Source organism: Pseudomonas sp. CG7 (genome assembly GCF_023701885.1).
In the GTDB taxonomy this organism is placed as follows: domain Bacteria; phylum Pseudomonadota; class Gammaproteobacteria; order Pseudomonadales; family Pseudomonadaceae; genus Aquipseudomonas; species Aquipseudomonas zanjanensis.
In genome coordinates this window covers 54,099-98,761 of sequence record NZ_JABAEE010000016.1, presented here as the reverse complement: position 1 = coordinate 98,761, position 44,663 = coordinate 54,099, and the positions used below count along the sequence as shown (strand labels likewise).

The window sequence follows — 44,663 nt, the reverse complement described above, 5'->3', positions numbered from 1 at the left end:
GAGCACAGAGCACAGAGCACAAACTACAAGCCACAAGCCACAAGCCACAAGCCACAAGCCACAAGCCACAGTGGCTTCGTTTGCTCGCCTGGCGTTATTCGCTGTCCAGATCCTTGCGCCGATACGGGAACACATCGATCACCTTCCCCGCCCGGATTGCGTCCTGCAGGCCTTTCCAGTAGTCGGCGTTATACAACTCGCCGTGCAACTGGTCGAACAGCTTGCGCTGCCCGGCGTCGGCGAACAGGAACGGCGGGAACTCCTCCGGGAAGACGTCCAGCGGGCGGATGGAATACCTGGGCTCGGAAGCCATTTCGTCTTCCGGTGTACGGGGCAGGGGGATGTGGCGGAAGTTGGCTTCGGTGAGGAAGCAGATTTCATCGTAGTCGTAGAACACCACACGGCCGTGGCGGGTCACGCCGAAGTTCTTGAGCAGCATGTCGCCGGGGAAGATATTGGCCGCCGCCAGTTGCTTGATCGCCAGGCCATAGTCTTCCAGCGCCTCGCGCACCTGGTCCGGGTGGGCGTTTTCCAGATAGAGGTTCAGCGGCGTCATCCGGCGTTCGGTCCAGCAGTGGCGAATCAGCACCGTCTCGCCTTCCACCGACACCGTGGACGGCGCCACTTCCAACAGTTCCTCCAGGCAGGCCGGCTCGAATTTGCTCAGGGGAAAGCGGAAATCGGCGAACTCCTGGGTATCAGCCATGCGCCCGACCCGGTCGACGCTTTTCACCAGTCGGTATTTCTCGATCACCGTGGCCCGGTCGACGTTTTTCGACGGCGAGAAGCGGTCCTTGATGATCTTGAACACGGTGTTGAAGCCCGGCAGGGTGAACACGCTCATGACCATCCCGCGCACGCCCGGCGCCATGATGAACTGGTCGTCGGTGTTCGCCAGGTGATTGATCAGTGCCCGGTAGAACTCGGACTTGCCGTGCTTGTAGAAACCAATGGAGGTGTATAGCTCGGCGATGTGCTTGCCCGGCAGGATGCGCTTGAGGAAGCCGATGAATTCCGCCGGCACCGGCACGTCCACCATGAAGTACGAACGGGTGAACGAGAAGATGATCGACACCTGCGCCTCGTCGGTGATCAGCGCATCGATCTGGATACCCCGGCCCTCGCGGTGCAACAGCGGGATCACCAGCGGCCATTGGTCGTCGCGGGTGTAGATCCGGCCCACCAGGTAGGCGCCCTTGTTGCGATAGAGCACCGAGGAAAACAACTCCACCGTCAGCTCCGGGTCCTTGCAGACCCAGTCCGGCAGGTTCTCGCGCAACAGCGCTTCGAGGCGCTGCAGGTCCCCCGGCAAATCGGCGTAGTCCTCGCTGAAACGGTAATCGGCGAAGACGCTCTCCAGCATCCGGTCCAACTGGCCCGGGGGCTTGTAGGTGCGCGTCTGGGCGGCGCGGGCCCGGCGCAGGCTGGGCCGGGTGGTGTGGATGAACATGGTGCCGTCGCTGATCAGGTCGTGGCTGAACAGCCCGCAGAAGATCGAGTTGTACCAGGTTTCCGACAGCTCATCGTCGAAGCGCAGGTCGATCAGGCTGATGTAGGCACTTTTGACCAACGGCCAGCAGCCCACATCCATCAGGGCTTCCTCATCGAAGGCCTTGTGCAGCTTGGCGACGGTTTCGAAGACTTTTTCTTCATACAAGTTGATGCGCGCCGCCGAAGCCGCTTGGGCCTCCAGCCACTGGGCCTGCTCGAACCGGGCGCGAGCGCCATCGGTAATCTGCCGGAAATGCTCACGATAATCGTCGAAGCCGTCGAGGATCGTACGGGCGATTTCGATAGCGGGCCATGGCTGCGGCATAAGGTAAACCTCGGCGGGTCATGCTTGTTATTGGCGACTGAGCTTAGAGGCCAATCACGCGGCAACGCAACCATTGCCATCGGTATGCAAGGCGGCGACACTTGCCCCCCCATCAAGGAAGGAGTGGCTCGTGAACCTCGTCGATATCCTGCGTTTACTGTCATTGGCCGCCATCTGGGGCGCCAGTTTCCTGTTCATGCGCATTATCGCCCCCGTCATCGGCACGATTCCCACTGCCTTCTTCCGTGTGTCCATCGCCTTCGTCGGGCTGCTGGTGATCCTGGCCCTGATGCGCGTCGACTGGAATTTTCGCGGCAAGCTCAAAGTCGTGATGCTGCTGGGCCTGATCAACTCGGGCATTCCGGCCACGTTCTATTCGCTGGCGGCCCAGGTGCTGCCGGCCGGTTACTCGGCAATCTTCAATGCCACCACGCCGCTGATGGGGGTGTTGATCGGCGGTTTGTTCTTCAGCGAAAAACTCACCTTGGCCAAGGTCGGCGGGGTCTTCCTCGGTCTGCTCGGCGTGGGCATCCTGACCCGCGCCGGCCCGGTGGCGTTCGACCTGCAACTGTTGATGGGCGCCCTCGCCTGCCTGCTGGCCACGACCTGCTACGGCTTTGCCGGTTTCCTCACCCGGCGCTGGCTCGATCACCAAGGTGGCCTGGACAGCCGCCTTTCGGCCCTGGGCAGCATGTTCGGCGCCACGGTGTTCTTGCTGCCGCTGTTTGGCTACAGCGTCATCAGCCAACCGCCGGCCAGTTGGGGTGGCTGGAGTGTCTGGTTGTCACTGCTGGGCCTGGGCCTGGTGTGCACCGCGCTGGCGTACATCCTTTATTTCCGTCTGCTCAGTTCCATCGGCCCGGTCAAGTCCATGACCGTGACATTCCTGATCCCGCCGTTCGGTGTGTTGTGGGGGGCGTTGTTGCTGGATGAGCCGTTGGGGATGGCGCATTTGTATGGCGGGGTGTTGATTGCGGCGGCGTTGTGGTTGGTGCTCAAGCCTTCCGCCGCGAAACCGGCTGAGGTGTCTGCCCGATAACCCATCGGTGCCGCTGAAAATGCTATCGCGAGCAGGCTCGCTCCCACAGGGAATTGCGCTAACCCTGTGGGAGCGAGCCTGCTCGCGATGGCGGTAGTTCAGTCAGCGAGTAGCCAAAGCTCAGCGGCTCTTACGAAACACAAACACCAACCCCACGATGATCAGCACCATCCCCAGCAAGCTCAGCAACGCCAGCCGGCTGCCGAACACCAGCTAGTCCATGATCGCCGTCACCGCCGGCACCAGGTAGAACAGGCTGGTGACGTTCACCAGATTGCCCCGGGCAATCAAACGGTACAGCAGCAACGTCGCCAGCACCGACACCACCAGTCCCATCCACAATACCGGCACGAAGAACCCCGTGCTGTATTCAAAATGGAACGGCTGGAACGGCACGAAGACCGCGCACAGCACCAGCCCGGCCAGGTACTGCACCGGCAGCGTGCCCAGTGGGTTGTCGGTGATGCGCTTCTGCATGATGGAGCCGGCCGTCATGCTGACCAGTGCCAGCAACCCGCACAGCATCCCCGCCAGGGACATGCCGGCCAGGCCGATGCCCTGGTACACCACCATGACCAACCCGACCAAGCCCAACACCAGGCCGAACATCCGCGACCAGGAACGTTGTCGCTCCATGAGCACCACGGTCAGGATCGGTTGCACGCCCATCAAGGTCGCCATGACCCCAGGCGTGACACTCATTTGCAGCGCCAGCAGATAAAAAATCTGGTAGGCGCCCAGCAGCACCAGACCGGTGATCACCGCGTACAGCATCGGCTTGCCGGTCTTGGGCAACTTCAACTTGAGCAACGGAATCAACAGCACCAGCGCGAACAGCGCGATGGCAAAACGGATCAGCAGAAAAGCGAAGGGTGAAGCGTGGGCCAGGCCCAGCTTGGAAAAGATCGCCCCGCTGCTCCACAGCAAAACGAACAGGCTCGTGGAAGCCGCCGCCAACAAGGCGTTTTTGGAAAGGGAAAACATGGATACCACCTGTAGTCAGGCAAAAAGCCAACTCAGCCGAAGCTGAAGTCCAGTAGTTTTTTTCAGGCGGGCACAGGGGATGGCAACCGTTGCCGATCAGCCCTGAATGCCAGCGCCCGGCGGTGATACGACGGCGTACACCGATGAGCTACGGACAGGTGGGGGGTATTGACCGATCTGCGCAGGCTGCTGGTTCCCACACGGCACGACGCCAGCGTTGAACGCTGGAACCACGACCGCGATGACAGGGGATGCAGGCATGAGCCGATCTCTTGGAGAGTGGGTTCGAAAACCCGAAGAGCGCTGACTATAACCAGCGCCCGATGGACTACGCAATGTTTTAAACGAACAACCAATAGCCAAGCGCCGTCAGCACCGCCACCGCCAACACCGGCCGCATCACCCGGTAGGCCTTGGGATGCTTGCGTTTGAACTGCTTGACCCGGCCGCTGATGCCGTCGCTGAACGACTTGCTCCAGGCATAGGCCTGGTTGATGCCACCGACGTGTTCATCGTCCAGGTTCTGTGGCGCGGTGGCACGGCCGAGGAACGCGCTGATGGTGCGGTTGAGGCGGGTCATCAGCCGGCTTTTCAAGGGCCGCTCGACATCACAGAACAGGATCAGGCGGGTCTGCGGGGTTTCGTTCTTGACCCAGTGCACATAGGTTTCATCGAACATGACGTCTTCGCCGTCGCGCCAGGCATAGATCTGACCGTCGACGAAGATACGGCAGCTCTCGGAATTGGGGGTTGAGAGCCCCAGGTGATAACGCAACGAACCGGCGAAGGGGTCTCGATGAGGGTTCAGGTGGCTACCACCGGGCAGCAAGGCAAACATCGCGCCCCGGACGCTAGGGATCCGACTGACCAGTTCAACCGTCCTCGGGCACAGCAACTCAGCCGACGGCAGCGGGTTGTCGTACCACTTGAGGTAGAAGCGCTTCCAACCCTTCTTGAAGAACGAACCGAAGCCCGCATCGTTGTTCTTCTCGGCGGCTCGAATGTAGCCATCGTCGAACAAGTGCATGGCTTCGTCGCGGATGACTTGCCAGTTGTCCTTGAGCACATCCAGTTCGGGAAATTGGCTGCGATCCAGGTAAGGCCTCGAGGGCACGCCGGAGAACAGGTACATCAAGGCGTTATAGGGGGCGAACAGCGCCGAGTGGTTGACGAACTGACGCAACACCGGCAGCCGCGCCTTACCACGCAAATGCACATAAAGCGTACTGCCCAGGAACAGCAGCAACACCGAGGCCTTGGCGACAAACGAAACGGTCATTTTTTAAACTCCTTGTCCAAAAACAACTGACGCAACGCCTACTGCCCGACGTAGTCGGGGGCCATGTTAAATACCCATGGCCCGGGTAAAAACCGTCTGACGGAAGATTCTCTGTTGAGTGAAACGCAATAAACACTTTTTAACAGGCGCCACCTGAACCTTGGCTGACGCATCGAACAATCAGTCAACCTACCTGAGATCGCGAGTGCTCTTGTGGCGAGGGAGCTTGCTCCCGCTGGCGTGCGGAGCGCGCCCCCGGGATTTGGCGACCCGGGTTGAATCCGGGGCGCCTGCTGCGCAGTCGAGCGGGAGCAAGCTCCCTCGCCACACAAGCAGTGCTCGCCACCCATCCTGCCTGCGGTTACTGCTGAGTCTCCTGCTCGGTAAACAGATCGCTGAACAACATGCTCGACAAATACCGCTCGCCCGAATCCGGCAGGATCACGACGATGGTCTTGCCCTGCATTTCCGGTTTTTCCGCCAGGCGCACGGCCACGGCCATTGCCGCGCCGCAGGAGATCCCGCAGAGGATGCCCTCCTCCTGCATCAAGCGCAGGGCCATGGCCTTGGACTCGTCGTCAGTGACGCGCTCGACCAGGTCGACGATGGACAGATCGAGGTTCTTCGGCACGAACCCGGCGCCGATCCCCTGGATCTTGTGGGGGCTGGGCATGATTTCATCCCCCGCCATCGCCTGGGGGATCACCGGCGACACCTCGGGCTCGACCGCCACCGACAGGATCGGCTTGCCACAGGTGTTCTTGATATACCGCGAAACCCCGGTAATGGTTCCGCCGGTGCCCACGCCCGCGACCAGCACGTCCACGGCGCCGTCGGTGTCGTTCCAGATTTCCGGGCCGGTGGTTTTTTCGTGGATCGCCGGGTTCGCCGGGTTATCGAACTGCTGCGGCATGAAATATTTGGACGGATCGCTGGCCAGGATCTCGGCGGCTTTCTCGATGGCGCCCTTCATGCCCTTCGCCGGCTCGGTGAGCACCAACTCCGCGCCCAGGGCCTTGAGCACCTTGCGCCGCTCGATGCTCATGGAGGCCGGCATGGTCAGCATCAGCTTGTAGCCACGGGCGGCGGCGACGAACGCCAGGCCGATCCCGGTGTTGCCCGAGGTCGGTTCGACAATGGTCATGCCCGGCTTGAGCTTGCCCGAGCTTTCAGCGTCCCAGATCATGTTTGCGCCGATCCGGCACTTGACCGAATACCCTGGGTTACGCCCCTCGATCTTGGCCAGGATGGTCACGCCGCGCGGCGCAATGCGGTTGATCTGTACCAGTGGCGTATTGCCGATGGAATGGGCGTTGTCAGCGAATATGCGTCTCATGGCTGGGTCCTTGATGGGGCGGAATTGAAGCCTTTAAAGGTATGCCTGTTGCCCATGGGCGTCCAGTTGCACCGAACGTTCCCGTTGTTGCGACAGTCAATGGCATTAGGAGGCGCGCCCCCAACAAACGCTGGAGTCTGACAGACATGAAGCGTCGATACCGCTGGCCACTGTGGGTTTTCGCCACCCTCGTCGCGGTGCTGGTGGCCCTGCATTTCGCCCTGCCTTACCTGGTACGCGACTACCTGAACGATAAACTGGCCGACATGGGCGATTATCGCGGCCAGATCACTGATGTGGACCTGGCCCTGTGGCGCGGTGCCTACCGGATCAACGGCCTGGAAATCGTCAAGGTCGACGGCAAGGTCCCGGTGCCGTTCGTCAACGCCCCGCTGGTGGACCTGTCGGTGAGCTGGCACTCGCTGTGGTACGACCATGCGGTGGTGTCCGAGGTTGAGTTCACCCGCCCCGAAGTGAACTTCGTCGACGGCGGGGCCAACCGGCAGAACTCCCAGACCGGCCAGGGCACCAACTGGCGCGAGCAACTGAGCAAACTGTTGCCCCTCACCTTCAACGAAGTGCGCATCCGGGAAGGCAAGGTCACCTATCGCAACTTCAACTCCAAGCCCCCGGTCAACCTGCGGGCCACTGACGTCAACGCGAGCTTCTATAACCTGACCAACGTGGTCGACACCGAAGGCAAGCGCGACGCCCGCTTCGAAGGCAAGGCCCTGGTGGCCGAGCATGCGCCCCTGGAAATGCAGGCTACTTTCGACCCCTTGAGCGACTTCGAGGATTTCGATTTCCGCCTGCGGGCCAGGAACATCGAACTCAAGCGCCTCAACGATTTTGCCGCCGCCTATGGCAAGTTCGATTTCAATGCCGGCCACGGCGACCTGGTGATCGAGGCTGAAGCCGATAACGCCCGGCTCAGCGGCTACATCAAGCCATTGCTGCGGGATGTCGACGTATTCGACTGGCAGCAGGACGTGGAGAACCAGAACAAGAACATCTTCCGCTCGGTCTGGGAAGCGCTGGTCGGGACCGGCGAAACGGCCCTCAAGAACCAGCGCAAGAACCAGTTCGCCACCCGGGTGGAACTCAGCGGCAATGTTCACCAGCAGGACATCAGCGCCTTCGAAGCCTTCCTGCAGATACTGCGCAACGGTTTCGTCCAGGCCTTCAATGCCCGTTATGAACAGCCACCGCCTTCGCCCGATTAAGGTTTGCGGCTTTTAGTGGCGAGGGAGCTTGCTCCCGCTGGGCCGCGAAGCGGCCCTAAAAGCCTGCGAGCGCTGCGCACTCGAGCGGGAGCAAGCTCCCTCGCCACAAGACTGAGTCAACATGTGACGCCCCATTCAGAGACTGAATACAGCGTCTGCGTTCACAGTCGGCGCGGCCTCGCGTTATAGTCGGGCACGATATTTATTTCGCGCGCCCCGCCTCGCCGGGCCGGCGACACGTTCGAGGAAATTGCAGATGAAGTTCGAAGGCACCAGCGCCTACGTGGCCACCGCTGACCTGAAACTGGCCGTGAACGCCGCCATCACCCTGGAGCGGCCGTTGCTGGTCAAGGGCGAACCAGGCACCGGCAAGACCATGCTGGCCGAGCAATTGGCCGAGTCCTTCGGCGCGCGCCTGATCACCTGGCACATCAAGTCCACCACCAAGGCCCACCAGGGTTTGTACGAGTACGACGCGGTCAGCCGCCTGCGGGACTCGCAGTTGGGCGTGGACAAGGTCAACGACGTGCGCAACTACCTGAAGAAGGGCAAGCTCTGGGAAGCCTTCGAGTCCGAGGAGCGGGTGATCCTGCTGATCGACGAAATCGACAAGGCCGACATCGAGTTCCCCAACGACCTGCTGCAAGAGCTCGACAAGATGGAGTTCTACGTCTACGAGACCGACGAAACCATCAAGGCCAAGCAGCGCCCGATCATCATCATTACCTCCAACAACGAAAAGGAACTGCCGGACGCCTTCCTGCGTCGCTGCTTCTTCCATTACATCGCCTTCCCCGACCGCGTCACCCTGCAGAAAATCGTCGACGTGCATTACCCGGACATCAAGAAGGACCTGGTCAGCGAAGCGCTGGACGTGTGCTTCGACGTGCGCAAGGTGCCGGGCCTGAAGAAAAAACCTTCCACCTCCGAACTGGTGGACTGGCTCAAGCTGCTGATGGCCGACAACATCGGCGAAGCGGTGCTGCGCGAGCGTGATCCGACCAAGGCCATTCCGCCGTTGGCCGGCGCCCTGGTGAAGAACGAACAGGACGTGCAACTGCTCGAGCGCCTGGCGTTCATGAGCCGTCGCGGCACCCGCTGATCCTCTTCGTTTAACAAGAGCGAGGGCGATTGCCATGCTGCTTAACCTGTTCAATGAGATGCGCGCCGCCAAGGTGCCCGTGTCGGTGCGTGAACTGCTGGACCTGATCAACGCGCTGAAACAGCGGGTGATCTTCGCTGACATGGACGAATTCTATTATCTGTCCCGGGCGATCCTGGTGAAGGACGAACGGCATTTCGACAAGTTCGACCGGGCCTTCGCCGCCTACTTCAACGGTTTGGAGAAACTCGACGATCACCTCCAGGCGCTGATTCCCGAAGACTGGTTGCGCAAGGAATTCGAGCGTTCGCTGACCGACGAGGAACGCGCGCAGATCCAGTCCCTGGGTGGCCTGGACAAGCTGATCGAAGCATTCAAGAAACGCCTGGAAGAGCAGAAGGAACGCCATGCCGGTGGCAACAAGTGGATCGGCACCGGCGGCACCAGCCCGTTCGGCTCCGGGGGTTTCAACCCCGAGGGCATTCGGGTCGGCGACGCCGGCAAGCGCCAGGGCAAGGCCGTGAAGGTCTGGGACCAGCGCGAATACAAGAACCTCGACGACCAGGTGGAATTGGGCACCCGCAACATCAAGATCGCCCTGCGCCGCCTGCGCAAGTTCGCCCGCCAGGGCGCGGCCGAAGAACTGGACATCGACGGCACCATCGATCACACCGCCCGGGACGCCGGCCTCTTGAACATCCAGATGCGCCCGGAGCGACGCAACACCGTCAAGCTGTTGCTGCTGTTCGACATCGGTGGTTCGATGGATGCCCACGTGAAAATCTGCGAAGAGCTGTTCTCGGCCTGCAAGACCGAGTTCAAGCACCTGGAGTATTTCTACTTCCACAACTTCGTCTACGAATCGGTGTGGAAGAACAACCTGCGCCGCACCTCGGAGCGCACCTCGACCCAGGATTTGCTGCACAAGTACGGTGCCGACTACAAAGTGATCTTCATCGGCGATGCCGCCATGGCGCCCTATGAAATCACCCAGGCCGGCGGCAGCGTCGAACACTCGAACGAAGAAGCCGGTTATGTGTGGATGCAGCGCTTCATGGAGAAGTACAAGAAACTCATCTGGAGCAACCCGTACCCCAAGGACACCTGGGGCTATACCGCCTCGACCAACATCGTGCGCGAGTTGGTGGAGGACCGGATGTATCCGCTGACGTTGCGGGGGTTGGAGGAAGGGATGCGGTTTCTCTCCAAGTGATCTTTGGTGCCCTTCAGGGCCTCTTCGCGAGCAAGCTCGCTCCCACACTGGTTCTTCGTCACACTGAAATCCCCTGTGGGAGCGAGCTTGCTCGCGATGCTTTTCAGCTGTTCAAAAACACCTGCAGGCACTCCACCTGCTGCCGATGCGCAACCTCCTGCACCACCGGCCGCAACCGCACCTGCGCCCCCGGCAGGCATTGCGCCAGCCGGGCCAGGGACAGCGGCGTCAACGCACCCAGGCGTGGATAACCACCGATGGTTTGTCGATCATTGAGCAACACGATCGGCTGGCCGTCCGGCGGCACCTGCACGGCACCGAGGGGAATGCCCTCGGAAATCATCGCCGGTCCCTGATATTCCAACGCCGTGCCCAGCAAGCGCATGCCCATGCGGTCGGCGCGACTGTCCAGCGTCCACGCAGTGTTGAACGCATCGAACAGGCTGCGCCCACTGAACGCGCCATTCTGCGCACCGAGGATCAGGTCCAGCGGCTGCGCTTGCTGGAAATCCGGAATCCGCGTGTGGGGCATGGGCCGCGGCGTCGCCAAGCCCGAATAGCTCAAGTGTTCACCGCGACTCAGCGCCCGCCCCCGCCCATCCAGGCCACCGAGTTCCTCGCGCACCACCGTTGCCCGGCTGCCCAGCACCGTCGGTGCGTTGAAACCACCGGGGGCCGCCAGGTAGGCCCGGGCACCGAGCACAGGCTGGGTGAGCGCCAGGACCTGGCCTTTGCGCAAACTGAAGAAACGCCACGATGCCACGCCCTGGCCGTCTATCCGCGCGCCCAGGTCAGCCCCGGCCAGCGCCAGCACGCAATCCTCGTCGGCCACCACGGTAAAGCCGCCGAGGGTAATCTCCACCACCGCCGCGTCCAGGTCATTGCCCAGCATCCAATTGGCCCAGGCCATCGACAACCAATCCGCCGCGCCGCCCTGGGTCACGCCCAGGTGTCTCACGCCGAAACGGCCGGCGTCCTGCAACAGGCACAGCGGGGTGCTGGCCTCGATCAACAACCGGCTCATGCCTGGGCCTCCAACGGTGTGTCGTCGCCACCCAGGGCGATGAATTCGGCGTGATCCACAGGCGCAAAGCGCACCGTGTCCCCCGGCTGCATCAGGCTGTAGCCGTCACGCTCGCGATCGAACAGCTTGGCCGGGGTGCGCCCGATCAGGTTCCAACCGCCGGGCGAGACCACTGGATACGCCGCGGTCTGACGCTCGGCAATGCCGACGCTGCCCGCTGCCACGCGCTTGCGTGGTGTGTCGAGGCGCGGGGCGGCCAGTTCTTCGTCCACCAGCCCCATGAAGGCGAAACCAGGGGCGAAGCCCAGGGCAAACACCTGGTACTCCCGTTCGCTGTGGCGGCGGATCACCTGGGCGACCGTCAAGCCGCTGCGGCTCGCCAACAGCTCAAGCTCCGGCCCGACGCTAAGGTCGTACCACACCGGCAGCACATGGCATTGGCCGGTCGAGCGGGCATCCGGTGAAAGGTTATGCAGCGCCTCGTCGATCAAATCGCGGGCCTGGACCGGGTTCAGGGCGAGCAAATCGTAGTGCACCATCAAGGTGGTATAGGACGGCACCAGATCGATCAAACGCTCGGCAAACACCGCTCGCAGGCGCTCGCTGGCGGCGAGCATCCAGGGCATGTTGGCCTCGGCGATCTCATCGAACAGGCGCACCATCAGGCAGTCCACCGCCACCACTTCCACGCGTGGTTTCATGGCGCACTCTGCCGGTCCAGGGCTTCGCGGATGCGCTGCACGGCCGCCACGGAACTGGCGTTGTCGCCGTGCACGCACAAGGTATTGGCCATAAGGTGCAAGGCACTGCCGTCGCTGGCGGTCAATGCATCGCCACGGGCGATGGTCAGGGCTTGCCCGATGATGACCTCGGGATCGTGATGCACCGCCCTCGGTGCCTGTCGCGATACCAGGCGACCGGCACTGTCATAGGCGCGATCGGCAAAGGCCTCGAACCACAGGGTCAGGCCGTACTCGTCGCCCAGGGCCTGGGCGGCGCTGTTGTCCCGGGTCGCCATGAGCATCAGTGGCAGTTGCCGGTCATAGGCCGCGACGGCCTGGATCACGGCGCGCAGTTGCGCCGGGTTGGCCATCATGTCGTTGTACATCGCTCCGTGGGGCTTGACGTAGCTGACTCGCCCGCCCTGGGCCCGGCAGATGCCGTCGAGGGCGCCGATCTGGTAGTGCAGCAAGTCCTGCAGCTCCTGGGCGCCATAGGCCATGGAACGACGGCCGAAGCCCGCCAGGTCCTGATAGGCCGGGTGCGCGCCGATCCGCACGCCGTGGCTCAGGGCCAGGCTGACGGTCTTGCGCATGATGCTCGGGTCGCCGGCATGGAAGCCGCAGGCAATGTTGGCGCAATCGATGAAGGGCATCACCTCGGCGTCCAGACCCATGGTCCAGCTGCCGAAGCTTTCGCCGATATCGCAATTCAGTAGCAGGCGGTTCACGGTGAACGCTCCTGTAGGTTTTTTCTTCTTTGACTGTGGGGCCAAGCCATGGAGCCCAGGCCCCCACAGGGTATCAGTTACTCGGCTTCCAACTGCTTGCCTTGGGTTTCCGGCAGGCTCAGGGCCGCGAGGATCACCACGCCGTAGGACACCGCCGCGAAGGCGCCGATACCCACGCTCAGCGGCACCTTCTGGCTCAAGATACCGATCAACAGCGGGAACAATGCCGCCCCCGCCCGGCCAATGTTGTAGCAAAAGCCCTGGCCCGAACCGCGGATGCGCGTAGGAAACAGCTCGGTGAGGAACGAGCCCATGCCGCTGAACATCCCGGAAGCGAAAAAGCCCAGGGGAAAGCCCAACCACAGCATCACGTTATTGCTCACCGGCATCTGGGTGTACAGCAGGACGATGGTGAACGAGCCGACAGCGTACAGGACGAAGTTCTTCTTTCGTCCCAGGATGTCCGACAGATACGCGCTGATGACATAGCCCACGTAGGAGCCGACGATCACCATCGCCAGGTAGCCACCGGTGCTCAATACACTCAAGCCCCGTTCATTCTTGAGGAACGTCGGCAGCCAGGACGTGATGGCGTAGTAGCCGCCCAGGGCACCGGTGGTCAGCAGCGAGGCACGCAGGGTGGTGAAGAGGATGCCAGGGGCAAAAATCTCGTAGAACTTCGCGGGATTTTCCGGCGTCAGGCGGGCCTTGGTCTGGTTATAGACTTCCGGGTCCTTGACCAGCCGGCGGACGAAAATCACGAACACCGCCGGCACGATGCCGAGGATGAACAGTGCGCGCCAGGCATCTTCCGGCGGCAACACCGAGAACAGCAGCGCATACAGAATCGCCGTCATGCCCCAGCCCAGGGCCCAACCCGATTGCACCATGCCCACCGCCTTGCCGCGGTCCTTCGCACGGATCACCTCGCCCATCAACACCGCACCGGCGGTCCATTCGCCGCCGAAGCCGAAGCCCATCAAGGTGCGGGCGATCAACAGCTGCTCATAGTTCTGGGCAAAGCCGCACAGGAAGGTGAAGAACGCGAACCACAGCACCGTCAGTTGCAAGGTGCGCACCCGACCGATCCGGTCCGAGAGAATACCCGCCACCCAGCCGCCAATGGCCGACGCGATCAAGGTGCTGGTGTGGATCAGGCCTGCCTGGCCGGTGGTGATGCCCCACATCGCGATCAGGGTCGGCACCACGAAACTGAGCATCTGGGTGGCCATGCCGTCCAGGGCGTAACCGATCTTGCAGCTCCAGAAGGTGCGACGTTCCTGCTGGTTGATGTTGCGATACCAATCGAACGGGCCAGAACGGGCCTGGGGTTGGGGGACGCCGAGCGTGTCGGGTGCACTCATGGTGGTTCTCCACGGTTTTATTGTTGTGAGTCTCGACGACGCTGACGTGGAGACCGTTGCCCCGATTCTTGAGCGCACGGCCGATCCCGTCCAACGAATAAAACCTTGGTTGGGTCATAAGAAAAATTTGATTGGGCAGCACATCACCCGCAAAGGCAGACCGCTTTTGTGGCGAGGGAGCTTGCTCCCGCTCGAGTGCGTGGCGCTCGCAAAATCTTGGGGCCGCTGCGCGCCCCAGCGGGAGCAAGCTCCCTCGCCACAGGAAGCTCACTGAACCATCGAGTCAGAGCCCGCGCAGGTCACGCTCTTCGATCGGCCGGCCCTGGCGCAGGCGCTTGCCGCCCAGCACCACCCAGTCGATCAGGCGGAACAGGCATTCCAGGCCGAACGACAGCAACATCGCGCCGCTGATGCCCCAGATCATCGCTTCGGGGGTCAGCAGGATCTGGTAGCTGTAGCCGTTCCAGGTTTCCTTGCGGATGTCCGGATCGGCGGCCAGCGCCACTTGCAGCAGGCGGATGTACCACGGGCCTTGCATCGCCTGGAATTGCTTGTCCAAGGCCTGCTGGCGCACGAGCAAGGTGTTCAGGCTGTCGGCGTCGCTGCGAAAGATCGGGTCTTCGCTGGCGCGGTAATGGGCCACCAGCGCCTGCATGTCGCCCTTGAAGAACTGGTTGGCGGTGCCCTGGAAACCTTGCAGGCCGGTCTGCGCCTCGATCAGGTGCGCCTCGACCCGCTTGGCGTAATCATTGATGAACCCTGGCACCTGGACCCCAACCAACAGGCCCACCGCGAACAACACCAGCCGTAGATAACTGAGCAACATAGCGTGACGTCCTTATTCGGTCCGGCCTTGGCTGACGCATTCGCCGCGTCGCCACAGGCTCCATTGGCCCGGTTCGTAGCGGGTCCAGGGTTCGTTTTCGGTCAAGGGTTCGGTGGCGATCACCGTGACCACGTCGTTGGGTGTGGTTTCCGCCTGAAAATCGACAATCACGTCCACATCCTTGAGCCGCGCCGGGCCGAACGGCGCGCGACGGGTGATCTGGGCCAGTTTGGTCGAGCAATAGCAGAACAGCCAGTCGCCATCGCTGAGCAGGCAATTGAACACGCCTTTGCTGCGGTATTCGGTGCAGGCCTCGATCAACGACGGCAGCAACTGTTCCACTTCCACCGGTTCGGGGAAGGCCTGGCGCACGCGGTTGAGCAGATCGCAGAAAGCCGCTTCGCTGTCGGTGTCGCCCACCGGGCGGTAGAAGCTTGCGCCCGGCTGGAAATCGGCGAGCTGGCCGTTGTGGGCGAAACACCAGTTGCGGCCCCACAACTCACGCACGAACGGATGGGTGTTGGACAGGCAGACCTTGCCGACGTTGGCCTGGCGGATGTGCCCGATCACCACTTCGCTCTTGATCGGATAACGCTGCACCAGGTTCGCCACTTCCGATTCGCTGCTGGCGGCCGGGTCCTGGAACAGGCGCAGGCCACGGCCCTCGTAGAAGGCGATGCCCCAGCCGTCCCGGTGCGGCCCGGTCTTGCCGCCGCGCTGCATCAGCCCGGTGAAGCTGAACACGATGTCGGTCGGCACATTGGCGCTCATGCCCAGTAACTCACACATGCTCGAACTCTCGCTTCAAGGGGCAGGCCTGCTTACAGGCGCGGTTCGATACGCGAACGCTGGGGGTTGCTCGGCACGGGTGGGCGACCGTAACGGTCATCCCCGGCCACGCCGAATGGTGGTTCGTCCTCCGGCTCATCGGCCGCGGCGGCGGCTTTGGCGGCGGCAGCCCGTTCCTTGCGCGCGTTGGCGGCCCGCTCGATGGGGAAGCGGATCAGCACGATCACCAGGTAGAGGCCGAAGGCGATCATGCCGTACATGAGCAGATCGGACGCCGCCCGCCAGGCGTTGTTGCCGACCTTGAACAAGATGTCCAGGGCGACAATGGCCAAGGCCGGGGCAACCTTGTCCTTCACCGGGTCGACGACGGTAGGGCTGAACAGCAACACCGCCATCAGCAAGCGCAGCGGTTCACGCAACCAGCGCCACATCCAGCGCGTCATGCGCATCCACACCAGCAGGCAGCCCAGGGCGGCGAAGGCGTAGAGGCCCCAGGCGATCAGATAGTCATTCTCGGTCATGGTGTCCATGGCAAGGCAGGCAAAGAGGCGCTTATAGTAACGGCTTTTCGCGCGTCAGGCTGCCCCGGCGTCTGGCGAATGGCCTGGGCGGTGGGTTCTGTCCAGGCCGCGTGTCCCTTTTCGTACAACGTTCGAGAGCCTTTCATGTCCCTATCTGCCCACGTTTCCAACGCCCCGATCGCCCGCAGGGACGCTGGTGTTGACCCGTACGCCTGGCTGCAGGAACGCGACACCGACGCCGTGCTCGACTACCTCAAGGCGGAAAACAGCTACCAGGAGGCGCAACTCGCCGATCAGGCCGAACTGCGCGAAACCCTGTTCCAGGAAATCAAGGGCCGGATCCTCGAGACCGACCTGTCGCTGCCCTCGCCCTGGGGCCCGTACCTGTATTACACCCGCACCACCGCCGGTGACGAATACCCACGCCATTACCGTTGCCCGCGCCCGGCTGACGACAGCCTGACCGTGGACGAGCGCCACGAACAACTGCTGCTGGACCCGAACGCGTTGGCTGGCGGCGGTTTCTTTGCCCTGGGCGCCTTCAGCATCAGCCCCGACCACCAGCGCCTGGCCTACAGCCTGGACACCACGGGAGACGAGATCTACACCCTGTTCGTGAAGGAATTGTCCAACGACAAGGTCAGCGAACTGTCCTTCGACAATTGCGACGGCAGCATGACCTGGGCCAACGACAGCCTGACACTGTTTTTTGGCGAACTGGACGACACCCACCGCCCCCACAAACTCTGGCGCTATCGCCTGGACGGCACGGCCGCCGAAGAAGTGTTCCATGAGCCGGACGGACGCTTCTTCTTGCATTGCTATCGTTCGAGTTCGGAAAAGCAGTTGATCCTGTCCCTCGGTAGCAAGACCACCAGCGAAGTCTGGGTGCTGGACGCTGCGCAGCCGCAACACCCCTTCACCTGCCTGGCGCCACGCCTGGAGAACCACGAATACGACGTCGACCACGGCCTGCTCGATGGCCAATGGACCTGGTTGATCCGCAGTAACCGCGACGGGATCAACTTCGCCCTGTATCAGGCCGTCGACACCGGCGTGGCACCCACCGAGGCCGACTGGCAGAACCTGATCCCCCACAGCGACACGGTGATGATCGACGGCCTGAGCCTGAACGCCGGGGCCATGACCTTGAGCCTGCGCGAAGGCGGCCTGCCGATCATCGAGGTACATCCCCAGGGTTTGCCGGCGTATCGGGTGCAACTACCGGACGCGGCCTACAGCCTGCATGTGCAGAACAGCCTGGAATTCATTAGCGATCGCATTCGCCTGCGTTACGAGGCCTTGAACCGTCCGGCGCAGATCCGCCAGTTGGACCTGGCCAGCGGCGCCCAGGTGGTGCTCAAGCAAACCCCGGTGCTGGGGCCGTTCGATGCCGATGCCTATGTCAGCCAGCGGCTCTGGGCCACGGCGGCGGACGGCACCCAGGTGCCCATCAGCCTGGTGGTCAGGCGCGAAGACCTCGGCCGACCGGTGCCGCTGTACTTGTACGGCTACGGTGCCTATGGCGAAAGCCTCGACCCGTGGTTTTCCCATTCGCGGCTGAGCCTGCTCGACCGCGGCGTGGCGTTTGCCATCGCCCATGTACGGGGCGGCGGCGAGCTGGGGGAAGCCTGGTATCGCGCCGGCAAGCAGGAACATAAGCACAACACATTCGGCGACTTCATCGCCTGCGCCGAACATTTGATCGCCAACGGTTTCACCACCGCAGGACAACTGGCGATCAGCGGCGGCAGTGCCGGTGGCCTGCTGATCGGCGCGGTGCTCAACCAACGCCCGGAGCTGTTCAAGGTGGCGATTGCCGAAGTGCCGTTCGTCGATGTGCTCAACACCATGCTCGACCCAGACCTGCCGCTGACCATCACCGAATACGACGAATGGGGCAATCCAGAGGAGCCGGACGTTTATGATCGGATCCGGGCCTACGCCCCGTACGAAAACGTCAGCGCCCAGGCGTACCCGGCGCTGCTGGTGATCGCTGGCTACAACGACAGCCGCGTGCAGTACTGGGAAGCAGCCAAGTGGGTGGCGAAATTGCGCGCCACCAAGACCGACGACAACCCCCTGCTGCTCAAGACCGAACTGGGCGCCGGCCACGGCGGAATGAGCGGGCGCTACCAGGGATTACGTGACGTAGCGCTCGAATACGCATTTGTCTTGAAGGTTTTGGGGCGGGTCTGAGGAACTCTGTGGGATGGCCGGGTCTTAGCTGCATGCGCAAGGCTCAGACATGACGCTGTTCCAATGTGGGAGCGAGCTTGCTCGCGATGGCGCCAGTTCAGCCACATGGTTGTCGACTGATACGCCGCTATCGCGAGCAAGCTCGCTCCCACAGGGGTTCGCCTACACTCAAAACAATCCAAAAAACCGCAGAAAACGACAAGAAAAAGACCGTGCCAACATGTCAGAACCGACCTTACTGAACAAAGAAATCCGCGACTGGCTGATGGACTGCGGCCTGTTCGACCAGTTGCTACCCGTAGACTTCGCCGCGGCGTCGGGCTATTTCAGCATCAGCGCCATCGCCGAGGGCGAAGCGATTTTCCGCGAAGGCGATGCCGGCAGCTTCATGTGCATCATCCACACCGGCCAGGTGGCCGTGCAGAAAACCGGCCCCGACGGCCAACCCGTGACCATCGCCACGCTGCGCAGCGGCCGGGCCTTCGGCGAAATGGCCGTGCTCGACGGCGAACGTCGCTCGGCCAGTTGCATCGCCGCCAGTGATTGCCAGTTGCTGAACCTGGGCAAGGACTCCTTGGAAAAAATGCTCAACGACGCCCCCAAGATCGCCGCCAAGATCATCCGCGCCCTTGCCGTTTCCCTGTCCAAGCGCCTGCGCATGGCCGATGGGCAGCTGTTGTCGCAGCAGGTCTGACCGCACCATTAAACCTAGCCGGAGCCCCCTGTGGGAGCGAGCTTGCTCGCGATAGCGTCAGTTCAGCCAGTATCAATGTTGACTGATACACCGCCATCGCGAGCAAGCTCGCTCCCACAGGTTATTGCGTCGTGTGGGCGTTCTACCCCCCCGGCGACTTGGCCTTCACCGGCTTCGGCTCCATGCCCGGTATCGGCTGGTCCTTGGGCGGCTTGGGCATTTCGATCGGCGGCAGCAAGGGTGGCCCACCATTTCCCGGGCCGGCCTTGGGCACGCCGTTGGGCGTGACCGGTGGATACGGCATGGGCGTGGCAGTGCCCGGCGATCCGGGGATGCTCGGCGGGTTGACCGGGATCGTCGGTTGTTGAGCCTGGGCGCAACTTATTGAGAGCGCCGCCAGGGCAATGGCCGTTAGAATGATGCACTTCATCAATGGCTCCGTGGCTATTGTCTGCTTTAAGGCTAGTCGTTACCGCGCCGGTCTGCCCTCCTACGAGATCTCCATGAAACGTTTCGTTCTGCTCGACACCACGCCCATCCCTGACAACGGCGGTGCCCTGTGCCTGTTCGAGTACGGCGAAGACTTCGTCATCAAGATCCAGGGCGGCGACGGCGGGCAACTGATGAACACCCGCATGCACGGTTCCGAAGACGCCCTGGCCGAGATTCCTTGCCGCAAGGTCGCCGGTCGTCCCGGCTCGCGCGTGCTGATCGGTGGCCTCGGCATGGGCTTCACCCTTGCCTCGGCCCTCAAGCACCTGGGCAAGACCGCCGAAGTGGTGGTGGCCGAACTGGTGCCCGGCGTGGTCGAGTGGAACCGTGGCCCCCTGGGTGAAAAGGCCGGGCGGCCGCTGGCGGACCCGCGCACCGTGATCCGCATGGAAGACGTGGCCAAGGTGCTGCAAGCCGAACCCCAGGGGTTCGACGCGATCATGCTCGATGTCGACAACGGCCCGGAAGGCCTGACCCAGAAAGCCAACAGTTGGCTGTATTCGGCCGGTGGCCTGGCCGCTTGCGCCAAGGCCCTGCGGCCCAAGGGCGTGCTGGCGGTATGGTCGGCCAGCGCTGACCGGCAGTTTTCCGACAAGCTGAAGAAGGCCGGTTTCAAGGCCGAAGAGGTGCAAGTGTTCGCCCATGGCAACAAAGGCACTCGCCACACCATCTGGATTGCCGAGAAGCTCAAGGGCTGAGCTAAACTCTGTCCAACCGTCATCAGTCTTTTCTACAAAGGTGAACCCATGAGTTCGTCAACGCCACCGTCCAACACCGCCAAGCTGGACCGCATCCTCGCCGATGCCCAGCGCGACCGGGAGATGGGCTACCGCGACAAAGCCCTGAAAATGTATCCCCATGTCTGTGGCCGCTGCGCCCGTGAGTTTTCCGGCAAGCGCCTGAGCGAACTGACCGTTCACCACCGCGACCACAACCATGACAACAATCCGCAGGACGGTTCCAACTGGGAACTGCTGTGCCTGTACTGCCACGACAACGAGCACTCGCGCTACACCGACCAGCAATACTTCGGCGACGGCTCCCTGAGCACCCCGAAGATTGCCAAGGCGACCCACAACCCGTTCGCCGCGTTGGCTGGGTTGATGAAGAAAGACGAGTAATCGTCATCACCCAAGAATTTTTACAGGCTGCAAGGCCGTCATCGCGAGCAAGCTCGCTCCCACAGTGGATTTTCGGCGTACACAAAACCCTGTGGGAGCGAGCCTGCTCGCGAAGGCGGCCGACCATGCACCACACATCTCGAACCTGACCACCCTCCCCTATTCCCCGTATAATCGCGCCTTTTCCCCAAAGGCACCCCGCCCGTGGCCAACAAACGCTATAGCTGCATCGGTCTGTTCAACCCCAAGTCACCGGAAAACGTCGGTTCGGTCATGCGTGCCGCCGGTTGCTACGGCGTGGCGTCGGTGTTCTACACCGGCAAGCGCTATGAGCGCGCCGCCGACTTCGTCACCGACACCAAGAAAGTCCACTACGACATCCCCCTGATCGGCATCGACGACCTGAAGAAAATCCTGCCCCTGGGCTGTGTGCCAGTGGCCGTCGAGCTGGTGGAAGGTGCCCGCTCGCTGCCCGAATACACCCACCCGGACCGGGCGCTGTACATCTTCGGCCCGGAAGACGGCTCGCTGGACAAGGAGATTCGCGATTGGTGCGAGGACGTGGTGTACATCCCCACCACCGGTTGCATGAACCTGGCCGCTACCGTCAACGTCGTGTTGTACGACCGCATGGCCAAAGGCAACAACACCCGTTCGGGACCGCAATTCCGCTGATCGGTGCGATATTCGATTGAACAAGGCAATCGCTCAGGCAGTCAGCTTTATACCAATCCCCACACTGGAGACAGATCATGAGCGATAACAATCCGTTCGAGCCGATTGAGCGCACCCCTTTCCAATCCCATCCGCCGCAAAACGTGCACGGCTGGGAGCGCATTGGCTCGTTGGCCGGCGGTGTGCTGATGATGGGCAAGGGTCTACGCCGTGGCGGGGTGATCGGGCTGGCTCAACTGGCGATCGGCGGCATGGCGTTGGCGCGGGGCATCACCGGGCACTGCTCGGCCAAGAGCCTGCTGGAAAAGAATCGCCAGAACCTGGACAACGCCCGCGCCCGCATCGAGCAGGCCGGTGAAGAGCTGAGTCGCCTGAAGGCCAACGCCGAGGCGGCGACTGGCACGGCTACGGTGACGGGGAATGATTCGTTGAATTCGCCGAAGGTTGGGCTCTGATTCTGCCCGGAGCAAGCTCCCTTTCACAGAGGTTTAAAAATCGCGCAGTCTCGGGGCGAGGGAGCTTGCTCCCGCTGGAGTGCGAAGCGCTCACCGCTTTTTTGGGGCCGCTGCGCGCCCCAGCGGGAGCAAGCTCCCTCGCCACACAAGCCTCTAGGCCATTGCGCAAAACTGTGGGGCTTGCTCGCGATGGCGATGTCACTGAAGTAACTGGGTATCCAGCACAGTGGAAGCCCCACCCAAAACACTTTCACTGAGCTGGACAAACTCCTCGGTGTCGACGGTTTCCAGGCGCATCGCCCCCTGCAACACATCATCCAGCGAACGCTTGTTACGGGTCTTCAGGCGAATCTCGCGGTCCAGCTCCTGCAACAGCAATACCGCCTTGGCCACGGCCGCCGGGCTGATCTGCTCGCCGCGCAACGTGGTGACGCCCTTGCTGTCATGGGCGAGCCGGTCGTTCAGGGTCTGGTAGCGCTCATCACTCAAGCCGCCGGCGCGGCGCAGCAGTTCGACTGCGTAATACTCGGTCAGCCCCTCGCTGATCCAATCGCTACGGTCCTGATCATTGACCCGGGCCAGTGCCTGCACCAACTCCCGCAACAACGGGCTGCTGCCCCGCTCGCTGACCAGCGGCGGGCGGCTGTGCAGGTAAATCGAGTCATGGCCGGCCTGGGCGCCACGCCACAGCGGATCGCCGGCGCCGACAATCAGCAACTTGGCCGGATGGCGCGGCACCAGCGCTTGCACCTGCGGCCAAACGAACGTCAGCAGCGTCAGCACATCCATCCGGCGCATGCCCTGGCCCCGGGGCGAGGCCACGGTCAATTCGGTTTCACCCAGGCGGGTACGGCGGCTGCCCAGTTTGCCGGCGAGCATCCAGCCCGTGGGACGGTCGAACAGGCGCGAGGGGTTGTCGATGCGGAAGCGCCGCTTGCCGATGCGCGGCCAAGGGGTCTCGATGCTTTTCCAGCCGTCAGGCAATTCAACCTCAAGACGTGCCACCAGTTCGATGCCGTCCTGCTGATCGAGCTTGGCCGACGGCACCAGATCATCGCCGCGCAGCAACGCCCAGGTCGGGGTCATGCGGGTTTCGAAGGTGGCGTTCTTGCGGGCATGGCTGATGCGCACGCGATAGCTCAGGCTCGCCTTGTCCGCGGCCGGACGCCAGACACCACGGGCTTCTTTGCCAGGGGTGAGCTGCCATTGGCCGTCGGCCTTGAAATCGCTGTAGCGACTGCCGTCGCCGAGGTCGAAATCCAGGCTGCGCACCGCTGAACCCCGGGCCAGGGTCAGGCGCACTTCGGCCTGGTCGCCCTGGGGCAACAGGTGCACGTGATATTCCAGGTCGACTTTCTGCGCCGCCCACTGCGGCCCGCACACTGCCAGCAACCCGGCCGCCAGTATCCGTTTCAATCCTGCAGCCATGGGTTCTCCCAGGTGGCGCGCCGCCCGGTGGTTCAGCCGGCGCGAAAAATCAGATGATCTTCCCAGTCGTCTTCCGGCACGCTGCCTTCGGCCAGCATACGTCCGGACTGGGAAATGCGTTCATGGTGCACGGCATCGCGATCGCCGCAGACCAGGTGGTGCCACAAGGGCAAGTCCTTGCCCTCGCTGACCAGCCGATAACCGCAGGTCGGCGGCAGCCATTTGAACTCATCGGCCTTGCCCGGCGTGAGCTGGATGCAATCGGGCACGTACTCACGACGGTTGGGGTAGTCGGTGCACTGGCAGGTTTTCAGGTCCAGCAGTTTGCAGGCGATGCGGGTGTAGTAGACGCTGTTGTCATCTTCGTCTTCGAGCTTTTGCAGGCAACACAGGCCACAGCCGTCGCACAGCGATTCCCATTCCTGGGGATCGAGCTGATCGAGGGTTTTGCGTATCCAGAACGGTTCGACTTTGGCGGCCATGGTTCGAGCATCAACATCAGGTGGTGAAAAGGCCGACAGTCTAGTGCCCGGGCCTCTTGAGGCCAAGCATTGGCGACTGTCGGTATACAGGGGCTTGTCAGGCCGGGCGGCGGGACGTAGGTTGCTTGATTGTCTTTCCACACTCGAGCCAGGTAAGCCCATGAGCGCCAACTCCCGCATTGCCGATTACGCGATCCACCCTCAGTTCATCGAACGCTGGTCGCCCCGCGCCTTTACCGGCGAAAGCATTGCCGAAGAAACCTTGCTGAGCTTCTTCGAAGCCGCACGCTGGGCCCCTTCGGCCTACAACTCCCAGCCTTGGCGTTTCCTGTACGCACGGCGCGACACGCCGAACTGGGAGCGTTTCCTGGGCTTGCTCAACGAGTTCAACCGCGGCTGGGCCCAACACGCCTCGGCGCTGGTGATCATCGTCTCGAAACCCCCCTTCGCGGTGCCCGGCGCCACCGAGGAAACCCCGGCGCAGAGCCACACCTTCGACACCGGCGCGGCCTGGGGCCACCTGGCGCTGCAAGCCAGCCTCAGCGGCTGGCACACCCATGGCATGGCCGGTTTCGACCAGGAACTGACCCGCAAGGAACTGAAGATCCCGCAAGGCTACGCCCTGCACGCCGCCGTGGCGATTGGCAAGCTGGGGGACAAATCGCCCTTGGCCGAATACCTCCAGGCCCGCGAAGTCCCACGCCCACGCCGGCCGCTGAGCGAACTGGTGGCAGAAGGCGACTTCACCCTGTAGCCCCTTTTGTAGCCGCCGAAGTTTCCCCTGTGGGAGCGAGCTTGCTCGCGTTGGCGTCAGGTCAGCCAATATTGATGTCGACTGGCACTCCGCTATCGCGAGCAAGCTCGCTCCCACATTCTGATCTGTGGCGGACACACTTCTTGTGGCCACTGAAAACCCACTGTGGGAGCGGGCTTGCTCGCGAAAGCGGCGTGTCAGTTCACGATTATGTCGGCTGAAACGCCGCCTTCGCGAGCAAGCCCGCTCCCACAGTTTGATCGAGGATGGCTTCAGTAACCCCGGCTGAAATCCACTTCACCACGCAGTGCTTCGCCCGCCTGATAGGCCCGCAGATTTTCCAGGAACAACTGCGCCATCATCGGTGGCGAGGTCGGTGCCGAACTGTGGCCGGTCAGCAGCAGGCCCCAGGCGGTCCAGAACGGATGGCGCTGCGGCAGCGGCTCCTGGCGGCAGACGTCGATCACCGCACCGGCCAGGTGCCCTTCCTTCAGGGCTTGCACCAGGTCCGCGTCCACAACCGCCACGCCGCGGCCAACGTTGATGAACAACCCGGTCGGCTTGAATTGCTTGAACAGCGCCGCATCGTAGATGTCATGGGTCTCTGGCGTGTTGGGCAGCAGATTGATCACGTAATCCACCTCGCCCACCAGCCGCGGCAGATCCTTCAGTGCCCCGACCTCGATGAACGGCGCCATTTCCCTGGCTTCGCTGGCGATGCCGTACAGCTGCACACCGAACGGCACCAGGAACTGCGCCACACGCTGGCCGATGTCCCCCGTCCCGACAATCAATACCTTGCGTCCAGCCAGGCCTTGGCCCTGGCGGTTGTCCCACTTGCGCTCGACCTGGCTGACCAACCGGGCCAGTACCTCGCGCTCATGGCCGAGCATGTAGGTCAGCACATACTCAGCCATCACTTGGCCAAAAATGCCCACGGCACGGGTCAGGCGGTAATCGCGGCTCAAGCCATCGGCCAGCAGCGGCGTTATGCCCGCCCAGGTCGATTGCAGCCAACGGGGTTGGTGGCCTTGACGCAACAGGGTGGCCAGCAGATCAGGCTGGCCGAGCCAGACCGGGCAATCGGTGGCCAGTCGCGACAGCTCGGCGGAATCGCCGCTGGTCAGCACTTCAATATCGGGTGCAGCCTGACGCAGAAGCTGGGCATACACCGCGTGATCGTGTTCGGCAATCAGAACGCGCATGAATCAAACCTTTCAAAAACAGTGCAGACGAGCGCCGACAGAGTGTCGCTCTATCCTTGCGATCGTCGTCAATAAATCATTCCGTTTTTCAAGAAGCGCCCAGGACAGGCGCCTCCAATACCATCAGACCGGGTCGTTACGGCGCAACAACTCTTCGGGCAAATGCTCGATGTATTCGTCTTCGGCCGGTGGCATCTGCAAGTGATAGCCCTGGGTGTCGAGGTGTTCCAGCACTTTGTTGATGTCTTCCCGGGACAGCTCACGCTCGGGGCTCAGCACCAGGTCAAAGGCGTGGATCGCCTTGCCGAAGGCGGCCATCAATGGCTCGGGCACACGCTCCAAGGCATCGCTCTTGAGCACATACAGGTACATCTCGTTTTTCTTCGAGCTGCGGTAGATGGAGCAGATACGTTTCAAGGCTGTTCTCCGGCAGTGGCCAGGCTGTCGAGCAGCGCCTGGCCCATCAATTCGCGGCGCCAGCCACGCAGCGAATCGGGCAATTGGTAGGGGCCCTCGGGAAAGCCGCTCTTGATCAGCGCCTCGAGGGTTTTCTTGCGCAGCATCAGCTCCGGGGCAATGCCCAGGCGCTCGGCTTCAGCCTGCCCCAGCGCCCGCAGGCGCTTGACCAGGGCAGCGGCCTCGATGGGCAATGGCTCGGCCACGGCCGGCGGCCATTGCTCGGGCGGGATGCTGGCGGCGCGCTGGATCAGATCCAACAGAAACTGGCCGTCCTGGCGCACGGTACGCGGGTGCATGTCTTCGATTTTCGCCAGCGCGCCGAGGTTATCCGGCTGGGTGCGGGCCAGGGGCCACAGCGAATGCTCGCGGATGATACGGTTGCGCGGCAGGTCGCGGGCCCGTGCTTCACGTTCGCGCCAGGCGCACAGCTCGCGCAGCACGGCCAATTGGGCGCGGGACAGTTTCCAGGCCAGCTTGGCCTCGCGGTAGACCTCGTACGGGTCGACTTCGCGACGCAGGTTGGCCACCAGTTCGGCGCCATCCTCCAAGACCCAGCGGTATTTTTCGTCGGAAAGCTTCGGGCGCAGTTCTACGAAAACTTCCGCCAGATGCACCGCATCCTCTGCCGCAAAGCTGATTTGCGTCTCGGACAGGGGCCGTTGCAACCAATCGGAACGGGTCTCGCCCTTGGGCAGCTCGATGCCCAGCACTTCCTGCACCAGCCGCGAATAGCCCATGGAGAAACCCAGGTTCAGGTAGGCGGCAGCCAATTGGGTATCGAACAGCGGCGCGGGCAGGCTACCGGTCAGGCGCAGCAGCACTTCAAGGTCTTCGCTGCAAGCGTGCAACACCTTGAGCACCGCCGGGTTTTCCAGCAGAACGGCCAAGGGCTGCCAGTTGTCGATGGTCAAGGGGTCGATCAGATAGGCACGCTTGCCATCGCCAATCTGCAGTAAGCCAGCAATGGGATAAAAGGTGTCGACCCGCATGAATTCGGTGTCGAGGGCGACGAATGGCAACTGCTGCCACTCGGCGCAAAACTGACCGAGGCTATCGTTGTCGCGAATCCAGTGAATATCGATGGCCACACGGCTCTCCCTTGAAGAATGGCGCGCAGTATATATCGCCGCTGGCGATTGCGAGCATCCGTAGAGCATCTGTCTGAGAGAAATCGCCTGCGAAAAAGCAAGAATAGTCCTACATCAAGAATTAACCGGTCTTACGCAATACATAAACACGCGTCAGCGCAAAACCGGGTAGGAAATCCTGATACCAAAGCACGCTGAAACCCGCCTGGCGAAACTCGGCTTCGACATCGGCCTTGTCGGCCAGGCTGCGTTGCGGCACCTGGCCCATCTTGAGACGCCCTTCGATTTTCACCGAAACGAGCACCGTATCGCGACTGACCCGATGAAACTCGCGCAACAGCACCAGGCGATGCTCGCTGGCGCGGAGATGGCGAAACAGTTGCAAACAGAAAATACAGTCCACTGCGTTGGCCGACAGCCCAAGGGTGAATGCCGAACTCGGGAAGGTCTTGACCCGCTGGAGCAACGTGTCGCCATGGTGGGTGAGCGCGTGTTCGAGCATGTCCGGCGACGGGTCCGCCGCCAGGATCACCCGGTTGGCATGCTCGGCCAGCACCGGCCAGAACCGCCCTGCCCCCCCGGCCACGTCCAGCACCAACCCCGGCTCGCCCGCCACTTTCAGGGCATTGCGCACCATTTGGTCGTCGCGCCAGAACGCCAGGCGCAAGCGGCGAGGTGCCGGTCGGCAGCAAACCTGCGCATGCTCCTGGTCATGCTGCCTGGCGAACTCAAGCTCAATGGTGGATGGGGGTAACCCGGACATACAAACGGCTCTTGGAAAAGGCTGGCTGACAGGTTAACCAACCCCGCGTGAAAATAAGGTCCAGGCGTTCACTCCCGTGCCAGGACACCATCAATCACCGCGCCGCGACAATTGGCGAACAGGTCCAGGTCGCGGTTATAGACCTGGCTGTTGACTTCCAGCAACCCGAGCATCGAATGAAACAGGTTGTCCTGGCTCAAGGGCTTTTCACGACTCAGTTGCAGGCAATGGGTGTCGACCGAAAAGGACTTCTGGTAGCTGTCGGAGAACCAGGCCAGCATCGCCACGTGTTTCTGTTGTTCCGGGGCGAGCATGTAGGGCGTGCCATGGAGAAACAGGTTGTACTCGCCCAGGGACTCGCCATGGTCCGACAGGTACAGCATGGCCGTGTCGACCTTGTCCTGGTTGGCCCGCAGCAGATCGATCAGGGTCGACAGCACATGATCGGTGTACACCAGCGTGTTGTCATAGCCATTGACGATGCTCTCGCGGCTGCAATTGTTCAGCGCATTGCTTTCGCACACCGGCGTGAAATGCTCGTATTCCTTGGGGTAGCGCTTGAAGTATTCCGGCCCGTGGCTGCCCATCTGGTGCAGCACCAGTACCGTGTCCTTGTCGAGGGTGTCGATGAAATGCTGCAGCCCCTGGAGCAGTATCTCATCGCGGCACTCACTGTTGGCGCACAGCGCCGGGTCCTTGAGGTTGCTGACATCCTGCAGCGTGACCCGGTCGCAGGTGCCCTTGCAGCCAGATTGATTGTCCCGCCAGATCACCTCCAGCCCGGCGCGCTTGAGCACATCCAGCAAGCCCTCCTCATTCTTGGCCTTGCTGGCGTCGTAGTTCTTGCGTCCCATGTTGGAGAACATGCAGGGCACCGACACGGCGGTCTCGGTGCCGCAGGAATGCACGTCGGTGAAGGCGATCAGGCCGGCCTCCTTGTCCAATGTCGGCGTAGTGTCGCGGTGATAACCGAGGATGCCGAAGTTCTCGGCCCGGGCACTCTCGCCCACCACCAGGACGGTCAGGGATTTGCGGCCATGGGTTTGCCAGGCCGGGTTGCGGCTCGCGTCCTCGCCCAAGGTGATGAACGGCTGCTTGGCCGACGCGACCTGTTCACGCAAGTACCCAAGCGAGGCACCGATGTAATTGCTCGGTACGACCATCAAGCGCAACTCGTGGTGGTTGCGAAACAGTGACGACAAACCTTGGTAGTTGACCAGGGCAACGACGCCGATCACCGCGGCCGAGGCCACGCCGACCAGTAACTTACTTAATAACTCCTTTGGCCAACGACGGTAGTTGATCGGGGTCTTGAACAACAACCAGCACGGCAAGCCCCCCAATAAGCCGATATAGACAAACAACTTCAACGACAACAGGTCACGGACTTCCGTGGCATTGGTTTCAGCGAAGTTGCGCAACATGCCGGCATCGATCAAGACGCCGTATTGGGCCATGAAATACGCCACGCCGGCGCTGATCAGGAATAACAGCATCAGCACCGGCTTGAGCAGCGGACGGAAGGCCACGAGCGTCAACACCAGGTTGAACGCACAGAAAATCATCAGGCCAAACGCCACGCACATCAGCAGGCCCCGAGCGTCCGCCGTCGTGATCGCCAGCAAGTGTTGCCAGAGCACGAGGTTGAAGCCCACTAACAAAAAGGCACTGGCGGCCAGCGTCACCCACTCGGGGCGCACGGCTTTAATAGTCAGCATGAGGGTTGACGGCTTCCTGAAGTTGCTCTTTGAAAAAGAAATGCCGCAGAAAACATGTGAAAAAAATGTTTTCTACGGCAACACAAACTTTAGGTAGCCCACCATCAATTTTTCGTGAAAAAGTTGCTGTTAAATAATTATTTAATCTGCTGCTAAGCCTGATTCAGATACCAGCGCCAATCCTGCACCCCGACTTCCCCCATGAACTGCCGGTATTCGGCGCGCTTGACCGCCAGATAAACACCCAGGACCGCCTCGCCAGACGCTCCCCGCGCCCAAGTCGAAGCTTCAAGGGCACGCAGGGTAGTGAGCCAGTCAGTGGGCAGCAGCTCGGTCGCCTGGGCGTAGCCGTTGCCTTCCACAGGTTTCCCGGGATCGCATTGTTCACGCAAGCCGTGATGGATGCCGGCCAATTTCGCCGCAGCCGCCAGGTAAGGGTTGGCATCGGCGCCGCAAATACGATGCTCGATGTGCCGCGAGAACGCCGGGCCGCCCGGTACCCTCAGGCTCACGGTGCGGTTGTCCACGCCCCAGGTGGCGGCCAGCGGTGCGTAGCTGTTGCTTTGGAAGCGCCGGTAGGAGTTGGCGTTCGGGCAAAACATCAACAACGAATCGAGTAAGGTATCGAGCATCCCGCCCACGGCATGGCGCAACAGTGGCGTCCCGTCGCCGGCCTCACTGGCAAACAGATTGTGGCCATCGCGGTCGGCCAGGCTGACATGCATGTGCAGGCCGGAGCCCGCCAAGTGCTCGAACGGCTTGGCCATGAAACACGCCTGCATGCCGTGCTTGTGGGCCACGCCCTTGACCAGTCGTTTGTAGCGCACCGCTTCATCCATGGCTTGCAAGGCATCGCTGCGGTGTTCAAGGGTGATTTCCACTTGTCCCGGGGCGTATTCGGAAATCGCGGTGCGGGCCGGAATGCCTTGTAGCTTGCATGCGGCGTACAGGTCGGCGAGGAACGGCTCTAACTGCTCCAGTTCACGCAAACCATAGACCTGGGTGGCGCGCGGCCGACCACCGTCAGCGTCCCGCGCCGGTTGCGGCCGGCCTTGGCTGTCGCGCTGTGTGGCCAGCAGATACAACTCCAGCTCCGCCGCCATCACCGGATAAAAGCCGTCGGCCTGCAGGGCTTCGATCACCTGACTGAGCAGATAACGCGGATCGGCGATGGTCGCTGGCATGCCTTCCTGGGGATGCATACTGACCTGCACCGCGGCCGTGGGAATCAACCGCCACGGCATACGCTGCAAACTGCCGCTGAGGGGATAGGCGCGGCAATCGATGTCGCCGACGTCCCACACCAGCCCGGAATTTTCCACATCGTCGCCAGTGAGGGGCAGCCCGAGAATCGTACTGGGCAGCGGCCGACCACTTTCATAGACCGCCAGCAACTCGTCCCGATGCAACAACTTGCCCCGGGGCACGCCGTTGTTATCGAGAATGAACAACTCGAACAACTCGATATCGGGGTTTTGCGCAAGGAACGCCTGGGCGTGTTGCACGGGTGCGAAAGACATCTTGGCAAGGCTCATGAGAAAACTCGTATTTCCGTGTCGGACGGGCGACAACGCACCGTCAGTTTGTGCTCGCCATTGAGCGAGCACCGTGGAGGTTCAACAGGAAAAACGAGTGTCCGGAGGACGCGCATGGCGACAATGCCAGAGCGCCCAAAAAGCCAGCTCGGAGGGCAGCGCACTAAGGGAGGGGGCCATGGCAGGCGTGCACCTGCCGACCGGATCGACTGCGGCGGATGGAGGGTATTGCACTGCCAGGGGCCAAGCGTCCATGAGCGCATCACAGGAAACACATCGGGCAAGCGTCCCACGGCACCTTGGGCGGTTAAACATGGATTTGATGAAGCTTGGATCATCGCTAACTAAACTTAAGCAAACGAGTCGGTCGTTGATCGACACGTCGTGTTCCCTACACAATCTGTCCCGTTCCCGACCATGAAAAGGCCTGCCTGGCATTCTCTTGGCACTATCGTTCCGTTACGATCGTCAGCCTGGTTTGCGCAAGATCCGCGCAAGGAAGCAGAGTGAGAGACAGAACGGATGCTGAACAGTAACGCCCTCAGAAAGCTCGACATGCAGGACCTCATGGTGTTTAGCGCCGTGTACGAGCAAAGCAGCGTCACCGGTGTGTCCGAGGCCTTGTGCGTCAGCCAGTCAACCGTCAGTTATTGCCTCAAGAAACTGCGAACCTGTTTCGAGGACGAACTGTTTATCAACACCCGCACCGGCATGCGCCCCACCTGCAAGGCCGAGGGCATGTACAACCATGTGCGCGCCATTTTACAAAGCATCAACCTTTGCCATGCCGGTCCGCCGACCTTTGATCCAACTCGGCAAGCCGTCACCTTCAACATCTGCGCACCAGAATATTTCGAACACCTGATCCTGCCGCAACTGCTGCAAGGCTTCGATTACGCCAATTTGCCGGTGGTGGTGAACGTGCACAAGCTTGAAGCCGACATTCCCGCCGAGGAATTACGCGACGGCAGCCTGGACTTGGTGATCTGCTTCGGCCCGAACGTTCACGGCGACCATGCCGATTTCAGATCCCGGCAGTTGCTGGAGGAAGATTGGGTCTGCGTCGTGGACAAACGGGCGACGCCACTTGAGCCGCAACTGAGCGTTCAATCTTTCGTACAGCGCCGACACGTGTTTGCGACGCCTTGGGCGTCAGCGAGCAACAGGGTGGACGGCTGGCTGTCGCGGCAGGCCCATCACCGGCAAATCGCCGCGCGCGCCAACAGCTACAGTGCCGCGCTGAAGATGATCACCGGCACTGACTTCATCCTGACCCTGCCCCGCCGCATCCAGAAACTGCTGGCCAACGAGGCGATCTTCAATCACCACGAAGCGCCCAAGGGTTTGCCGGGGTTGACCTTGGACATGCAGTGGAGCCCGGCCCTCGATCAGGACAGTGCCAATGCCTGGCTACGCGAACAGATCATCAAGGCCTGCGCCCACGCAACGCCTGCGCGTCATTGACCGATCAGGGCCTTGACATAGGGCTCGCGGTCGATGTCGAGGATCTCCACGCACAGTTGCACGCTGACCTCGGCCGGCCATGGCCCCAGGTCCTGGATCACCGCCAGCAGGCTTTCGGCCAATTGCTTCTTGATTTCCGGCGAACGGCCACTGAGCAGGGCCAGCTTCACATGCACGAAACCCCGTTCGCCCATCCCTGTACCCACCCGGAACGTCTCCAGTTTCACGGCCCGGCTCTTGATGTCGTGCTCGGCGGAAAATTGACCGGAGGCCACCAGTGCATTGTTCAGGCGCAGCAATGCGACTTCGGCCTTCAGCTCGGGCAGGTTGGCGGTGTACTCCATGTGCAGGTGAGGCATGTGTTCGACTCCGATTCGAAAAATATGACGAGGTGGTTTCAGCGGTCACAACCTTACCTCGACTTTATTCGTTGGGGCAGGATTTTGTTTCGCGGCAGGCCCGCGTCAAGGTTGTGCCAAGGGCCCGCGCTCGCCCATGAAGGCCTCCAACCGCGAGCGCAACCAGCGCTCGGCCGGGTCACTGTCGACATGGCTCAACCAGACCATGGACAAGTCCAGGGTCGGGGTCTTGAAGGGAAAGGGTTCGTTGAACAGTTGCCCCGAGGCCGCCATGGCGGCGGCGGTATAGTCCGGCAGGCTGGCGATCAGGTCAGTACCGGCCAGCAACGCCGGCAATGCGCTGTATTGCGGCACCGACAGCACAACCTGGCGCTTGCGCCCGATCTCCGCCAGCCATTCGTCAGCGAACCCGGCGACGTTGGCGGTGTGGGACACCAGCACATGAGGTCGCGAGCAGTATTCGTCCAGGGTCAGCGGCGTGTCCGACGCATCGGCGCGCAACACACGGGGTTGGATGTGGCGCAACAGCTTGCGCTTGGCGTTGGCCGGCAGGCCGCGCGTCTGGCTGATGCCCACGGTAATGTCGCCCGATGCCAGTAAATCGGGGATGCGCCAGTAATCGACATGCTGGACCACAAACACGATTTGCGGCGCCTCTTGCCGCAGGCTGCTCAACAGGGGCGGCAACAGGCCGAACTCGACATCGTCCGACAGGCCGATGCGGAATGTCATGGCGCTGTTGGCGGGATCGAAATCGTGGGTCAGGCTCAACGCCACCGACAGCGAATCGAGCGCCGGCGACAGGTGCTGGATGATTTCCTCGGCCCGGGCCGTCGGTTCCATGCAGTGGCCGACGCGAATGAACAGCGGATCGTTGAACATCTTGCGCAGCCGATTGAGGGCCGAGCTGATGGTCGGTTGGCCCAGGAACAGTTTTTCCGCCACCCGTGTCACGTTGCGCTCAAGCATCAACGTTTCGAACACCACCATCAGGTTGATGTCGGCCTTGCGCAATTCGTTGCGGTTCATCCACTGTCCCTCGATCCCTTGATGGAGTGCAGTGTAGGAACGCTGGGGGTGGTGCGTCTATGCGCTAAACGTCCAGTCGCCTGGGCACACCCTCCAAAGAGTCGGAAGAGGCCCTTGCTTTTGTGGCGAGGGAGCTTGCTCCCGCTCGGTTGCGCAGCAACCGAAAAATATTTGGGGCCGCTTCGCAGCCCAGCGGGAGCAAGCTCCCTCGCCACAGTGAGTAAGCCATTGTGAAGTGGAAAACTACTTCACAGTCAGTGATTTCAGTCCCAGCGCCATGACTCGCTCATCGCTGCCCAACCCCAGCGCCTTGGGACTGATGGCATCAGGTAAATGGAACCGCACGCGCAACCGCCCCTCCGCGCCAATCGTTTCTCGAATGGCCTGCGTCAGAGGCAGTTCCAGCGTGTTGTCCTGCAGTCGGTTGAACTGCGTCGCCAGCGCCGCGACACCGTTGATCGACACCTCCACCCGCTGGCGCGTGTGGGAGGGCTGCACGAACGCGGCGGCTTCGATCGAGATAGCATGCGCTTCTGGCGGTATGCGTAAAACAACCTCAGCCTCAGGCCCTTCCGACCAGGTGCCCCAATCCTCGACCCGCCCCCAGCCATCGGCCAACATCGCGTTGGCTCGGCTGAACACTTGGCGCTCACCGAGCTTGACCTGCATGTCCAGTGTTTCATCGGCGACCGGTGGGCATTGGGCGCATGTCTTCCAGCCCGGCGCCAGCACCACCAGGCCATCGATACGGGTCAACAGGTCGGTCGGGCGATTGACGGTTTTCGCCGCCTGGAGCGCGGCGACAGGGCCGAGGATGTACAGCGAATCCGCGGCGTACTGGCCGCTGGCAAGCATCTGCTCGGCGTGTCGCTGGGCTCGCTCGATCGCCCGGTCACTCATGCGTCCCAAGTACACGCCATCGGTTTCCAGGCCGTGCGTCAGGGCGTATTGGCTGGTCAGCAGCCAGTTGTCCGGCTGGTTCTGCGGCAATAACGTGCGGACTTTCGAATAATGACCGGCGGCACTGGCCCAGAACGGATCATTCAGGGGCGTAGGCCAACTCGAGGCCGCCGGCGTCATCCGGCTCTGGCGCAGGCCGGCCCATCCCGCGCGGGTATCCAGGACCTGCACCACCAGCGCCAAGGCCAGCAGACACGCCGCCGCCCGGGGTTTGTTGCCGCGGATCACCAGGAAAATCACCGCAAAGATGATGGCGTAGAACACCGGCCAGAACATCCGACCGGACGCGCGAAAGACGTTCGCCACAAGCTCAAGGGGTTTGGGCAGCCAGTAATGCACGTTCTGCATGCCGATGCCGAGATGGTTGGTCAGCGAAAACAGCGTCAGCCCGATCAATGCCCACAGCAACAGGCGCCTGTGACGCACGGCATTCGCCAAACCTGTGTTGCCTTGCAGTAATGCCACGCCGGCGCAGATCGCCAGCATGAGGATGCCCAATCCCAGGTAATTGAAACCTTCGTAGTCCCCGGGGCCCTGGGGCATATCGCGCAAGGTGTAGGACCATCCGCTAGGGTTGACCAGCGACATCACATTCAGGCGATACAACCCAAAACCGCCCGCCACGGTCCCGCCACCCACGCTGAAATAACCCGCCTGCCAACAACAGAACGCCACCAGCACAAACAAGCCGCCCAGTTCAATCAAGGCATCACGCCGGGACAACCGCCCCTTCGTGGCCTGGCTGGCAAGGTCGGCCAGCCAGATCAACGCCACCATCGCCAACAGGTACGCATGCACCAGCGCGGTGGCGGCCAACAGCACGCCCCAGGCCAGCCGCCGCTTCTGCACGCCGGGCCGCAGCGCCAGGTACAAGGCCGCGAGGATCAGAAAATGCCCGGACAGCGACAGGTGCCCGCCCATGCGCAGAAACATCGGCGGCGAAAACACAAATAACCCAGTACCCAACAGCCTGATCCACAGCGACGGCGTCAGCAGTCCGACGAGTTTCCAGGCGAACCAGGCTTGCAGGACGAAACAGGCCAGCAACCACAGGCCGAAGTACTGGAACGTCTCGGGAAGCCAGGCGTGAAAGGGTTTGAACAAGAACGCCAGCAACGGATTGGAGTCGGAAAAAATGATGCCGTTGCCCAACTCCAGACCATAGGAAGGGTTCATGCCCAACGGAAAGGTCCAGGGTGAACTGCGGAAAAACGCCCAGCCCATGTAATGGGTCGCCGCATCGCCCTCCCCCAGCCAGGCGATGTTGGTCGGATCCAGCACCCGAGGACCGATCACCAACAGGAACGCCAGCGCGCCCAACAATATGGGCAACAAGGAAACCGGGAAACGCTGACTACGAAGGGTCATCGATACGTCCAGAAATTATGCAGGATGAAGGTGTACACCGGGATGATCAGCGCCACGGCCGCGATGCCCGCCAGGTAATCCAGGCCGACGCGCTGGGCCGCCCAGGCCACCAGCATCGCCAGCCCCAACCCGCCGATCGAGACCACCACGAAACGGCCGAGGGTCCGGCCATGCAAGCGGCTGGAAAAACTCCAGAGGGTGTTGATCAGGTACGACACCACGGTCGCCACGACAAAGGCGAAACCATTGGCCAATGGCGGGTTGGCCAGGACCAGGTGCACAAACAACACGGCCGCCACCACGTGGATGCCAGTGACGAGCAGGCCGGTCATGGCAAAACGCAAGGCACGTCGCAGCAAGGGCGAGTGCGTCCAGGTCACGGCTTCTGCGCCAGGCAGAACACCGTCAGGCCGGCAATGCGATTGGCCCCCATGAATGGACGCTCCAGGCTGCACAGTGTCCTCAACACGCCATTGACCAGCGGATGATGCCGGGCAAGCTGCGACTTGGCCGGTGCCCCGGAGGCTTTGCGCTGCAACAGGCGCAGGCCGGCGGCAATGGGAAATACCAGGCCGAAGTAGTACGCACCTTGCTGCACCTGCAAACCCGCCTGCGCCACGACGCTCTCCAACTGCTTGAGGGTATAGCGGCGCTTGTGCTCGAGAAAATCGTCATGCCCGCTCCAGAGGAACTGGAACGCAGGCACGGTGATCAGGAAGCGGCTGCCGGACGGCACCTTGTCGACATAGGCCTTGAGCAGGCCCACGTCATCGTCCACGTGTTCCAGCACATCCATCAGCAACACCAGGTCGGCGTCCAGCGTGTCGATGGCGCGTCGGTAGCGGACCGGTTTACCGGCGGTACTGGCGTCGGAGTCGGCCGGGTAGCTGATGTCCACGCACCAGGCCTGGGCGGTTGCGGTATGGGTCAACAAGTGATGGGAAAAAAAGCCCGACCCTGCGCCCACGTCCAGCAGCGTACTGGCCGAGGTGCCCTTGAGCATGTGGAGCATGGCCCGCGCTTTCGACCGGTAGTACCAGTGCTGCTCGATATCGGGACCGAGGATGTCGGTTTCCTTGAGGTCCATGGTCAGTCCTTGGCGTCATAGATGCGCCGCACCAGGAAAACCGGTCGACGCTTGGATTCGATATAGGTGCGGCCCAGGTATTCACCCAACACGCCGATGCCGATCAGTTGCAACCCGCCCAAGAAGGTGACCGCGACCATCAGCGAGGCATAACCCGGCAGGTCGACCCCGGAAATCAAGGTCCGCAACACGATGAAAATGGCGAACGCAAAGGACACCAGCGAGACGCAAAGCCCCAGGTACGTCCAGATACGCAGCGGTTCGGTGCTGAAGCTGGTGATGCCTTCGAGGGCAAAATTCCACAAGCGCCAGCCATTGAACTTGCTTTCTCCGGCGCTGCGCTCAGGCCTGACGTAGTCCACGTAGGTAGTCCGGAACCCCACCCAGGCAAACAACCCTTTCATGAAGCGACGAGATTCCGGCAGGGTTAGCAAGGCATCGACCACGCAGCGATCCATCAAGCGAAAATCGCCGACATTTTCCGGCAGCTTGTGGTCGGCGATCTTGTTGTGCAGTCGGTAGAAGCCGTTGGCGGATACCTGGTTGGCCCAGGAATCGGAGTCGCGATTGATCCGATGGCCCAGCACCACTTCGGCGCCGTTGCGCCAATGGGCGATCATTTCCAGGATGACTTCGGGAGGATCCTGCAGATCGACATCGATCGGCACCACCGCCTGGCCACGGGCGGCTTGCAGGCCGGCACTCAAGGCCGCCTCCTTGCCGAAATTGCGACTCAGGTCGACGATCCGGATGCGCGGGTCGGCCTTCTGCCTGTCCAGCAGCAGCACCAACGTATCGTCCGCGCTGCCGTCGTTGACGAACACCAGCTCCAGGCTCACCAGTGATTCATCGGCAAAGACCTGGTCGATCCGGGCCATGAACAAATCGATGGACTGGGCTTCGTTGTAGACCGGGATGACAAGCGAAAGCGTTAGACGACCTTGTAGATCCACTCCTGGATATTCAGTCACTTGATGGCTCTTTTTCTTATAGTGTTTTCAGTCCCTTCGGGCTTCCGGCCCTAGGCATCGAAACGTATTAAGCAGGACCAGGCAGGGCAACGCAAGGATCCAGCCCGAACTTCCAGCCGACCCTATGTTCGCAACATGACTTTCTTCATGGAAATGGTCGAATGCCCGATCCGGCAATATTCGATAACCAATGGAAACGATTTTCCCGTAGCCAAAACCACCCACTTGGCTAGGCTTGCAGCCACATGTCCAACGCATGTCTTGAGTGAATCAATCGCAGGGAGCGAACCGATGTACTTTGAAATCTATCGACAGACCCGAGGCACCCCGCGCACCGGAAAAGGCCAATGGCGCTGGCGCTTGAGGGCCGGCAACCACGAAACGATCGCCAGTGGCGAATCCTATGTGAACAAGAGTGACTGCCTTCATGTGATCGGGTTGATCAAGAATGTCCAGGGTGAGACGCCGGTAAAAGAAATCTGAACTGTGGCGAGGGAGCTTGCTCCCGCTGGGCTGCGAAGCGGCCCTATGATTTTGCGGTCGCTGCGCAACCGAGCGGGAGCAAGCTCCCTCGCCACAGGTTCAATCCTCTCAAGTGAACGGGCGTTGCAACCTGAGCCGTTTTTTTCTGTGACGAAAGTTTCCAGGCAGGTAGGGTATGCGGACAAAAGCAGGAGGCCCGGCGCAATGACTCGATCCATCCACAACCGCGACTGGCTGGTGCGAGCACCCGAATCGAGGAAAATGGAACGCATCGAGGCTTATTTCAGTGGCCATGGCTACAGCACCCATCGCCATGACACCTACGCCATCGGCATCACGCTTTCGGGTGTGCAGAGCTTCAACTATCGCCACAGCAAACGCCACAGCCAGCCCGGCGGCACCATCGTCCTGCACCCGGACGAGGTACACGATGGCGAAGCCGGGACGCGCGAGGGCTTTCGCTACCGGATGTTCTACATAGAACCGTCGATGATCCAGCATGTACTGGGAGGCAAGCCATTGCCTTTCATCGAAGGTGGATTGTCCAACGACCCTCGCCTCAACATCGCGACCCGCCGATTGTTGAACAGCCTGGATCACCCCCTCGACTCGCTGGAGGAAGAGGACGCCATCTACGACGTGGCCCAGGCGCTCGACCTTGCGGCGGGCAACCGCCGTGGACGGCGATTGATCGACTACCCGGCAGCAGAGCGTGCCCGCCTGTTCATTCACGATGCCCTCGACCAGGTGATCACCCTGGACGACCTGGTGCAAGCAAGCGGCAGGGATCGATGGAGCCTGTCCCGGGATTTCCGGGCGCTGTACGGCACCAGCCCCTATCGCTACATCACCCAGCGGCGCTTGCATGAAGCCCGGCGCCTGGCATTCCACGGCACGCCATTGAGCGAAGTGGCCCTGGCCTGTGGTTTTTTCGATCAGAGCCACATGACCCGGCTGCATACACAGGCCTTTGGCATTTCACCGGCACGCTGGCTGAACATGCTGCGCTAAGGCATCGACTGCGCGCGGCAAAAAGCTGCACGATCATCCAATACGCACGTTGGCTCGAACAATAAAGTAGGACGCACCACCCACCCAGGAGCATGCCTCGATGACCCGCTATTGCCCCATCAACTTCGCCCAGAAATACACCCTGTTCCAGGAACAGTGGACGCCAAAAGTCGTGGCCGAAATGAACGACTACCAATTCAAGCTCGCCCGGCTCGAAGGTGACTTCGTCTGGCACACCCACGCCGACACCGATGAAACCTTCATCGTGCTGGAAGGCGAGCTGCGTATCGACTTTCGCGATGGCGCGGTGACCCTGGGCCCAGGCGAGATGTACGTGGTCAAAAAAGGTGTGGAGCACAAGCCCAGCGCCGCGCAGGAAGTGAAACTGCTGCTGATCGAGCCTCGCGGCGTCATCAATACCGGCGAAGAAACCAATGAGCGAACGGCGGTCAATGATGTATGGATCTGACTGAGCCAGCCTCAATCGTATTCAGCTTCCTGGTGATCACCCAGTAACCGCCGCTGGCGAGGTGTCGCCGCGGCCAGCACCTCAGGGTTGAACTGCCAGTGCAGATAGGGTGAAAACTTCTGTGCGACCATCCGCCGGCCATAATGCACTTGGAGCATGTAGCGGGTGCGGTCGGCGGTGCGGTTGTCGCTGCCGGCGTGCCACAGTTCGCTGCGCAATATCAAGACATCGCCCGCCCGGCACAACACGGGCTGCGCGGAGCGCCCCTGCCATTGCGCTTCACCCGCTACCGGCGCTCGACCAGCCTTGTGGCTGCCAGGAATCACCTGGGTCGGGCTCAAGTCGGCGTCGATGTCATCCAGGTAAAACTGCGCGGTGAACACCTGCATTGGCAGCTCGAAGGCCGGGTCGGCCAACAGCGTGGGCGGCAATTTCATCGCCAGGTAATCCAGGTGCAACGGCGCCCCTTTGAAACCCGGATGGCAGCGCCAGGCCGTCTGGCCGATAACATGACAGTCATCGCCCAGGGCCGCCTCGGCCAATTCGATCACGCCGGCCACCTCCAGGAACGGCAGCCAGAACGGGTTGCGATTGAACACACATTTGTAATGATCGATGACGCCGCTGTAGTCCCAGTGCTGAGGCTTCAACTGGTCGATGGCATGGCGCAGGTCGGCAATCTGCGCGGCATCCAGTACGGCTGGCATCAGGACGAAACCGTCCTGATGCAACGCTCGCAGGCTATCGCCGATGGTCACAGCGCGCCTGCCTCAGGTGCGGAAGCGGCCGACCAGCCCAGCCAGGTTTTGCGACAGAGAGGAAAGCTGTCGGCTGGCATGCATGCTCTGGGCGGAATTGGCAGCCGCTTCGTTGGACAAGTCGCGGATATCGGAGATGTTGCGGGCAATCTCCTCGGTGACGCTGCTCTGCTCCTCGCAAGCACTGGCAATCTGCGCGGCCATGTCGTTGATCCGCTGGATCGAACCGCCGGTACCGCTAAGCACCTGGTCGACACCCGCTGCACGTTCGACACTGTCCCGGGCCTTGCTGCTGCCCACATGCATGGCTTGCACAGCCTTGGCGACACCGCTTTGCAAGCGCTCGATACGACCCTGAATGTCTTTGGTCGAGTCCTGGGTGCGGGCCGCAAGCGCCCTCACCTCATCGGCCACCACGGCAAAACCACGGCCCTGCTCACCGGCCCGCGCCGCTTCGATGGCAGCGTTCAGCGCCAACAGGTTGGTTTGTTCGGCGATGCCACGGATCACTTCGAGCACGGCGCCGATACTGGACGTTTCCTGGGCCAATGCCTCGATCGTACCCGAAGCGGGCTCCACTTCCTGGGCCAACTGGCGGATCGACTCGATGGTACTGCTGACCACCTGAGCGCCGTCACGAGACTGGCTGCTCGCCTCCTGCGCGGCGCCCGAGGCGCTCGCCGCGTTATGCGCCACTTCATGCACCGCAGCGCTCATCTGGGTGGCGGCGGTACTGACCTGATCGAGCGCCGCGTGCTCACTGCTGATCAACCGGTCATTCGTCGAGGCCATGTCGGCCATGGCCCGCGCGGCGGAGTCGACCTCCCCTGTCACCCGCCCGACTTCAGCGATCAACGGCTGCAACTTGTCGAGAAAACGGTTGAAGGCACTGCCAAGTTGTCCCAGCTCATCGGCCGATCGTACCTCGAGACGCCCTTTCAGATCGCCACCGCCCTCGGCGATCTGCTCGATGCGGTGCAACAAGCGACGCATAGGGCTCAACACCACCAGTGGCAGAACCACAAGCACCAGGATGCAACCGAGCAGGCCAATGAGCAGAATCACGCCCTGTTGCACGCCGACTGCCTCGCCGTTTTCAATCGCAGCGTCGCCTTCGCGATGGGACGCCGCATCTTCCAACTCACCCAGCTTGTCGATGGAATCACGCATGGTTTCAAACAGGCGCTCACTGTCACCAAAACTCAGCGCACTGGCGCCCTGCGGATCGCCTACCGACAGTTCGAGGACCCGCCGCGAAACCTGCATCCATTTACCGAAGCTGTCGTTGAACTGACTGACCAACGCCTGCGCCTCGGCACCGGGCTGCATCGCGGCATATTTCTGCACACGGTCGTAAGCCTGCTTCGCATTTTCGCCATGGCTGGCGCTCAGCGCTTTCAAATGCTCGTCGGCATGACCGTCCAGCAGGCTGCGCTCAGCCACGAACGCCTGATAAAGATCACGGTCGGCATTGAGCAACAAACTAATGGCCGGCAGATAACGGTTGGTCAATTGCGGGCTGGATTCGGGCACCTGACTGCTGCCGCGCATCCCCGCGCCCCCCATCAGGACCAGCAACACAGCCAGGAACGCTATCGGGAGAGTGATTTTCCAGCGAAAGCCCAAGTCGGCGAAGAACCGCAGCATGGTGTCACTCCTTACACGGGGGAATACCTGCCTATCGGCAGCCATGTCTTGAGCTATAGCCCATTAGTCTGATTGTCACAAAGGTTTTGGTGTGAAGGGTTGTGGTTATTCAGGATGCGGAAGGGAGTTGAGCTGGATAAAAAGATACGGTTGGACGCAGTATCGCCGGGGAATTTTCTGACATTTTCCGCTCACATAATTCAGGGAAGCTTCCTACGCATCGTCTGATTGATGATCTCTACAAAAAGGCCCTATAGTCCAAGCGTCGTTCGTAAGAGCGGCTTGGGTTTGGCGACTCGACTACAAATGGTAAGAAGGCCTTCAATCAAACGGAGTTTGAAATGAACAGATACATGGCTCTTACTAGTAATGCCGACGATCAACCCCTTTTCGTCGATACCTCCGCACCGTTGCACATCCTGCTCGATACGGCGGGCTATAGAATTCGCGCGGTTACCCAGCTTCTAGAGAACCTCGCGATGCGAGGGAATATTCCGAGTGACTCAGTAGTGCTTCAGGACTTTGCACAACTGTGCTGCATCTCCTTGAGGGATGGTTGTGACGTGCTTGATGTCATCGCCCGACGCTTGGATGCAGAGCCGGCCTAGTTCAAAGGGCCTCAACGAGGTGATGCCGATCAGTTAATCGACGCAGCCCCTGTGGCGAGGGGATTTATCCCCGCTGGGCTGCGTGAAGCAGTCCTAAAAGCCAGACACCCTGTGTGCCTGGTTGATTGAGTTGGTGTTGGGGCCGCTTCGCAGCCCAACGGGGCGGTGCGACTTTTCGCTAACTCCCCTCACCAAAAGACTCGATCACTCTTAACTGACTGGCATTATCTCTCACGAGGCCCATTTTGTTGGAGACGAGCATGAATCCCTGGCGCTGAAATCCTCCCCTTCCTGTTTGCCCAGACTCGATTAATCACACCGCAGAGGCTGAGATGGCCACAATAAAAAAGTCAACAAGACACCCAAAAAAGTCGTTCCCAATGAGCTGACATTTCTAGATGTTCGGCAAGCTGCGCGTGATGGTCAGAAGGTGTTCGATAAGTTTGTAATCACTGGCAAGCTTCCTATCAACTAGCGATGAATTCCTACCCCCCTCAGCCAACCTGCTCGAACCGCCGCAGCTTCAAGAACAACCCCGTTCCCAGCGCCACGGCAAAAATCGAGAGGAAACGGAGGACAGACCACGATTTTGAATTCACTTGCAATCGCCCCGCCTCATAATCATGGTCTGTCCCGTTTTCCCCACACGTTCTTTCAGGTGAACATGGACGCGCTGTACGCCGGAGCGTTTTGACGAGATTGTCACTGCCCCGAACGATGAGATTGCCCTTTTTTCTGAAACCGATAAGCACCTCACGGTTCATTGAGCCGCTATGGCTCAAGGCTGGATGGACGATTGTGCATATCGAAGCCGAGGCACTGAAATACAAGGCTGAACTGAAAAATAAACGAAGCGAGGTTCAATGATGTTCTGTAGCAATGGAGATAACTCGTTCCGCGCTTACCTGAATGCTGGCACTGAGAATCTGGACGAGATTCTCAGTGCCGGCTCACCCTTCCTGACCATGATGGATGACCTTGATTCGTACCTCACACAGCATGTCAGTGGACCTGCCGTCGCGCCCGATGAGTTGGTCGTTCACTCCATACTGATCAATTCCCGCTTCCTCCTGATGACCGCCTTCCGAGTAGGTCTGACTGGCCACGCGGCTGGTGTTTACCCTATCCTCAGAACGGCATTGGAAACTGCCTGCTATGCCCTTCTGATGACCGAAGACGAATCTCAGACCCTTACCAAGATCTGGATGAGCCGCAACGACTCACCAGATGACCTGAAAACCTGCAAAAAAGCCTTTCAGGCTCCAATCAAAGCAGCTCAGAAAATAGCCAATAAACGAGGACCGGGATTGGGCGATTGGATGTACAAGCTATACGAAAGTTCTATCGACTTTGGTGCTCATCCCAACGCCAAGACTGTCACTCTCCACACAAGAATGTACGATGATGAAGCGGGA

Annotated in this window: 44 protein-coding genes and 2 pseudogenes (1 of these 46 only partly in view); 17 read left to right on the top strand and 29 right to left on the bottom strand. The window is 61.3% G+C overall.

The window, feature by feature from the left end:
• Positions 1 to 94: 94 nt before the first annotated feature.
• Positions 95 to 1,816, bottom strand: coding sequence for a bifunctional isocitrate dehydrogenase kinase/phosphatase (gene aceK, locus HGO40_RS09570; protein ID WP_250962787.1), 1,722 nt, complete (start codon positions 1,814 to 1,816; stop codon positions 95 to 97).
• Between the two features lie 130 nt (positions 1,817 to 1,946).
• On the opposite strand from aceK, the gene HGO40_RS09565 reads away from it, so the two are divergent.
• Positions 1,947 to 2,855 (top strand): DMT family transporter, encoded by a 909-nt coding sequence (locus HGO40_RS09565; protein ID WP_250962786.1) that lies wholly within the window; start codon positions 1,947 to 1,949, stop codon positions 2,853 to 2,855.
• A 120-nt stretch (positions 2,856 to 2,975) separates the two neighbouring features.
• On the opposite strand, the pseudogene HGO40_RS09560 reads toward HGO40_RS09565, so the two are convergent.
• The 3 genes and pseudogenes from HGO40_RS09560 to cysK form a co-directional block, all read right to left on the bottom strand.
• Positions 2,976 to 3,839: pseudogene (locus HGO40_RS09560) on the bottom strand (DMT family transporter).
• 340 nt (positions 3,840 to 4,179) lie between these two features.
• Entirely contained in the window at positions 4,180 to 5,118 is a 939-nt protein-coding gene (locus HGO40_RS09555; RefSeq protein WP_250962785.1) for an aspartyl/asparaginyl beta-hydroxylase domain-containing protein, read from the bottom strand.
• 361 nt (positions 5,119 to 5,479) lie between these two features.
• A complete protein-coding gene (cysK, locus tag HGO40_RS09550; RefSeq protein WP_250962784.1) occupies positions 5,480 to 6,454 on the bottom strand; it encodes a cysteine synthase A in 975 nt (324 codons plus the stop codon).
• Positions 6,455 to 6,600: 146 nt separating this feature from the next.
• On the opposite strand from cysK, the gene HGO40_RS09545 reads away from it, so the two are divergent.
• From HGO40_RS09545 to HGO40_RS09535, 3 genes are all read left to right on the top strand, one after another.
• Positions 6,601 to 7,677 (top strand): DUF748 domain-containing protein, encoded by a 1,077-nt coding sequence (locus HGO40_RS09545; RefSeq protein WP_250962783.1) that lies wholly within the window; start codon positions 6,601 to 6,603, stop codon positions 7,675 to 7,677.
• Between the two features lie 256 nt (positions 7,678 to 7,933).
• Positions 7,934 to 8,779, top strand: coding sequence for an AAA family ATPase (locus HGO40_RS09540; protein WP_250962782.1), 846 nt, complete (start codon positions 7,934 to 7,936; stop codon positions 8,777 to 8,779).
• Positions 8,780 to 8,813: 34 nt separating this feature from the next.
• A complete protein-coding gene (locus HGO40_RS09535) occupies positions 8,814 to 9,992 on the top strand; it encodes a vWA domain-containing protein (RefSeq protein ID WP_250962781.1) in 1,179 nt (392 codons plus the stop codon).
• A gap of 103 nt (positions 9,993 to 10,095) precedes the next feature.
• Here the strand turns inward: HGO40_RS09535 and HGO40_RS09530 are convergent, their stop codons facing one another.
• The 7 genes from HGO40_RS09530 to HGO40_RS09500 form a co-directional block, all read right to left on the bottom strand.
• On the bottom strand, positions 10,096 to 11,016 hold the full coding sequence (locus HGO40_RS09530; protein ID WP_250962780.1) for a 5-oxoprolinase subunit C family protein: 921 nt from the start codon (positions 11,014 to 11,016) through the stop codon (positions 10,096 to 10,098).
• Positions 11,013 to 11,717: a 5-oxoprolinase subunit PxpB gene (gene pxpB, locus HGO40_RS09525; protein WP_250962779.1), complete on the bottom strand. Its 705-nt coding sequence runs from the start codon at positions 11,715 to 11,717 to the stop codon at positions 11,013 to 11,015. The genes HGO40_RS09530 and pxpB overlap by 4 nt, the downstream gene beginning before the upstream one ends.
• On the bottom strand, positions 11,714 to 12,466 hold the full coding sequence (locus HGO40_RS09520; RefSeq protein ID WP_250962778.1) for a 5-oxoprolinase subunit PxpA: 753 nt from the start codon (positions 12,464 to 12,466) through the stop codon (positions 11,714 to 11,716). The genes pxpB and HGO40_RS09520 overlap by 4 nt, the downstream gene beginning before the upstream one ends.
• Positions 12,467 to 12,543: 77 nt before the next feature.
• On the bottom strand, positions 12,544 to 13,830 hold the full coding sequence (locus HGO40_RS09515; protein ID WP_250962777.1) for an MFS transporter: 1,287 nt from the start codon (positions 13,828 to 13,830) through the stop codon (positions 12,544 to 12,546).
• Between the two features lie 283 nt (positions 13,831 to 14,113).
• Positions 14,114 to 14,656 carry a DUF2937 family protein gene (locus HGO40_RS09510; RefSeq protein ID WP_039593345.1) on the bottom strand — a complete coding sequence of 181 codons (543 nt, stop codon included), beginning with the start codon at positions 14,654 to 14,656 and terminating at the stop codon, positions 14,114 to 14,116.
• Between the two features lie 12 nt (positions 14,657 to 14,668).
• Complete coding sequence (locus HGO40_RS09505; RefSeq protein ID WP_250962776.1) at positions 14,669 to 15,445, bottom strand: class II glutamine amidotransferase; 777 nt, start codon at positions 15,443 to 15,445, stop codon at positions 14,669 to 14,671.
• 32 nt (positions 15,446 to 15,477) lie between these two features.
• Positions 15,478 to 15,975, bottom strand: a complete 498-nt coding sequence (locus tag HGO40_RS09500; RefSeq protein WP_250962775.1) for an MFS transporter — start codon at positions 15,973 to 15,975, stop codon at positions 15,478 to 15,480.
• A gap of 135 nt (positions 15,976 to 16,110) precedes the next feature.
• Between HGO40_RS09500 and HGO40_RS09495 the strand changes: the two genes are divergently transcribed.
• Both HGO40_RS09495 and HGO40_RS09490 read left to right on the top strand, forming a co-directional pair.
• The gene (locus HGO40_RS09495) at positions 16,111 to 18,165 is read left to right on the top strand and encodes a S9 family peptidase (protein WP_250962774.1); all 2,055 of its coding nucleotides are present in this window, start codon (positions 16,111 to 16,113) and stop codon (positions 18,163 to 18,165) included.
• Positions 18,166 to 18,385: 220 nt separating this feature from the next.
• A complete protein-coding gene (locus HGO40_RS09490) occupies positions 18,386 to 18,859 on the top strand; it encodes a cyclic nucleotide-binding domain-containing protein (protein WP_014337065.1) in 474 nt (157 codons plus the stop codon).
• 142 nt (positions 18,860 to 19,001) lie between these two features.
• Here the strand turns inward: HGO40_RS09490 and HGO40_RS09485 are convergent, their stop codons facing one another.
• Complete coding sequence (locus HGO40_RS09485) at positions 19,002 to 19,289, bottom strand: hypothetical protein (protein WP_207965389.1); 288 nt, start codon at positions 19,287 to 19,289, stop codon at positions 19,002 to 19,004.
• A 73-nt stretch (positions 19,290 to 19,362) separates the two neighbouring features.
• Between HGO40_RS09485 and HGO40_RS09480 the strand changes: the two genes are divergently transcribed.
• The 4 genes from HGO40_RS09480 to HGO40_RS09465 all read left to right on the top strand — a co-directional run bounded on the left by HGO40_RS09480 (position 19,363) and on the right by HGO40_RS09465 (position 21,602).
• The gene (locus tag HGO40_RS09480; RefSeq protein ID WP_018607541.1) at positions 19,363 to 20,049 is read left to right on the top strand and encodes a spermidine synthase; all 687 of its coding nucleotides are present in this window, start codon (positions 19,363 to 19,365) and stop codon (positions 20,047 to 20,049) included.
• Between the two features lie 48 nt (positions 20,050 to 20,097).
• Positions 20,098 to 20,472: a YajD family HNH nuclease gene (locus HGO40_RS09475; RefSeq protein ID WP_003184246.1), complete on the top strand. Its 375-nt coding sequence runs from the start codon at positions 20,098 to 20,100 to the stop codon at positions 20,470 to 20,472.
• 204 nt (positions 20,473 to 20,676) lie between these two features.
• Positions 20,677 to 21,147, top strand: a complete 471-nt coding sequence (locus tag HGO40_RS09470) for an RNA methyltransferase (RefSeq protein ID WP_250962773.1) — start codon at positions 20,677 to 20,679, stop codon at positions 21,145 to 21,147.
• A 77-nt stretch (positions 21,148 to 21,224) separates the two neighbouring features.
• On the top strand, positions 21,225 to 21,602 hold the full coding sequence (locus tag HGO40_RS09465) for a YgaP family membrane protein (protein WP_186704574.1): 378 nt from the start codon (positions 21,225 to 21,227) through the stop codon (positions 21,600 to 21,602).
• Between the two features lie 198 nt (positions 21,603 to 21,800).
• Here HGO40_RS09465 and HGO40_RS09460 read toward each other — a convergent pair whose 3' ends face one another.
• Positions 21,801 to 23,030: a hypothetical protein gene (locus HGO40_RS09460; protein WP_250962772.1), complete on the bottom strand. Its 1,230-nt coding sequence runs from the start codon at positions 23,028 to 23,030 to the stop codon at positions 21,801 to 21,803.
• A 32-nt stretch (positions 23,031 to 23,062) separates the two neighbouring features.
• Complete coding sequence (locus HGO40_RS09455) at positions 23,063 to 23,512, bottom strand: YcgN family cysteine cluster protein (protein WP_186704572.1); 450 nt, start codon at positions 23,510 to 23,512, stop codon at positions 23,063 to 23,065.
• Between the two features lie 160 nt (positions 23,513 to 23,672).
• Here HGO40_RS09455 and HGO40_RS09450 point away from each other — a divergent pair, with 160 nt between their 5' ends.
• A complete protein-coding gene (locus tag HGO40_RS09450) occupies positions 23,673 to 24,266 on the top strand; it encodes a nitroreductase family protein (protein ID WP_250962771.1) in 594 nt (197 codons plus the stop codon).
• Positions 24,267 to 24,538: 272 nt separating this feature from the next.
• On the opposite strand, the gene HGO40_RS09445 is transcribed toward HGO40_RS09450, so the two are convergent.
• The 6 genes from HGO40_RS09445 to HGO40_RS09420 form a co-directional block, all read right to left on the bottom strand.
• On the bottom strand, positions 24,539 to 25,471 hold the full coding sequence (locus HGO40_RS09445) for a D-2-hydroxyacid dehydrogenase (protein WP_250962770.1): 933 nt from the start codon (positions 25,469 to 25,471) through the stop codon (positions 24,539 to 24,541).
• Positions 25,472 to 25,594: 123 nt separating this feature from the next.
• The gene (locus tag HGO40_RS09440; RefSeq protein ID WP_250962769.1) at positions 25,595 to 25,888 is read right to left on the bottom strand and encodes a YcgL domain-containing protein; all 294 of its coding nucleotides are present in this window, start codon (positions 25,886 to 25,888) and stop codon (positions 25,595 to 25,597) included.
• Positions 25,885 to 27,018 (bottom strand): ribonuclease D, encoded by a 1,134-nt coding sequence (rnd, locus tag HGO40_RS09435; RefSeq protein WP_250962768.1) that lies wholly within the window; start codon positions 27,016 to 27,018, stop codon positions 25,885 to 25,887. Before rnd ends, HGO40_RS09440 begins: the two co-directional genes overlap by 4 nt.
• Positions 27,019 to 27,139: 121 nt before the next feature.
• On the bottom strand, positions 27,140 to 27,781 hold the full coding sequence (locus HGO40_RS09430) for a class I SAM-dependent methyltransferase (RefSeq protein WP_250962767.1): 642 nt from the start codon (positions 27,779 to 27,781) through the stop codon (positions 27,140 to 27,142).
• 68 nt (positions 27,782 to 27,849) lie between these two features.
• On the bottom strand, positions 27,850 to 29,499 hold the full coding sequence (locus HGO40_RS09425; RefSeq protein WP_250962766.1) for a phosphoethanolamine transferase: 1,650 nt from the start codon (positions 29,497 to 29,499) through the stop codon (positions 27,850 to 27,852).
• 152 nt (positions 29,500 to 29,651) lie between these two features.
• Positions 29,652 to 31,019 (bottom strand): glutamine synthetase family protein, encoded by a 1,368-nt coding sequence (locus HGO40_RS09420; RefSeq protein ID WP_250962788.1) that lies wholly within the window; start codon positions 31,017 to 31,019, stop codon positions 29,652 to 29,654.
• A gap of 537 nt (positions 31,020 to 31,556) precedes the next feature.
• Between HGO40_RS09420 and HGO40_RS09415 the strand changes: the two genes are divergently transcribed.
• The gene (locus tag HGO40_RS09415; protein ID WP_250962765.1) at positions 31,557 to 32,498 is read left to right on the top strand and encodes a LysR family transcriptional regulator; all 942 of its coding nucleotides are present in this window, start codon (positions 31,557 to 31,559) and stop codon (positions 32,496 to 32,498) included.
• On the opposite strand, the gene HGO40_RS09410 is transcribed toward HGO40_RS09415, so the two are convergent.
• The 6 genes from HGO40_RS09410 to HGO40_RS09385 all read right to left on the bottom strand — a co-directional run bounded on the left by HGO40_RS09410 (position 32,492) and on the right by HGO40_RS09385 (position 38,272).
• The gene (locus tag HGO40_RS09410; RefSeq protein WP_250962764.1) at positions 32,492 to 32,857 is read right to left on the bottom strand and encodes a 5-carboxymethyl-2-hydroxymuconate Delta-isomerase; all 366 of its coding nucleotides are present in this window, start codon (positions 32,855 to 32,857) and stop codon (positions 32,492 to 32,494) included. The two genes, HGO40_RS09415 and HGO40_RS09410, sit on opposite strands and share 7 nt — an antisense overlap.
• 105 nt (positions 32,858 to 32,962) lie before the next feature.
• Positions 32,963 to 33,886: a LysR family transcriptional regulator gene (locus HGO40_RS09405; RefSeq protein ID WP_250962763.1), complete on the bottom strand. Its 924-nt coding sequence runs from the start codon at positions 33,884 to 33,886 to the stop codon at positions 32,963 to 32,965.
• Between the two features lie 243 nt (positions 33,887 to 34,129).
• Complete coding sequence (locus tag HGO40_RS09400) at positions 34,130 to 36,214, bottom strand: DUF6311 domain-containing protein (protein WP_250962762.1); 2,085 nt, start codon at positions 36,212 to 36,214, stop codon at positions 34,130 to 34,132.
• Positions 36,211 to 36,546 (bottom strand): GtrA family protein, encoded by a 336-nt coding sequence (locus HGO40_RS09395; protein ID WP_284739046.1) that lies wholly within the window; start codon positions 36,544 to 36,546, stop codon positions 36,211 to 36,213. Before HGO40_RS09395 ends, HGO40_RS09400 begins: the two co-directional genes overlap by 4 nt.
• A gap of 44 nt (positions 36,547 to 36,590) precedes the next feature.
• Positions 36,591 to 37,301 carry a class I SAM-dependent methyltransferase gene (locus tag HGO40_RS09390; protein ID WP_250962760.1) on the bottom strand — a complete coding sequence of 237 codons (711 nt, stop codon included), beginning with the start codon at positions 37,299 to 37,301 and terminating at the stop codon, positions 36,591 to 36,593.
• 2 nt (positions 37,302 to 37,303) lie between these two features.
• Positions 37,304 to 38,272 (bottom strand): glycosyltransferase family 2 protein, encoded by a 969-nt coding sequence (locus HGO40_RS09385; RefSeq protein ID WP_250962759.1) that lies wholly within the window; start codon positions 38,270 to 38,272, stop codon positions 37,304 to 37,306.
• Positions 38,273 to 38,563: 291 nt separating this feature from the next.
• On the opposite strand from HGO40_RS09385, the gene HGO40_RS09380 reads away from it, so the two are divergent.
• The 3 genes from HGO40_RS09380 (at position 38,564) to HGO40_RS09370 (ending at position 40,235) form a co-directional block, all read left to right on the top strand.
• Positions 38,564 to 38,755 carry a YegP family protein gene (locus HGO40_RS09380; RefSeq protein WP_250962758.1) on the top strand — a complete coding sequence of 64 codons (192 nt, stop codon included), beginning with the start codon at positions 38,564 to 38,566 and terminating at the stop codon, positions 38,753 to 38,755.
• A gap of 204 nt (positions 38,756 to 38,959) precedes the next feature.
• The gene (locus tag HGO40_RS09375; RefSeq protein WP_250962757.1) at positions 38,960 to 39,766 is read left to right on the top strand and encodes an AraC family transcriptional regulator; all 807 of its coding nucleotides are present in this window, start codon (positions 38,960 to 38,962) and stop codon (positions 39,764 to 39,766) included.
• Between the two features lie 100 nt (positions 39,767 to 39,866).
• Positions 39,867 to 40,235, top strand: a complete 369-nt coding sequence (locus HGO40_RS09370; RefSeq protein WP_186704558.1) for a cupin domain-containing protein — start codon at positions 39,867 to 39,869, stop codon at positions 40,233 to 40,235.
• An 11-nt stretch (positions 40,236 to 40,246) separates the two neighbouring features.
• On the opposite strand, the gene HGO40_RS09365 is transcribed toward HGO40_RS09370, so the two are convergent.
• The 3 genes and pseudogenes from HGO40_RS09365 to HGO40_RS30805 form a co-directional block, all read right to left on the bottom strand.
• Positions 40,247 to 40,993, bottom strand: a complete 747-nt coding sequence (locus HGO40_RS09365; protein WP_250962756.1) for a phytanoyl-CoA dioxygenase family protein — start codon at positions 40,991 to 40,993, stop codon at positions 40,247 to 40,249.
• Between the two features lie 12 nt (positions 40,994 to 41,005).
• Positions 41,006 to 41,785, bottom strand: a complete 780-nt coding sequence (locus tag HGO40_RS30810) for a methyl-accepting chemotaxis protein (protein ID WP_502943242.1) — start codon at positions 41,783 to 41,785, stop codon at positions 41,006 to 41,008.
• A 78-nt stretch (positions 41,786 to 41,863) separates the two neighbouring features.
• Positions 41,864 to 42,640 (bottom strand): annotated as a pseudogene (locus HGO40_RS30805) (MCP four helix bundle domain-containing protein); the annotation flags it as partial.
• 341 nt (positions 42,641 to 42,981) lie between these two features.
• Between HGO40_RS30805 and HGO40_RS09355 the strand changes: the two are divergent.
• Both HGO40_RS09355 and HGO40_RS09350 read left to right on the top strand, forming a co-directional pair.
• Positions 42,982 to 43,248 (top strand): short-chain dehydrogenase, encoded by a 267-nt coding sequence (locus HGO40_RS09355; protein ID WP_250962754.1) that lies wholly within the window; start codon positions 42,982 to 42,984, stop codon positions 43,246 to 43,248.
• Positions 43,249 to 44,111: 863 nt separating this feature from the next.
• On the top strand, positions 44,112 to 44,663 hold the 5' portion of the coding sequence (locus tag HGO40_RS09350; RefSeq protein WP_003198819.1) for a hypothetical protein. 219 nt of this gene lie beyond the right edge of the window; only the first 552 of its 771 coding nucleotides appear in the window; its start codon is at positions 44,112 to 44,114; its stop codon lies off the right edge, out of view.

Excerpts from the sequence above, each read along its gene's own strand:
- aceK (WP_250962787.1), bottom strand. The coding sequence starts at position 1,816 with ATGCCGCAGCCATGGCCCGCTATCGAAATCGCCCGTACGATCCTCGAC.
- HGO40_RS09555 (WP_250962785.1), bottom strand. The coding sequence starts at position 5,118 with ATGACCGTTTCGTTTGTCGCCAAGGCCTCGGTGTTGCTGCTGTTCCTG.
- cysK (WP_250962784.1), bottom strand. The coding sequence starts at position 6,454 with ATGAGACGCATATTCGCTGACAACGCCCATTCCATCGGCAATACGCCA.
- HGO40_RS09545 (WP_250962783.1), top strand. The coding sequence starts at position 6,601 with ATGAAGCGTCGATACCGCTGGCCACTGTGGGTTTTCGCCACCCTCGTC.
- HGO40_RS09540 (WP_250962782.1), top strand. The coding sequence starts at position 7,934 with ATGAAGTTCGAAGGCACCAGCGCCTACGTGGCCACCGCTGACCTGAAA.
- HGO40_RS09535 (WP_250962781.1), top strand. The coding sequence starts at position 8,814 with ATGCTGCTTAACCTGTTCAATGAGATGCGCGCCGCCAAGGTGCCCGTG.
- HGO40_RS09530 (WP_250962780.1), bottom strand. The coding sequence starts at position 11,016 with ATGAGCCGGTTGTTGATCGAGGCCAGCACCCCGCTGTGCCTGTTGCAG.
- pxpB (WP_250962779.1), bottom strand. The coding sequence starts at position 11,717 with ATGAAACCACGCGTGGAAGTGGTGGCGGTGGACTGCCTGATGGTGCGC.
- HGO40_RS09515 (WP_250962777.1), bottom strand. The coding sequence starts at position 13,830 with ATGAGTGCACCCGACACGCTCGGCGTCCCCCAACCCCAGGCCCGTTCT.
- HGO40_RS09510 (WP_039593345.1), bottom strand. The coding sequence starts at position 14,656 with ATGTTGCTCAGTTATCTACGGCTGGTGTTGTTCGCGGTGGGCCTGTTG.
- HGO40_RS09505 (WP_250962776.1), bottom strand. The coding sequence starts at position 15,445 with ATGTGTGAGTTACTGGGCATGAGCGCCAATGTGCCGACCGACATCGTG.
- HGO40_RS09500 (WP_250962775.1), bottom strand. The coding sequence starts at position 15,975 with ATGGACACCATGACCGAGAATGACTATCTGATCGCCTGGGGCCTCTAC.
- HGO40_RS09495 (WP_250962774.1), top strand. The coding sequence starts at position 16,111 with ATGTCCCTATCTGCCCACGTTTCCAACGCCCCGATCGCCCGCAGGGAC.
- HGO40_RS09490 (WP_014337065.1), top strand. The coding sequence starts at position 18,386 with ATGTCAGAACCGACCTTACTGAACAAAGAAATCCGCGACTGGCTGATG.
- HGO40_RS09485 (WP_207965389.1), bottom strand. The coding sequence starts at position 19,289 with ATGAAGTGCATCATTCTAACGGCCATTGCCCTGGCGGCGCTCTCAATA.
- HGO40_RS09480 (WP_018607541.1), top strand. The coding sequence starts at position 19,363 with ATGAAACGTTTCGTTCTGCTCGACACCACGCCCATCCCTGACAACGGC.
- HGO40_RS09475 (WP_003184246.1), top strand. The coding sequence starts at position 20,098 with ATGAGTTCGTCAACGCCACCGTCCAACACCGCCAAGCTGGACCGCATC.
- HGO40_RS09465 (WP_186704574.1), top strand. The coding sequence starts at position 21,225 with ATGAGCGATAACAATCCGTTCGAGCCGATTGAGCGCACCCCTTTCCAA.
- HGO40_RS09460 (WP_250962772.1), bottom strand. The coding sequence starts at position 23,030 with ATGGCTGCAGGATTGAAACGGATACTGGCGGCCGGGTTGCTGGCAGTG.
- HGO40_RS09455 (WP_186704572.1), bottom strand. The coding sequence starts at position 23,512 with ATGGCCGCCAAAGTCGAACCGTTCTGGATACGCAAAACCCTCGATCAG.
- HGO40_RS09450 (WP_250962771.1), top strand. The coding sequence starts at position 23,673 with ATGAGCGCCAACTCCCGCATTGCCGATTACGCGATCCACCCTCAGTTC.
- HGO40_RS09445 (WP_250962770.1), bottom strand. The coding sequence starts at position 25,471 with ATGCGCGTTCTGATTGCCGAACACGATCACGCGGTGTATGCCCAGCTT.
- HGO40_RS09430 (WP_250962767.1), bottom strand. The coding sequence starts at position 27,781 with ATGTCCGGGTTACCCCCATCCACCATTGAGCTTGAGTTCGCCAGGCAG.
- HGO40_RS09425 (WP_250962766.1), bottom strand. The coding sequence starts at position 29,499 with ATGCTGACTATTAAAGCCGTGCGCCCCGAGTGGGTGACGCTGGCCGCC.
- HGO40_RS09420 (WP_250962788.1), bottom strand. The coding sequence starts at position 31,019 with ATGTCTTTCGCACCCGTGCAACACGCCCAGGCGTTCCTTGCGCAAAAC.
- HGO40_RS09415 (WP_250962765.1), top strand. The coding sequence starts at position 31,557 with ATGCTGAACAGTAACGCCCTCAGAAAGCTCGACATGCAGGACCTCATG.
- HGO40_RS09410 (WP_250962764.1), bottom strand. The coding sequence starts at position 32,857 with ATGCCTCACCTGCACATGGAGTACACCGCCAACCTGCCCGAGCTGAAG.
- HGO40_RS09405 (WP_250962763.1), bottom strand. The coding sequence starts at position 33,886 with ATGAACCGCAACGAATTGCGCAAGGCCGACATCAACCTGATGGTGGTG.
- HGO40_RS09400 (WP_250962762.1), bottom strand. The coding sequence starts at position 36,214 with ATGACCCTTCGTAGTCAGCGTTTCCCGGTTTCCTTGTTGCCCATATTG.
- HGO40_RS09395 (WP_284739046.1), bottom strand. The coding sequence starts at position 36,546 with ATGACCGGCCTGCTCGTCACTGGCATCCACGTGGTGGCGGCCGTGTTG.
- HGO40_RS09390 (WP_250962760.1), bottom strand. The coding sequence starts at position 37,301 with ATGGACCTCAAGGAAACCGACATCCTCGGTCCCGATATCGAGCAGCAC.
- HGO40_RS09380 (WP_250962758.1), top strand. The coding sequence starts at position 38,564 with ATGTACTTTGAAATCTATCGACAGACCCGAGGCACCCCGCGCACCGGA.
- HGO40_RS09375 (WP_250962757.1), top strand. The coding sequence starts at position 38,960 with ATGACTCGATCCATCCACAACCGCGACTGGCTGGTGCGAGCACCCGAA.
- HGO40_RS09370 (WP_186704558.1), top strand. The coding sequence starts at position 39,867 with ATGACCCGCTATTGCCCCATCAACTTCGCCCAGAAATACACCCTGTTC.
- HGO40_RS30810 (WP_502943242.1), bottom strand. The coding sequence starts at position 41,785 with ATGGCCTCGACGAATGACCGGTTGATCAGCAGTGAGCACGCGGCGCTC.
- HGO40_RS09355 (WP_250962754.1), top strand. The coding sequence starts at position 42,982 with ATGAACAGATACATGGCTCTTACTAGTAATGCCGACGATCAACCCCTT.